Source organism: Pinirhizobacter sp. (assembly GCF_036499745.1).
GTDB lineage: Bacteria > Pseudomonadota > Gammaproteobacteria > Xanthomonadales > Rhodanobacteraceae > Pinirhizobacter.
The window spans coordinates 112,491-167,748 of the sequence record NZ_DASYDG010000015.1 but is presented as its reverse complement, the minus strand read 5'-3'; the positions used below and the strand labels follow the sequence as shown (position 1 = coordinate 167,748).

Below are 55,258 nucleotides of genomic sequence, written 5' to 3'. Positions count from 1 at the left end.
CACAATCATTGTTTGGAGCTTTCCCCGCAAGGGTTAACAAAATGACGAAAGATATCAATGTCAATGTTGCCCGTGACTTTAGTCGCTTTCCCGCTGGGCGGTATAGAGCTGATGGACGTTTCAGTGGCGAAGCTTTCCGTGAGGAATTCCTGGTGCCTCGGCTACAGGATTGTGATCATGTAACCGTCGAGCTCGACGGCGCACTGGGGTATGGCTCCTCATTTTTGGAGGAAGCTTTTGGTGGTCTTCGTCGTGCTGGATTCCCCGTAGACGATCTTCACCGCAAGCTCCGTTTAGTTTCTAGTGATCATTCATTGCTGTCAGAGATTCAGTCATACCTCAGGGGCGGCTAGCATTGGATGACGACAAGGGTTCAATCTCGCAATGGCCTTTCTTCACTTGTTAGGCACGATAACGACGTGGCTTCTTGTTGTTATCGGATGGATGATTGTTGCTGATCAGCAGGACTATCGAGAGATCCGAAAGGATCGATCTACGCGTCTGAACGATTTGAGGAAGGAACTCGCCTCTTGGGAGAGGGAAGTACTTGAATTTCATCAGAGTTCGCAATTTGACACTTCAAAGGCTCGATTGGTTGTTAGGGCCTTCTCTGCGATCTCTCGGGAAATTTCGATTCTTATCGCATGTGATTTTGTGACTTCTAGTTGCGAAGACAAAGTCATTGCTCTCCGTAAGGCTGCTACGAGTACTAACTTCGACCTAACTAGTTTCCAGCAATTGACCGCTGACTCACCGTTGATTGGCGAGATCATGGTGACTCGCGACGAACTGGATGCAAAGCTCGTCGAGGCACTGACGCAGACAATCACACAAAGTCGATCCTTGAAGGCGTCGTTTACCAACGCTAAGAACAAGATCTGGGGTGTATCCCACCAGCGCGAAGATTGACGGGTCATTACACGTGCGCGCTGCCTCAAATGGGCACTTCACTCCATTCGTTACTAAAGTAGGCACAGTGGGTGGCGTGGAGACGTTAAGGGTTACTGCTAGCACTGACCTTATGCTTGATGACGCAAGCAACGAACCAATGAACATTACCTTCCTCGCGCCGATTGTCTCTCCAAGGCCAGCGCTTTCACTCGTGCCTACCCTGGGGGGAGTAAAAAAGTTTTCCAAGTAAGTTGCTTGTATACGCGAGTGAAGTTTTTTCCTGTGTCCGCACATTAGATGTAACAAAGTTGATCCAACGTGGTCGCAATACCGAGCGAACCTGACACGTGTACCGGATGAATGTCGGCACGCGTGTCGATTAACTGTATTTGTCTTTCGGTGCCTCTTGGTCGGTAGTCTCTTCTTGGACTAACTCCCGTTACATGCCGAACGATTGATAGGCCTCGGCATCGTAATATCCCAGTCCGCCACCTTTGGGAAGGTTGTCGTGAGTGAAATGCTTGGTGGCGTCGAGTAGTGCATTCTTGTTGAATGGGATATGAATCACGCTCGCCGCTCCATTATTGATGCGCGCCGCAAGAGCCTGTGGCCAGTAACTGACGAATGCGGTGGGGGCGAAGATGGGGACAGCCACTTGCGTGTATGTGGCAATGATAGGTAAGCCGTAGTCATCGACAGCTTTGGCAATCTCAAAGGGGACCCAGTCTGTGTCAAGACGAGTCGTTTTCCCCAAGATAAGCACCAGATTCTTAGATTTGCTGAGCCGCTCCATCAACGACCGGCGGAGAGTCTCGCGTGAACTGGAGTCCCGCACAGCAGAGACTTTGTCGTGGCTATTGATCAAGGTGAAGTCGATGTCTTTATGTTCCGACCACGCCTTCATCAGATTGTAGTAATCGATATCGGAGTTTCCACCTGGGATGTTGGTGCCGTCAGCATGAAAGGCGATGTAGGTCCCGTTTCGATAGGCCATTATTTTTCGCTCCAATATTTCTTGACATCTCGTAGGTCCACATCGTCGAACCTGTCCCGATGAAGAACGATACGTATTCTTCCCGCTATCTCTTTCTCCTTTGTCTTGGTGATCGCTGACAGGATGAGCAGGTTGAGCAGATCGCGCGTGGGCAGACCGATTCCGGAAAGACCGCTGCCGACCAATGGCAAATTGACTGGGCGTCCTCCCGCCTCGATGCGCGCACGGCCCCACGCCTCGCCAAGGGCGGACCACAAAAGCGTTACGTCTGACGACGCTTTAGAGGTCTGGGGGTCCGAATGTGTAAGCACAAAAAGTAGGTATGCGTCCTGATTTACACCAACTACTGCTGTTGTTCCTATCGCGTAAGCCTTGGTCTTGCCCTCCGTCTTTGCGGTTGTATTGAACGCGATCCCTTTTAGTTCTTTATCGACTTGTAAGTCGAAAGACTCCGGGTGCCCTCCGAAACAGCGCTTCAAGAAAAGTCCATGCAGGCTTTTGTCCGAAACTGGCTTGCCAATCTCGCTGTCGAAATGGTCATTAACCGAAATCAGACGGATGCCGTCCTGTTCAAAGAGGTCCCCGAATAGGATTTCTAAGCATGTGTTTGAATTTGGAATGGGCAATGCAACTCGCGACGGCTTGAAGATTTTTTCCAAGCCGCCCACCACTCCCAGCAGGGCGATAATCGTCATGGGCACAGAGCCCTCGATCTTTACCGTTGGAAGTAGGAAAGTGATCGTCTTCGTCGCAGTGAAAATCAAGCTATAAGTTGTGAATACACTTATAGCCGCTTTGCGCGGCGATCTTTTAATTGCCCGCCATAGGTCTTTTAGCCAAGTCACTTACCCGTGCCTATGCCGCTACCCATCGTGGCGCGTGCCCAAAGCCAGCCGCTCATAGTTTCCCCGATATCTCCCCTGTGTGGCCGCGACTATACTCGCTCGCCTGAATATTGTCGGGCTACGGCGCCAGACCGCCGTCTCGCTGCTAGGCTTATCTCGTCTAGCAGACAAGGGGCAGAAATGCTGGCTACTACATGGCTTGCAGAATGGGCGGGTACCATGAGTTTCATCAAGGATTTGATCGTTGCCGTGGCGGCCATAGTGACGTCCACTGTGGCCGTCGTGACGGCAACCGTAGCTTGGAAGGGTTTAAGTCGCTGGAAGCATGAACAGGCTGGCAAGGTTCATTTCGAGGTCGCGCGGCAACTTGCGCGTGCGACATACCGGTTGAGGGACGCAATGAACGACGCACGGAACTCGTTCACTTCCGCCGCCGAATTTCCGCCAGATTACGACGCAATGAACGATATGGGTGAGGAGAAAGCGAAGGCTTGGGCTCACGTGTTCACAAATCGCTTCGCCCCGCTACGCGAGGCAGTTTCGGAACTTCAGACCATGGGCCTTGAGGCCGAAGTGCTTTGGGGCGACGAAGTGAAGCAAAAGGTCACCGCGCTAGTTCAATGCGTTGGTTTGCTACGTTTCGCCATGCAAGAGAATGTCTTCTACATCGCCATGAGCGAAGAAAAACGCGCTAGGTACGAAAAGATATACGGCAAGTACGAGGAGATGGTACATGGATCGACAGACGTTGAAGAGGACAAAGGCGAATTCACCGAGCGAGTTAGGAAAGCGCTAGGTGATATGCAAGCTTTGCTGAAAGCGCACTTAGTCAAATTCCGGCTTGAAGGGTAAGCTTTGCTATCAAGGCTTGGATGGCGTGTGCAATCGGTAGCTCTGGCTTGTGCTGGCAGCACCAAGGGTGCGCTGAGCCCTTTGTGGCCACAGGCGGGCGGCCGCACTCGCGTTCGACATCCTGGCGGGAGGAAGTCTCGGTCCCTGAGACTTTAGCCGGATACCTTACGGGCGCCGCCAAAGGATCAAGGATGCGCGATGCAAAAGGTCGAGATCTACAGATTCCGCAAGTACGACATCAACAGCGACACATGGGTCGAGTCGCGCCGATACGGCACTCACTTGGCGATCGTCGAGCTTGGGGGCAAGCCAATGGGAAACACCCTTATTGCAGTGGATGCTTCCATGGTAGGGCAGACGGTCTCACTGCGCCCGGCTTCAACCCGAACCCGCAGGTTGGTTTCCCGCGCAGCGTTAAGGGCGATTTGAGTTGCGGTTGAGGCCTTGCGCTGCGTGCAATGTGCCGGCCTACTACGGCGGCCGGTGCAGCCGTGTGGCTACAAGGGTAAGGGCAGGCAGGGCAGGCGGCAGCCAACGCCTGGGCGCTACCTTGGGCTGCCGGGCATCTTGGAGGGCTTCGCAGGGTTGTCGGTAACTTTGGCGGTAACACCGTCAGTGGCGGGTGGAAGCCATTGATAGCGTTGGCTTGTAGATGCCCCTCTTGGCACCAATAAAAAAACCCGCCGACAGGCGGGTTTTTTTATGCCTAAAGCTCGGCATTCGACAAGTCACCCACCACCAAAAATCGCAAGCGCCTGCTCATTGAATCCATTCACGAAGCCATGCTCTTCCACACCAACATTCCCACGGAACGGTTTGGCGGCATCGACCACGATCTCATCGGAATCCGTGCCAAGAATCGCTATGGCTTCGGCGATGAATTGATCCAGCGGCATCGCCTGCTCAGCTTCCTGGCTATTCATGAGTTCGGTACGTACCCACGGCGGAGCGATTTCAAGCACGCGAACCGACGTATTCCGAAGCATGAAGCGTTGCGACAGTGCATAGGAATGAATCGCTGCCTTGGTCGCTGAATAAACGCCGGTGACGGCCAGCGGCACGAAGGCGAGCACGGAACTTAAATACGCTACAACGGCCTTGTCCCTGGTCTTCAGATGATCGATCAACGCCGACGTCATACGGATCGGTCCGTATACGTTTGTTGACATGGTCGAGGTCAGCAGCGTTTCGTCGATCTTTCCTGCAACGGTGTCAGCTTGCATGATGCCGGCATTGTTGATGAGGACATTCAAGCCAGGGTGGTCAGCGATCAACTTCGCCGCGACGCGGTCGATGCTGGCGGGATCGGTGATATCCAGTTCTATCGCTTCCATGCCGGGATTGGCGGCGATCACGGCATCGAGATGGCTACGCCGGCGTCCGGCGATGATGACCTTGTTGCCCAGCTTATGCAGCGCTTCGGCGAGTCCGCGGCCGATGCCCGAACCGCCGCCGGTAATGAAGACGGTGTTGCCGTTGAGTTTCATGAAAATTTTCCTTGATAAGTTCAGGCGGGAAAGCGATTACCGAACATGGGCAATCCGCTTTTGGATTCGGCTGGTGTTGCTTCGTCTTGCAATACATCCCAGTGCTCGGCGAGCTTGCCGTCTTCGATACGCACGACATCTGCCGCGATCCACGCCGCCGGACGGCCCATGCCGGAGAAGCGTCCATGCACGATCACGTAATCCCCTTCGGCCATGATCAGGTCATGCTCATAACGCAGGGTGTTGGGGACGGTGCGAACGAGGTTGAGCAGGCCGTCGCGGCCCGGCTCGATATGCGCGCTGTGCTGGATGTATGTATCGGACCAAAAGCGCTTGGCGGCTTCGTAGTCACGCTTGTTGAACAACGTGTCGAACGCCTCGAGCACGAGGGCCTTGTTCTGTTCGGGCGATGTCTTTGACATGGTCGTTCCTCTTCGATCGCTGCTGGTTCAAGTAACGAGGCGCTCGAGTGCTGATTCGTCGGTGCCGTCCTTGAGCCGGGCGTTTGGTTGCCTGGCGTCAGGATGGCCTTACAATGGTGATCACCATTGACGTAAGCTAGGATGATCCCGCTACTGACCATTGTCAATGGTGATCACCATTGTATTTTTGAGGCGAGTCGCAGACAGACCGCCGGAAGGAGTCGATATATGGGTGTTTCCAAGCAGCAAGCTATTGAAAACAAAAGGGCTATCGTCGCAGCTGCGGAAAAGCTGTTCCGCGAGCGGGGGGTGGCTGCAGTGGGGCTTTCAGAGCTGACCAAGGCCGCCGGCTTCACCCAGGGCGGCTTCTACAACCACTTCAAGTCGAAGGACGCCCTGGTTGCCGCGGTCATGGAGAAGGCGATGGAAGACGGTGCGGCCGCGCTCGTCGCCGGCATCCAGGCGTCGAAGGCGGAGAAGACTGACGCCATGAAACAGTTTGTCCAGTGGTACCTGTCTCCCATGCACCTGGACAATATCGAGGGCGGATGTCCACTGACAGCGTTCGCGGGTGACGTACGGCGTCTGGGCAAGGAATCGCGGCAATCCTATGCACGCGGGCTGGCATGGAATTTCGATCAGCTGGCGGGCATGCTCAAAGGCGAAAGCGCGGGAGAGAAGAGAAAAAAGGCCATCACGCTTTTCAGCCAGATGGTCGGTTCGCTGGTGCTTTCACGTGCCGTCGCCGAAGCTGATCCTGCCCTTGCTGACGAGATACTCAAGGACGGGCGTGAGGAGTTACTGCAATCCATCAAGGCTTGAACAGGGTAGGCCGAGTTTTTGGTGATGCGCCTTGGGGCACATCAGCTTTGATAGTGATGCGAGAAAAAATATACGTTGGAGCGTCCGGTACCCGAGAATTTACGACGACCCCATCTGGACAACACCCCGACGCTTCAACGCTTGCAGGGTCGCCAGGCGATCGGCCGGCAAGGTAATCGACCGTTCATCGTCTTTGAAGAAGACGGTCAACGTGTTGGACGCCCATTTGAAACGCGGCCGTTCAATCGGCTCAAGCATCGGCGTGTCGCCCGATGCCCAATAGGCTGCGCCATCCTCCTCGATCACGAGATAGGTAATCGTCGGTTGGGCGGAGAATGACCAGGTTTCAAAAGCTCCAGCAGAGCTTTTGCGGTGGTCGCGTTGTTGTCGGCAAGCTCTGAGCAACTCGGCGCATGTCTGGTCCCATGTTGAGCGGACGGCGGCGATGTCGGGAAAGAGCCTTCGCTGGTGGTGGTCCAGCCATAATTTGAACGCGCGGGCCTTGGCGTTCGGCAGCGGCACATCCAGGTGGTCGGTCGTCACACTGGTTTGCCCTTCCTCGCTGCTGGCCCAATGCTGGGCGCAATAAGCGGGCAGGCGCACGGCCTGAAGGTGAACCAAGGTTCGTCCGGTTTCTACGGCGGTCCATACCGTCTCTGCCCAGTCACGAGATGCCACGTAGTGCCCCGTCGCCAACAGCCTGCGCCGCTTCGACGTCAAGGCAATCCTGCAGCGGTTCCTGGGACGCTTCTCGTGGGCCAACGTCACGGTTTCTATCTTGTGTTCGACAACGAGGTGGCCCAAAGGCGCGCAGAAAAAACGAGCATGGCCTTCCACGTGGATGCATACCTCACGGCGTGCACGGTCGATGCGTGCTTCGAGCCCCTTCACCTCGAAGCGGTCGGCGGTAGCCATGGCCGCTTTGATTGCCTTCTCCCAGCGCCTCATGACGCAGGCAAAGGCAATGAGCCCAGCGATCACGGCACCGAGGACGATGAGGGTATCGGTTGGCATGCGTTGATTCCTTTCAACAGTGATGAAGCTAGGGCATTCCTCGGTTTTTATCCTTGGGTCGGCGTAGCCTTTGGAAGACGAGAAGCGGACGGCGGTGATCTACATGATTCCTTCGAATCAATCCGATGTAACTATAAAGGATATTGGAGTATCGAGGTGAAGACGGAGTAAATGATTTAGGGATAAAGACTTGGCTGGCTTGCTGGAGCCGTCTGATGAAAGTCACATCCATCCACCGCCCTGAACACGCCGTTCTCGTCGGCTTCTTGAGGGACTTGCGTGTCGAGGCCGGCCTTACCCAGTCGGAGGTGGCTGCAAGCCTTGGTGTTGCTCAAACCGCTATTTCAGACATCGAAATCAACGAGCGGCGTGCTGACTACCTGCTCGTACAAGATTTGTGCAAGATCTACGGTATTGCCATGTCCGATTTTGTTGCCGAATTTGCGCGACGACTTAGGGTGGGAGCGAAGGGCAAGCGCAGGACCGTGGTAAGAAAAGACAGCCGGTCGAAATAGCCGGTCCGTGCATCGGATAGCTTCAACAGGGGAAAAACGGATGAATCGATACCAGAGAGCAGGCCAACTGGCCTTGATGATGGCGGCTGTGGCGTACGCGTCGGTGGCGGTGGCATCGCCGAAGCCCGATACCGACACACGTGTTCCCAGCGAACAACGGCTGAAAAGTGCCGGCCCCGCGGTCACCGGGCATCCAGACGGCTGGCCCGAGGCGGTGCCGCTACCGGAGGGCGTGGGGATCGATGGCTATCAGTGCTCAAACCGCTTCTGCACGCTCTGGTTCAGCCTGATGGATTTCGACCACGTGATGGAGCTCAAGCGCAACTACATGAAGCTCCTCAAGGACAGCGGCAAATGGGAGCAACTCGGCTCGCCGCGCGGACCTTATGAGGCCGAGGCGTTCCGCTACACGGGCCCGATGTCGTCCGGATGCGGCTACACCCTGGAGATTCGCCAGGGTTCCATCGCCAACGACTACTACCACCGTTATCGCGTGTCCACGTCGCTGACCTGGTAGCCCGGCAAGCTTCGTTGCTGATAGGGATAAAAGCGGCTTTCCCGCAGCTCATGCTCGATCTGTTCCAGGCTCTTGCCCATGGTTTCCGGCACAAGGAAATACACGAAGGCCAGGGCCACCACGGATATCGCCGCGTACAGCCAGAACGTGTGCGTGGCTCCCAGCCAGGTCACCAGCGACAGCGTGGTGAGCGACACCAGTAGGTCGAAGATCCAATGACTGAAGGCGCCCACACCGGCGCCTTTGCCACGCACGAACAGTGGGTAAACTTCTGCGTTGATCAGCCAGATGCAGACGCCGAAGCTGCCGCAATTGAGCATCATGTAGGCGGCCAGGCAGGCAACGGTGAGGCCCCGGCTGAAGTCGGTGGTTGGGCCGGCTCCCTGGAACAACCATCCCATCAGTACCAGGGCCACGATGGAGCCCGGGATCATCCATAGCAGGTAGGTGCGGCGGCCGATCTTGTCCACCAGGATGCTGCCGATGACGGTCATAACGACCAGCAGCACGGTGCTTGCGCCAGTGCCCAGAACGGCGGCGCGGTCAGAGAATCCCGCCTTGGTCAGGATGGTTGGGGCGTAGTAGATCAGTGCGTTGTTACCGGTGATCTGCGAAAACATCGAGATGCCGGCGCCTACGACGAGCGCCGGACGTATCCACGGCTTGGCGAGGTCCTTCCAGTGGGCGCTGGGTTCTTTCTGCGCCACGGTCTGGATCTCGGCGATCTCCGCATGGGCCGCGGCGGCGGAGCCGCGGATGCGCTGGAGTATTTTCATGGCCTCGTCGTTGCGGTGCTCGGCCACCAGCCATCGCGGACTCTCGGGAAGGAAGATCATCCCCGCCAGCAGCACGATGGCCGGTACCACGCCAAGGCCGAACATCGTCCGCCAGTGCTCGCCCAGCACGAAGCCGGTGAAATACGCCACGGTGATACCGAACACCACCATGAACTGGAACAGCACCACCATCTTGCCGCGGTGCTTCGACGGCGCGACCTCGGCGATGTAAACGGGAATGATCTGCGTGGCGCTGCCGGCCGACAGGCCCAGCAGCAGGCGGGCGGTGATCAACCAACCGACACTGGGCGCCAGCGCCGACGCCACGGAGCCCACGGCGAAAAGCACGCCGATAAAGATAATCATCCGCCGCCGTCCCAGCCGGTCGGAGGCCGGGCCGCTGCCAAGGCAACCAAACAGTGCGCCGAAGATGATGGCGCCGGTGACCAGTTGCTTGGTGGTGTCATCCAGGGCGAACTGCCGCCCCAGGCCGAGCAGGGCCACGCCAATGATGCCGGTGTCGTAACCGAACAGCAGGCCGCCGAGTGCGGCGATCACCGCGATGCCAATGACCAGGCCAGTGGGCGCGGCGGTGGCAGTGTCCGCGGATGCAGGTGTTGCTGCGTGCATGCATGTTCCTTGGTGAGTCCCCAGCCCGGACACCATACGATGAATTCCCGGTTCCTTGAAATCGGCCCCGTTGCGGGCGTAGTCTTTGCCCAGGGCCGATGCTGCCCGCCGCCTGCAGCCTGTCGAAGGCACGGTGAAAGCATTGCGGTGAACCTTTCTTTCGATCCTTACGATCGGCGGGTGGGTCGGCAACGCGGGCACCGACATTTCATCTGCCGGACATCGGAGGATTTTCCATGACCAGCATCGACCAGGCCAAATCCATGGCCAAGCGCCTGCGTACCGGGTTGGCGGCGCGCGAGATCGATATTGCCCATGCAACGGCGCTGGAGCTCGTAGCCGCGCAGTTGGGGCATGACAACTGGAACGTCGCGGCGGCCAGGCTTGATGGGGCGTCTACGCAAGCCATTGCCTTCAATCGCACCATTCCGATCCTGCGCACGTTCGACGAGGCCAAGGCGCGCGAGTTTTACCTTGATTTCCTGGGCTTCAGCGTCGACTTCGAGCATCGCTTCGAGCCGGGGATGCCGCTGTACATGGGTATTTCGCGTGCCGGAATGTTCCTGCATTTGTCCGAACACCACGGCGATGCCAGTCCCGGCTCAAACGTGTACGTGCCCATGCGTGGCCTGCGCGATTTCCATCGCGAGCTTAGCGAGAAAAAATACAACTACGGACGTCCGGGCATCGACTCGCATCCCTGGGCCGATGTGATGCAGGTGTATGACCCATTCGGCAACCGCATCCGCTTCAGCCAGGAGCGCGACCCTGCTTAGGCATCGGGTTCATTGGGTTGCTGGGGCGACTGGGGAAAGCGAGGGATTGTCTGATCAAGGCAAACCCACTCTTGCGCACTGGCAGTATATATATCCAGCATGGGTTTGAAGTCCGAGGTATCGTCAAGCGAGGGAAATCGGATAGACGTGGCTTGTGAGTAACCTTCGCTTTGCGTGAAAAGCGGAGTGCCGCAGTCAGGGCAAAAACTGCGAGTTGCGAGCGCTCCGCTGCTTGCACGAACTGCGTATGTCTTCGGTGTACCGATGATCTCAAGGTCGGCGGTCTTGACGATGATGCCCGACGCAAAAGGAGCTCCACTTGAGAGCTGGCAGTCCCTGCAATGGCAGTTGACCATGGCTATCGGCTCCCGCAAAACGGTATAGCGGACCGACCCGCACGCACACCCGCCTGAGAAAGGAATGTTCATAGTGCACTTTTTCTAGTGATACCTATCCTGATTATAGGTCTAGTGCGTGCCGTTCACCCGTGTGCCCACCGCGACGGGATTGCCATGCTCGATCACGGACATGGTTTTTCCGCCGTTGGTGAATTCGAAGCGGAGGTCGCGTTCGGCCGCGAAGAAACTTGTCGCCGTCTTCGGATACAGCGTGAGGTCGATGCCCTTGGACTTTATGCGCAGGTGGTCGCCCTCCACCGTGATGTCCGCGGGGCCGGCTTGCGGCGTGTCGTAGTGGCCGGCGAAAGCGGCCAGTTTTGCCGGTGACAGCACCAGGCCGGGTTTGGGCGGTGTGTATGCGGCAGGGCCGTGGCCGTAGCTCAAGATGCGGTACATCTGCCAGGCATCACCGGCGTGCTTCCATACCACGGTGAAATCCGCCTGGCCATCGAGGTATTCCGCGCTGCCGGGTTTGGTCACGTAGAAGCGGTGCTGGCCTGTGATCATGGCGTATCCCCCAGCCAGGGGATGGAACTGCACGCTCCCGGGCACGGCCTCGCGTCGAAGGTGCATGTTGGGTGTGCCGCACACGCCCTTGCGCAGGGAATCGACGATGCCTTCGCGGGTGGTGGTGAGGCCTGTCTTGTCGTGGAAGAACTCGGCATCGGGCGCGAGCAACGGCCCCATGGCGGTCAGGTCGCAACTGTTGAAGGCTCGCCAGTAGGCATCGTCCGCCGCCGATACGGCGGCCTGGTCGGTCTGCTGTGCAGCGACGCCGAGCGGAAACATAAGGGCCGCCGCGACCGCCGGCAGCATCCAGCGTACGTGTCCCATGCCTTGGGTCCCCCGGGGTAAGCGATGTTCCCATTTCATCGCTAGCTTGAGGCTAATTGAAGTCCCGGAAGTCATCGGTCGAACGTCACGTTCACCTGCCATAGGCCATATGGCCGGGCAGGGGCCCCTGCCATTCCGTGCGCACGCGATGTACTGTTTCGCGCGGGACGCCGCTCGCGGCGCCCGTCAATCATGGACAGGGGAAAACTTATGAAGATGCTATGGAATGCCGCCTTGTGCGGCATGGTGTCGTTTGGGCTGTGCGGCTGCCTGAGTATGAAGTCGGTTGCCGATCCTCAATACCGGCACGCAACGTACCAGTCTATCCAGCACACCGACGCCCCCGTGCCGGTGAGCGTGGATGCTTCCTTTGCCGTGAACGGAACGCCGAAGCCATCGGTCGATGCCATGGTGAAGACATCGGTGGAACGCGTGCTTCGCGGGACGGGAGCCTTCGTTCCGGGCATCTCGGGTAATGCCACCCTGACGGTGGCGGTAAACAACGTGGCCGACGTCGGCGCTGCGCGGGCGAAGGGCTTCGGCACCGGCCTGACCCTCGGCGCGGCGGGCTCGGTGATCAACGACCTCTATGAATTCAATATGACCTACAAGGTGGGCGGTGTCACCCAGTACCAGGCCACCCTGCACGATGGCATCGTGTCATCGATCGGCAATGCGACGCCGCCTGTCCCAGGCCCCTACATGACGCCGGACATGGCTTTCCTGCAGGCCGTGGAAGACGCGGTGCTTAACTTCGTGCAAGGCCTGCAAGCGCAGGGAAAAGCGCAACGAACGGCGAGCAACTAACTCCCATCCGGACGAAGGCCCGGGAATTCCCGGGCCTCGTCATCCGCCGGTTTGCCGGCGGCACCCGTACCTTAGCCCTGTGCTTCGCAGTGGCTGGCGGTGCATTCGATGTGCAGCACCTTATGCCCGGCCGGACACTGGCTGAAGAACGAACCGTGGTCGCCGTCGACCTGCTCGACACGGATCATCCGGTCGCACTGCGCGATGGAGGCCACGTCCTGGGCGGCATGGAACATCGGCACGCTCACGCGCGGATCCAGGCTTGCCGGGCCACCCGGTTGCGGCATGTAGCCGGCCGGCGCCGCTTGCGGCACGGCATCGGTTGCGCGGTCGTCGGAGCTGCCTGGGGTGGCCGCTGCCACCATGGCCGGTGCGTTGCCCACTACTGACATCGAGGCCATCGTCGACTGCATCTGGTTGAGAGTGAGCTCCTTCGGATAGCGGTGCGCGGCGCTGTCGCCGAGATCCACCGCCATGCCGATCAGGCCCCCGAAGAGGATGTTGCCGAAGAACATTCCGCGCAGGTGCGAGGGATACACGCCCGACGCCACTTCCTGGCCATTTCGCGTGCAATGCACATTCAACGGCTCCGACGACCGGTGGACCAGGGCGTGGCCCGGCGCCGTTACGTTCACGCTGCTCTTGTCGTTATGGACATTGCACGTTGAGCCGACAATGGCATTGCCGCTGCCTGCCGGTGCCTGGATAGCCACCTGCTGGAAACGGCCGCCGACGATGGTGGCGCATGCCGAAAGCCCGACAACCGAAGCCAGTACGATTCCCTTCACTACGATGCGATGCATATTTCCCCCTGATTGGACTACGCGCGCGCAGGCACATGGCCCTGGGGCCACGATCTGAATGCGAATCCGGAAGCTTTGCTTAGGCGTGCGGCATGTCCATGCGGCACGGGCGCGACGAGCCCCCCGACCATCGCGCTGTCGCATTCTTGCAAAATAAACTTCCGGTGCGCCAGCGTTTTTCCCGAGGGTCGGCCTTCTAGCCTAGTCGTAATTTCTTGCGTACGGCTACGTTTTGGTCGTCACCGTGGCGATGGCGTAGGTAATGAAGATGGCCACGAACACCATGCCGCAGATGGCCAGGGTGAAGGCCACGTCCGCGATGCGCTCGACGCGGATCATTCGTTGCCGGGTGCTTGCCCGCAGGGCGAAGTAGGACGAAAAGAAAGCGACCAGGAATAGCAGCGCATCGAAGGCCACGAAGTCGTCGGCCAGGGTATCCACGTTGCGCAAGGTGATCACGATGCGCAACAGGCTGATCACTGTCAGGCATACGCCGACCATGCCGGCCGAGGCGCTGAAGATGTGCCGGCAAAGCTCGGGATCGAGCTCGGTCTTTTTCCATCGCATCGTCTGCCCCTGGTATCGAATCAACAGGGCCGGTGCCTAACACCGGCCCTGCGTGCATCAGCAGCGGAAGAATGCCAGCAAATCAGCGTTGATCACGTCTGGGTGGGTGGTGCACATGCCATGGGGGTAGCCCTTGTACACCTTCAGCGTGCCGTGCTTGAGAAGCTTGATCGACAATAGCGCCGCGTCGGCGATGGGAACGATCTGGTCGTCGTCGCCATGCAGTACCAGCACGGGCACGTCGATGTTCTTCAGGTCGTCGGTAAAATCCGTTTCGGAAAAGGCCTTGATGCAGTCGTAGTGGGCTTTGGCACCGCCGATCATGCCCTGGCGCCACCAATTGCCCATGATGCCTTCCGATGCCTTCGCGCCATCGCGGTTGTAGCCGTAAAACGGGAAGGGCACTTCCTTGTAGAACTGCGCGCGGTTGGCGGCGAGCTGGGCACGGAAGTCGTCGAACACGGCTAGCGGAAGGCCGCCGGGATTGCTTTCGCTCTGGACCATGATCGGCGGCACGGCGCTGATCAGCACGGCCTTGGCCACCCGGCCGGCACCATGCTGTGCCACGTAGCGGGCCACTTCGCCGCCACCGGTGGAGTGACCGACGTGGATGGCGTCGCGCAGATCCAGATGACGGGCCAGGGCCGCGACATCGGCGGCGTAGGTATCCATGTCATTGCCGGTGTCCGTCTGGGTGGAACGCCCATGGCCGCGCCGGTCGTGGGCGATCACCCGGTATCCCTGCTGCAGGAAATACAACATCTGGGCGTCCCAGTCGTCTGCGCTGAGCGGCCAGCCATGGTGGAAGACGATCGGTTGGCCCTTGCCCCAGTCTTTGTAGAAGATCTCGGTGCCGTCGGTGGTGGTGATGCTGCGCATGAGCGTGTCCTTCGTTGGCGCCGCGGCCCGCCCGCGACGGTAGATGACCCCCAAGCAGGGTAGGACACCACGCTTTCAGGACCGCGACAATTCGACCATCCGCCAGATAGTCCGGTATCGCCATGCGGCCGTTGCGCTGCTACCCCTGGCCGGCGGTGGCGACCAGTGCGTCGACCACGGCCTGCACTTGCGTGGTCCCCTTGCGTACGTGCGTGCCCGTGCCTTCGAAGGCGATCCATTCTTCGTTGAAGCCATCGATCATGCGTGCCCGCGGTACGGGATATTGCATGCCCTGCATGGCGAATGTGGTTTCCCACGCACCGCGCGGCACTGCCGCCGGGCTGACCTCGCGGCCCACGGCATGGCCGAGTGCCCTGGCCAGGTCGTCAGGTGAAACGCGCCGTGGCCCTTCCAGCTCGACGATGCGCACACCCTGCCACGTATCGTGCAGTAGCTCGGCGGCTAGCGCGGCGATATCGCGTGTGGCGACCATGGGCACGGGCTTGTCCAGGGGCTGCAGGAAACTGTGCAGCACGCCTTCATCGCGCGCACCGGCCACGTCCCACGCCGCGTTTTCCATGAACCACGCCGCACGCAGGAACGCCACGGGGACGGGCAGGTGGCCGAAGGCGTGCTCCACCAGGCCCAACTGGCTCAAAAGGTTCGGCTCCTGCGCCTGCGCGCCGATGGTGGAGAGCAGGACCACCTTCGATGGCCGCGCGATGCCGATCGCACGGACAAGGCTGCCGATCACGGGGTAAAGATCCGGAAATCCCGGGGATGGATCGAAGTTGGGTGGGATCAGGACGAATACGCCTTCAGCACCGCTGAAGGCTTTCGCCAGGGCTTCGCTGTCGGCGAGGTCGGCCACGGCCAGATCGCACCCTCGTATAGCCCACGGCTGCGCCTTGGCGGGATTGCGTACGACGGCTCGTACGGTGGCGCCCTGGTCGAGGAGATGGTTGGCCAGCGCGCTGCCGACCTGGCCTGTGATGCCGGTGATGGCGTACATGGGAATGCCTTGCATGGAGGAGTGGGCAAAAGGGTACGATGGGCCAAAGGCGAACAGAAGATCATCGAGATCACGATATCCATGACCAAAAGTCATCAATATGCAAACCGATAACCGATTGCTCAATGGTGCCGGCGTGTTCCTGGCGGTCGTGGAAAGCGGCAGTTTCGCCCGCGCGGCGGCCGTACTGGACATGACCTCCTCAGGGGTCAGCCGGGCGGTGGCCCGCCTGGAGCAGCGGGTCGGTGTGCGCCTGCTGCACCGGACCACGCGCGCGGTGCGGGCAACCGCCGAGGGCGAGCGCTTCTATGAAGAAGTGGCACCCCTGATGGCCGGCATCCAGGCGGCGGCGGAGCACGCAGGCGGTGCGTCCGGGCAGGTGCGCGGCCATTTGCGGGTGCGCGCCGATGGGCTGTTCTCACGCGTTGTCCTGGCGCCCCGGATTGGCCAGCTCCTGGCCCTGTACCCGGAACTCGACATCGAACTGCAGACACACGAAGACGTTGGTGACCTGGTGGCCGATGGCATCGATGTGGCCGTCCGCTTCGGTGAGCCGGCGTCCTCGAGCCTGGTAACGCGACGACTTCTGTCCACGCGCGTGCTCACCGTGGCCTCGCCGGCTTACCTTGAACACCATGGACGGCCCAAACGTCCGCAGGACTTGCTGCAGCATCGCTGCATCCAGTATCGCGATGCGTCATCAGGGCGGCCCTTTCCGTGGGAATTCCACCAGAAGGGAAAAATCTTGCCCGTGGCCGTGCCATTTTCGTTGTTGGTTACCGATGTCGGTGCCAAGCTCGAGGCATGTCTTGCCGGTGCCGGGATTACCCAGGTACTGGCGCTGGGCATGCAACCGCTGATTGCCGGCGGCCGCCTTGTCGAACTGTTCCCGGACTGGCCTGGCGAGGTATTTCCGCTCCATGCGTTCTATCCTTCGCGCAGGCATCCGCCGGCGAAGGTAAGGGCCTTCATCGAATTCTGCCTTGGGCTGGTGGGTGAGGGCGACATCATCGACGTACATGCGATGAAGGGAGATTGACGATAATGGCTTTTGACTTGTTACGTGGCTGGTGTGTTGCCCTTGGCTTTGCCGTACTGGGCATGGCGGTATCCCCGGCAAGCCCGGCGCAGGACGCAGGGGATTTCAAGCCCGCGCCCACCAACGTGTACGGGGCGGAATACCCCCGTGTGTCGGCAGACTCCCGCGTGCAGTTCCAACTGGTAGCGCCTGAGGCCCATGCCGTGCAGGTAGAGATGTGGGGCCATCCGAAGATGGATCTCGTCAAGGGGGCCGATGGCACCTGGACCTTGACCACGCAGCCGGTGGTTCCGGGTTTTCACTATTACAACTTCTGGGTCGACGGCATGAAGGCCAACGACCTGGGCAGCCATGCGTTCTTCGGTGCGCTTTATGACGCCAGCGGCATCGAAGTGCCAGAGAAAGGCGTGGATTATTACCTGCCGCGGGACGTGCCGCATGGCCAGGTGCGCGAACACTGGTATCACTCTTCGGTCACCGGTGCGTGGCGTCGCGCCATGGTCTACACGCCGCCCGGTTACGACGCGCAATCCACGCGTTACCCGGTGCTTTACCTCCAACACGGCGCGGGTGAGGACGAAACCGGCTGGAGCCGGCAGGGCAAAGCCAATTTCATCATGGACAACCTGATCGCCGAGGGTCGTGCCGTGCCGATGATCCTGGTGATGGACAACGACTACGCCACGCGTGCCGGCAGCACGGAGGTCAATACGAACAAGCTGCCGAAAGACCCGCAAGCCCGTAATCGTTCGATCCATGAACTGGCCGATACTTTCGGCGATGTCGTCACGCGGGACCTCATCCCTTCGATCGACCGTTCATTCCGCACGCTCACCGACCGCGACCATCGTGCGCTGGCCGGGCTGTCGATGGGCGGCATGCTGGCCGTGCCCCTGGCGTTTGGCCATCCGGATCAGTTCTCGTACCTGGGGATATTCAGCAGCGCGCCGATCGAGTTTTTCGGCGGCAAGGTCACCATTGATCCGAAGAAGGATTTCGGCGGTGCACTTGCCGATCCGGCTGCCTTCGCCCAGCGCTTCCACGTGTTGTGGCTGGGCATCGGTACGCAGGAAGAGCCGTTTATCCACGATCCGGCCATGCATTTTCACGAAGCGTTGGAAAAGGCTCATATTTCCCACCGGTTCTACCAATCGCCCGGCACCGCGCACGAGTGGCTTACCTGGCGGCGCGACCTGCACGAGTTCGCGCCGCTATTGTTCCGCGATAGAAAGTAAAAGCTTCTATCGCGCAGGCTTTGCCTTGGCTTCTGAGTCGAACACCGATTGCAGCACGGCGTGCCGCTCGGCGTGGTGGTCAACCTCCGTGCGCGTATGGGCGTCGATGGTTTGCCGCAGCAGGCCGCCGTCACGTTCGCCCAGGGCCGGCCACGTCGGTAGACCTTTGCCGTTGGGGTCGCCATGGATGATGAAATTGGCGAAGTAGGCCTGCATCACGCGCGAGGTGGTCTGGTCGGCGTCTGACCAGGCGTAGACCAGGTTGCTGTCAAGATTGCCCAGTGCATATTCGATCTCGGCGCTGTGTACCGCACCGGCATCAGGTTGGTCGCCGGCCTGATGCTCGCGCTTGGCCGGCCGTGGCTGGGCGTAATAGTAGAACCACACCGGCGCCTTGCCCGTGCGGTGCTGCAGTTCCATCCAGCGCCAGGTGGAATGCGCAATGAACAGGTCCGATGCCAGGTCCGTGCACGACTGAAGCGCCTGGGCGTCGTCGCCGGCGGGATACTGCTCAAGAACTTTCCCCGCGTTTGCACCGAAGCGTGTTGCCAGATAGCGGCGGTAGTTTTCGGCGCCGGGCGATGCGTCTTTCAGCAGTGCCGCGCAGGCACCCTCCTGGGAATTGGAACCAAGAAGCAGCGGCACATCGGCCTGCTGGTGTTGCTGAAACGTCTTCTCGGGCTGTTGGGTGAGGAATAGCCCGTCGATAATGGGCCCCCAGTGCAGGTTCTTGCGGTTGCGCGTGGCTTCGAGCAGTTCCCTGGCGGGCATGGCGCGAAGTTCGGCAATGGATCGCTTGCCGATTTCGGCCGCGAACCGTTGGGCCTGGGCTTCCGCGGCGGCCCGGTCGCGGGGATGGAGCGTTGCAAACATCGCACCACTCTCGCCGATCGCCCGGGCGAACAAGCCGCGCGAGAGTTTCGATGCCATGTGTCCGCTGACCGACATGGAACCTGCTGACTCGCCGGCGATGGTGACCTGTGCCGGGTCGCCGCCGAACGCGGCGATGTTGGCCTTCACCCATTGCAGCGCGGCGGTTTGGTCCAGGAGGCCATAGTTGCCCGAGGCATGCTCGGGTGATTCGGCATCAAGCGCGGGGTGGGCCATGAATCCGAACACGCCAAGGCGGTAATTCACCGTGACGGTAACCATGCCCTTTGTGGCCATGCTGGCGCCGTCATAGCGCTTTTCCGAGCCGTCGCCGCCATTGAAGCCACCGCCATAGAAATACACCAGCACGGGGAGTTTGCCATCGGCATGCGCGGCCGGTGTCCACACGTTGAGGTACAGGCAATCCTCGGCCATGCCGTTGGAGCGGAACACCATGTCGTCGAACAAACCCAGCTGCATGCATTGCGCGCCGAAGGCCTCGACGGCGCGTACGCCCTGCCAGGAGGGCGAGGGTTGCGGTGGCTTCCAGCGCAGCGTACCCACCGGTGGCGCGGCAAAGGGAATGCCCAGGAACTCATCCAGCGCCACGCCCTGGACGGTCACGGATTTGCCCGCGAGCCGGCCGCCGGCCGTGGATGTTTCAGGTGTCGCGGCCGGGCTGCCGGTTGCCGTGACAGCCAGGGCCAGGAAGAACGCCATCGGAAGCCATGCCTTTGCCATCGTCGTGCCTTGCGCTGGGGAGACCACCAAAGGTTAACGCCTGGCCGGCCTCCCTGCAGGGCATCGCATCACACCGAAGGATGCACCGGCCTAGTGCTCCACGACGTCCGCGGGTGCCACGTCGCCGGCGGCGACGGCATAAGGCCGTGCATCGTGCACCAGGTGGTCAAGGAAGCGGCCCGGCTGCTCCTGCATCACCATGTGCGCTGAATCTTCGAACCACACCAGCTCTTTCGCCGGCGCCTTGATCGTCTTGAACCAGTCCGCCGCCACCACGTCGGGCACGGTCTCGTCGTGGCGTCCTTCGAACAGGAATATCGGGCACTCGAACGTCATGCCGTCGGCGAAGCGATAGGTGGTGAGCGCGGGAAGCAGGTGCTCGAGGGAGAACGTGCTGCCCTTGCCAATGGCGTTGATGTCTTCGTCGTCGTACTCGGGCGCGAGCTGCCACGCTTCGGCGTCGAAATCGAAACCGTCGCGTCCAAAGGCCAGGCCGCCGTACTTGCTCGACCATTGGCGAACCACGCCGATCTCCTGCAGGGTGATCGGCTTCTTCGGATTGGGATAGGTGCCAAGCGCCGTAAGCGCGTCAATGGCTTTCTGGTCGTGGCGCGCCCGGGCGCCCTCCATGTCGAATCGATAGACCTCGGCCTCGGCCCGGGGCATGTCGATCGCCTGGCCCACGCCGATATATGCGTAGAGAAGCTCCGGATGCTGGTGCGCGAGGTTCAGGCCGAGAATGCTGCCCCAGGAATGGCCGATCACGAAGATCTTGCGCTTGCCATAGGTTTTGCGCAGATATTGCACCACGGCCGTGGCGTCGTTGGTCATCTGCTCAACCGTCATGCCGGCCTCGACGTTTTTCGGGTCATTGGCGCGGTAGGTCTTGCCCGCGCCTCGTTGGTCCCATTGCACAACGGTGAAGAAATCTTCCCATGGTTGCTGGAAGGTATAGGACAAGGGCATGTCGGGCGATGCCGGTCCGCCATGGATGAACAGCAGCACGGGGTTGCGGGTGTCGTTGCCGCGTACCGAGATCCACTGCTTCGTGCCATTGACGTCGATCGTCTTCAGCTCCTGCACGCCATGGGGGCTTACCACCTTGTGCGATGCGGCGATGATGTCGCGGGCTGTTTGCTCGGTGAAGGGCGGATCGGCCAGCGCGAGTGCGGGCAGGGCAGTCATCATCGCAATAAGGACGGCTGGCAGGATGTGAAGCGGACGAGGCATGATGCAATTCCTTATGGATGGATCGATACACCTGTGCAATCGGCATGCCACGGCATATTTCGCCGCGCGCAGGCAAGGTAAGGCCGACCGCGGACATTTGGCGCCGTCCGCGGACGGCATGCCATGGGACTTCCGGCACGGTATCGCCGTGCTACCACCGGGCTATCGTTGTCCGCCTGAACGTTGGTCTCTTCGGTCGCTGCCCACACTATGCTTGCCTTGCTGCAACAACTTGAGCTTGATGCCACGCTGCTCGAACGCCACCGGTTTGCCGATCGCGTGGACGCTATCGATCGACTCGAAGAACTGTTGATGCCCGGCTTGCCGGGTTCGTCAGATGGCTTTGAACGCCTGCATGGCCGCACGCGCGACATGTTGAAAACGCTCGAAGATGCCAACGCCCGCGTGAGTGCAGATATCAGGAACGCGGTTATTCGCGGTGAAGGCGCAGCTTGCCTGCGCTCGTGGCTGGACAGGCTTGGCGCCCGTGGCGCACAAGGCGACGGCTATGACTATGCCGATGCGCTGGTGGCCGGAATGTTCGACTTCGGCAACGTCAACGACACCGGCGCGGCGCCGGGCGAAGACATGGTTTTCTACCAACCCACGCCGGTGCGGCATGTGGTGGCGATGATCGACAGGCTGGCGCTTGAGCTGGCAGACACGGTGGTGGATCTCGGCGCGGGCCTGGGGCACGTGCCGATGCTGGTGAATATCCTTACCGGCGCTTCGACGGTCGGCATCGAGTTGCAGGCGCCGCTGGTGGAGCGGGCGCGCGAAACGGCGCAGGCGCTGGGTCTGCAAGGCGCGTCATTCATCCATGACGACGTCCGCGCAGCCGATCTCTCCACGGGCACCGTGTTCTACCTCTACACGCCCTTCAAGGGTGCGGTCATGGACCAAGTGCTGGCCCGCCTGGCAGAAGAAGCGAAGGGCCGGCCGCTACGCATTGCCACCTTCGGTCCATGCACTTTGCGCGTTGCCGCCGAGCCGTGGCTGGTGCCCACGGACGTGCCAGGCGAGAGCCGCATTTGCCTGTTCCACCCGGCCTAGCGCTGGCGGATGGCCTCGACCGGCGCGGTGGCCGCGGCGCGGCGTGCGGGCCCCAATACCGCTACCTGGCCAAGCAGCCACAGCAACACGGCGGCCAGCGGCACGACATACCACGGCATCAGCGCAAGCTCGAACGCCTTGAGCAGGCCCAGGTTGGCGGCATACGCCAGCAGCGCGCCAAGCACGATGCCGCCGGTGACAATCAGGAAATTCTCGGCCAGGAAATAGCCAAGGATGTCCTGACGCCGAGCGCCCAGCGCGCGGCGCACACCAATCTGCCGCCGGCGCTGTGATACCCAGAAACTGGACAAGCCGACGATGCCGGCAGCGGTGGCCAGGAGCAGCAGCACGCTCACCGATCCCATCATCAGCGCCACGCTGCGGTCGGTGGCATAGCCGCGTTCACGCGCCTGCTTGAGCGTGACCACGCCCTTGTCCGGATCAATCAGCCGTTGCCGGCTTTGCGCCCAGAGCGCAGCGACCGCCGCGGGGATGGTCTTGTCCATGCCGCCGGGGGTGGCGCGGACGATGTAATTCGTCCCGAAGGCAAGATCGGCCGCGCGCGCGGGGTACAGCACCGTGTCTTCATCGATGCTGCGCGTGGTACTGCCGGCATAGGGGCCTTGCAGGCTGTCCAGCACGCCAATGATGCGGACGGGTCCATCGGGCAGCCATACCGTGCGGTCCAGGGCATTTGCACCCGGGAAGAGCTTACCGGCAAGACTCCGCGTGACGATGATCACCGAAGCCACGGCGGTGTCCACCGAACTTGAGCGCAGTATTTCATCGGCCCTGAAATTCCGCCCCGCAACGAGGTGGATACCCAGCGTGTCGATGGCGTGGTCGTCGGCGAAATACATGATGCCCAGGCGGGGCTTGGTGGTCTGCTCGCTGGTGGTTTTGATCTGGGTCAGTACGCCCCAACCGCCTTCAAGGGGATAGGCTTCGCTGGCAAAGGCGTCGTGGACACCAACAACACCACGCAGGGCCGCCAGGTCCGCGCGCATGAGCGCATCCACCCGGTGGACGTCCAGGCCCGACCCCCACTGGTTGGCGATGACGAAGATGTTGGCCTCGTCGGTACCACTGGGTCGCGAAAGATGCACCACGCGGGTAGCCACGATGAAAAGCGCGTTGCTGACCACGGCCAGGGTCAGCGCCACCTGCAGCACCACGAGCAAGGTTGCCATCCTGTGTCGCCGCAGTGCAGCCAGGATCGGACCGGTTTGCAGCCAGGTGCGCTTAGTCATCGGTCTTGATCTGCCATGCCGGTTGCACCTGCGCTGCGCGCCAGGTGGGATAGAGCGCCGCCAGGAACGTGGCGCCCACGGCAAGCACCACGGTGCCGAGCATCAAGGGAAGATCCATGTGGGCCCACGCCGCGATCGTGGGCTCGAAGACAAGGTGCACACCGCGAATGCCCAGCCACGTCAGGCCCATACCCAACAGCGCGCCGGCCATGCCGATGGCGACGGCCTCGGTACCGAACTGGCGATAGATGGCTGCGCGGGAAGCGCCCAGTGCACGGCGCACGCCGATCTCGGTCGAGCGTCGCATGAACCGGGCCAGCATCAGTCCCACCACATTTACCATGGCGATCAACAGGAAGCTCAACGCCACCATCATCGAAAGGTTGGTGGCTTTGGGGATCACCCGCTGGCTCGCAAGCCAGGCGTTCAGGCCGGTGAGCCGTATGTTCGGCTCCCAGGCGAAGCGGCCCATCTGCTGCTGGGTGGTGGCGTAGGCGACCAGGAACTGCCGGTAGCGGGCCACGTCCGCGGCATCACGCAGTTGCACCCACGCGCCGATCCACACGCATTCGCTGTGCACCCACGCGTTGAAATCGGGAATGTTCGGGTCGGCGGCGACCGCGCTGCAGTAGCCGGTAAGACTTCTCTTGGCCAGCGCAATGGCCTTGCGCAGCGGCAGGTAGATGTCGCCCGGTGCGATGAAGGCGGTTCCTGTACTGGCCACGTCGTAGAAACGCGGCCAGGGCTGCCATGGGCCGAGCACGCCGACGACGCGGAAGGCATGGCCATCGAGGTTCATGCTGCGGCCGATGCTGTTGTCACCACCGAAAAGCCGCCGGTTCAACCGGTCGCTGATCACCACCAACGCCGCGCCGTCCTCGTCGTCGGCTTGCGACCAGACATGGCCCTGGGCGAAGGGCGCGCCGAACATGGCGAAGAAATCGCGAGTGACGGCGTCGCCATCCAGGCCCGAAGGTTGCCCCGTACCGTCATCCGGGTCATGCACGAAACTCACCGGATACAGCAGCGTTGTCGGCGTATGTCCCCGCGCGTGCCAAAGCGCCATGGCGTCGGCATGCGACAGGAGGTTCGGCGGTTCGCCCTGGTTCGTCCGCGTGGGGCCGAAGTTATCCACCTGCGGTACGAACAATGTAGCTGAGCGGCCCGGTAATGGGTCGGCAGCGGTGACCCTGAATACCGACCAGGCAACCATGCAGGTGGCCACGCCAACACCCATCAGCACGATGATCAACGCCGTCAGCACACGGCTGCCGCGGAAGCTGCGCAGGGCCAGGCCCAGGTAATAGCCGAACATGGTCGATCCGTCAGATTCCCCCCAGGGAGAATAGCCGGTCCATCAACCCCCATGCGCATTCCGGTCGCGACGCTGCACCTTGATAACCACGACGGGATGCCGGGCTTGGGTACGCACCCGCTTTTGTTGCACCATGGCGGAATGCTGCCTTTCCTTCCTTCCTTGATCCTTGAGCGACTCGGCATGCGCCTGCCGATCATCCAGGCGCCGATGGCCGGTATCTCCACGCCCGCCATGGCTGCAACGGTGTCCGGGGCGGGTGGGCTCGGTTCGCTCGGCGTCGGCGCGATGACGGCCCGGGCGGCCCGCGCCGCCATGGATGAGTTCGGCCAGCTGTCCGACCGCGCCCTCAACGTCAACCTGTTCGTCCACCGGCCGGCGCGCGAGCGGGCCGATGTCGAGGCCGCGTGGCTGGCGCGCCTTGAACCTGAGTTCGCACGTTTCAGCGGCAGCCCTCCCGCGCGATTGGCCGAGATCTACCGCAGTTTCCAGGTCGATGACGACATGCTGGCGATGCTGCGTGAGGCAAAGCCCGCCGTGGTGAGTTTCCATTTCGGTATTCCCGACGAAGGCAAGCTGAGGGCGCTGCACGAAGCGGGCATCGTGCTGATGGCTTCGGCCACCAGCCTCGCCGAGGCGCGCAGCATTGCCCAGACGCCCATCGATGTGATCGTGGCGCAGGGCTACGAGGCCGGCGGGCATCGCGGCATGTTCGACCCCGATGCCGTGGACGACGAAATCGGCATGATGGCGCTGGTACGCACGCTGGTGCGGCGCCTGGACAAGCCCGTGGTCGCCGCTGGCGGCATCATGGACGGTGCGGGGATCAAGGCTGCACTGGAGCTCGGGGCGGTGGCCGCACAACTGGGCACCGCCTTCGTTGCCTGCGACGAATCCCTGGCCAATGAAGCCTACCGGCAGGCCCTGCTGGGCGATGCCGCGCACCACACGGTGATGACACGCGCCATTTCCGGCCGCCCCGCGCGCTGCCTTGCCAATCGGTTCACGGCGCTGGGCGCTGGAGCCGCGGACGCGGATATTCCCGACTATCCCAGGGCATACGACGCAGGCAAGGCACTGCATGCGGTGGCGCGCGCCGCCGGGGAAGGGGGATATGGCGCTCAATGGGCCGGGCAGGGTGCACCCCTGGCGCGGGCCATGTCCACTGCCGCGTTGATGAGCGCCCTGGAAGTCGAGCTGGCTTCGGCTTGACGGAAAACCTCAAGGGGTGCGATTTAGCTGAGGATATCCTGGGACGGCCCGATGGGCTCCAGCTGGGGATCGAACGTGCGCCACCGCCCGTCGCCACCCTGGATGCTGATACAGGCAGTCACGCCGAAGTTCACTTCACGAGCCTTCGCTGACTCGCGGGCGAAGGCGAGGGCGGCCTGGCGGGAATCAAAGTTCCTGCGGCCATCGGTGGATATATCCACGTGCCAATCGGCGGAGCCCGCCGGTTCAAAGGGAATTTCGTAAATGACCATCGGTGTAATTATTTGCGATGTTGATACACCGTAATGCCTTGATGTGCTTGTCGGCGCCGCTTCTGCGTGAGCATCGGCATCATGTGCATGAACATCGGTCATCACGTCCCTCCCCGAACGGCATCATGGCGGGGGATTCACCCCGGTGCAATGTGCACCGCGTCATGGGTTTGTTCAGCCCGGGCATGTCCGGTCCTAAACTTCATCGGCATGGAACCCGAACCCCACCACCCTCGCTTCGCTTCAGGTGGACGCGCCTATGTCTACGTGCTGCCTTGCCGTGACGAAGACGTGCTGAAAGTAGGGTTCTCCCGTGATCCATTCACGCGCTTCCACGACTTGCATCGGCGTTTCTTCGACTTCTTCGACCTTGACCGAGGCATGCTGGTGGAGGTCGACCATGTGAAGGAGGCGCGCCGGATCGAGCGCGCCTTGATCGAGCGGTTCGCCGGGGACCGATGCGTGGCACCACTGGTGGTTCGCGAAGCGGCCGCTGGGAAAACCGAGTGGTATCGCGGAGTGTCTCCGGCAGTCCACGCGCTGGCGGCGCAACTGGCCGGTGAAGGCGGCCATTCGGTAGCCGCGCCGCTGCGGCCCTGGCTGCTTGATCGCATTCGGGAACGGGCGGACGTACTCTACGACTGGTCAGGCCGCCTGCATGACATCGCCCGCGATGCCCGCGTCCATGGCGCGGACGCCACGGCCGTCGAGCGGGTGCTGGTGGACACCTTGGACATGTGTGATCGCATCGGGCTGGCCGTGGATGACTACGTCAGCGCCGAGGTCGCTCGCTGGTACCGGTTCGGCGGTGGTTGATCAGCCGCTCCGGCTGCCGGGCTTGAGTTCGTCGCGGATGCGACCGCGCAGATGAGGCAGGCGGGCAGGGTCTGCCACTTGCACCAGGGCGGAGCGCAATACATGAAGATCCTGGCGGAATCCCAGTTCGTCGGCCAGCCGGGTCAGTTCGTGCAACGTTTTTCCCTTGTGCGGCAGGTGCGCCGCGGCGTGCGGCCCGACTTTCTTGTGCAGCTTGCGCAGGGTTTCCAGCTGCAGGCGCTGGCGGCGCACGCGGCGACGCCAGCGGTGCAGGTTGGTAGCAGTGGGCCTTGCGGCATATTCGTCGGCCAATGTGTCGACCTTGCTGGTCGTGTTCTCCCACGCCTTGCGCAAGGTCTTCGCGCGCAGTTGCGACCATGGCAGCGCCGCGATGGCCTGGCGAGCCGCGCGCAACTGGTGGCAACGGCGCTTGAACGCCGGGTCCCGCGCCAGGGCGTCGTCCAGCAGGGTGTCGCGCCTGCGCCGCAGTGCATCGGCGACGGCAAGCCATTCATCGTGCCCGTCGCCCGCCAGTTTATCCGCCGTGCCGATCACCGCCTGGGCATCGCGAAGCGAGGAAAGGCTCGACGCAAGGCGTTGCAGGTCGCGATCGACGGGCACGAGGGTATCGCCGAAGGCCTTGCGGCAAAGGATCAACGTTGCGCGGAGGCGACGGATCGCCTTGCGGGCCTGGTGGACGCCACCGTGCCGGTCTTCCACGTTGCCCAACGCGCGCAGTGCGGCCCGGCATTGCGCATCGGCAATGGCCGCCAGTGCCTGGGCTACCGGTGTCACGTCGTGATCGGACATCGGCGCAGTGTAACCCGCACGATGGTCGACGGCAGTCCCCGACCCGGGGCACCCGCCGGACTGCCGTCCTGGGCGTGGCTGCGTGGCTGGCGCCGTCTCCGCCGGTGTGGCGAGGGGGGCGATGAGCCGGGCTAAGCCGTTGTTCGGCGACGCACGAAACGGTAATGGGCCACCATCCACGCCTGGCCGCCGTCGAATCCGAATAGCTCTGCGCAGGCCATCCAGAACATGCGCCAGCGCTGGAACCAGAGCGGGGCGGCCGGACCGTAGGCCTCCTCCAGCACCTGCATCACCTCGTCTTTGTTGGCGTCCTGGCGTCCCAGCCACGCATCGGCGGTGCGCTGGTAATGCGTGCCATCGACCAGCCAGCGGTCGGCCACGCACAGGTCGCGGTCGAACCATAACAAGGTATCGACCGAGGGCATCAGGCCACCGGTAAAGAAATGACGGCCCATCCAGTCATCCTGGCCGGTGGTCTGGAATGGATACATCAGGAAGCGGTGGGCGAAGATATGCACGAACAGACTGCCGTCCGCGCGCAGCCAGCCGGCGATCCGTGACATCAATGCATCGTAGTTGCGCATGTGCTCGAACATCTCTACCGAGACGCAGCGGTCGAAAGAGCCCGAAGGCAGGGCCAGTGCCTGCACATCGTGCGTGATCACACGCACGTTGTTCAGTCCCCGCTCCCGGCACCGCGCCTGGATGTACTCTCGCTGGCTGTTCGAATTGGATACCGCGGTAATCCGCGATTCGGGGAAATGCCTCGCCATCCACATCGTCAGCGAGCCCCAGCCACAACCCAGTTCCAGGATGTCCTGGTTGTTGGACAGTCCCGCGCGTTCGGCGGTAAGCGCGAGCATGGCCTCCTCCGCTTCGCCAAGCGTCTGGTTGTCCGTGCGATAGATGCAGCTGGAGTACTTGAGGTTCGGCCCCAGGCACAGTTCGAAGAACCTGGGTGGAAGCTCATAGTGCTGGCGGTTGGCGGCATCGGTATGGATGGCCACCGCACTTTGCTTGAGTTCATCAATCAGCCTGCCGAAGCGTTCGGCCTGGCGCCCCGGACCGCCAGCGGACTCCTCGGCAAGGCGTTTGGCGCAAAGGTGGCGTATGGCGCGGCGAAGCATGGCATCAGGCACCAGGCCGCGTTCGGCCAGGCCCAGCAAGCCGGTTGCCGGGCGATTGGGCGTGGCTGGACCAAGGTCAAGGGTGGCTGTATTCATCGATCGTTCCTTTGCGCGGGCCGGGTGTGAAACCATGGGAAGAACATGGGTGTGCGACGCTGGTAGTCGCGGTATTCCTCGCCACGGGAGCGAAGCGCCTGTGCTTCGGTGAAGGGCACGCCGCTGAGGTAACGCAAGAACAGGTACATCACTACCGGGCCAGCGAAAGCCAGCCACCACAGTGGCGAGCCCACGGCCAACGCTGCGTACGTGAACCAGTGCAGCCACTCGAAGAAGTAGTTGGGGTGCCGGCTATAGCGCCACAGGCCCTGGTCGCAGGTGCGACCCTCGTTCGATGGCTCCGCGCGGAACCGCGCCAGCTGGTTGTCGGCTACGATCTCGCCGCCGACACTGCCCAGCCAGATCACGGCGGCCACAATGCAAGCCCCGACCGAACTCGCCGGGTTGGCCGCGACGCCCAGGAAGGGCAACGCGAACAATCCCACCAACAGCGCCTGGAATTCGAAGAAGCCGAAGATCCTTCCCTGGCTGCCCTGCCAGTGCGCGCGAAGATGGCGATAGCGGCCGTCTTCATCTTCGCCACGGACGCGCCGCCACAAGTGCAGGCCCAGGCGTACGCCCCACAGGCCGCCGAACAATGCCACCCCAACACGGGGCAGTGCGGCGCCGGGGCCAGTAACGGCGGCCCATACCGCGCTGCCACCCACGCTGAACGACCACAGCACATCGACGATGCCGATGTTGCCGTGGCGGCGCTGCCAGGCCCAGCCGGCCACCATCAGGCTACCCGCTACCAGCCAGATCACCACCAGGCTCCACCAGGTATTCATGCTTGTTCGAACAGCAGGTGCGAGACGCCGATGGATCGTTCGCGGAAGCCACCCTCGCAATAGGAAAGATAGAACTCCCACATGCGGACGAACCGTTCGTCGTAGCCCATGGCCCGAACCTGGGGCAGGAAGGCCATGAAGCGCTCGCGCCAGGCTTGGAGCGTACGGGCGTAGCTCAGGCCGAAGTCTTCCTGCCGCACCAATGCAAGCTCGCTCGAGCGCGCCTTGGACGCCATCATCGCGCTGATCGAGGGAATGAAACTGCCCGGGAAGACATGGCGCTTGATGAAGTCCACGGACTTCAGTGCCTGCGCGTAGCGGTGGTCTTCGATCGTGATCGCCTGCAGCAGCGCGCGGCCCCGGGGACGAAGCAGCGCGCCGATCTTGCTGAAATAGCCATCCATGTTGGCAGCGCCAATGGCTTCGATCATCTCGATCGACACCAGCTTGTCGTAGCGTCCGGTGAGGTCGCGGAAGTCTTCCAGCAGCAGACTTACCTGGCCGCCCAGGCCAGCGCGTGCCACGCGTTCGGAAGCCAGTGCATGCTGTTCTTTCGAAATTGTCGTGGTGGTGACGTGGCAGCCGTAGTGTCTGGCTGCGTGGATCGCGAACCCGCCCCAGCCGGTGCCGATCTCCATGACGTTGTCGCCGGGTTTGAGATCCAGCCACTGGCACACACGGTCGAGTTTGCGTTTGGAGGCGAGCTCGAGCGTGTCGTCGTCGTCCTCCCATAGGGCCGAGGAATACATCAGGTCCGAAGAGAGAAACAGATCGAAGAATTCGTTTCCCAGGTCGTAATGCGCGGCGATGTTGCGGCGCGCGCCTGAACGCGTGTTCGGGCGCATGGCGTGCCAACAACGCATGGCCGTCCCACCAAGCCTGGCAAGGCCCGTCTCCATCGCATCCAGGTGATTTCGGTTGCGCACCAGCAGGCGGATCAGTGCTACCAGGTCGTCGCACTGCCAGTAGTTCTCCATCCATGCCTCGCCGGCACCGATGCTGCCGTTGGTGGCCACGGCGGCGTAGAACCGCGGGTCGCGCACGTGGAGGTGGACCACGATGGCGGGTCGTTCCTGCAGGGGCTGGCCGATCTCGACGCGCCCAAGGGCGTCGGTGATCACTAGCCGCCCCTCCCTCATGCCAGCCATGCTGTCCAGTACGCGTCGACGCAGGAAGCGCTGGCCGACGGACATCGCCGCCGTCTCGCCTTGGATCACGATCGCGCTCATTTCGAAACTCCTTGCGGGGAGGGGTGGTCGTGGACGGGATTGCCTTTGAGCCATAGACGCAGGGCGTGCCAGTGGATGGCGCCGACTACCTGGACGCTCATCAGCGGATAACGCCATAGCACGCGTGCCAACGTCGGGCCGGTCAGTGCGCGGCGCTCAAGACGCAAGTGCGCATCGAACTCACGCTCGCCGTCGCGCAGGATTTCCATGCGTACGCGAAGGTGATCGCCTGGTGTGGAGAAGCGCCAGTCGTAGGTGCGGTCCATCGGCACGAACGGCGATACGTGGAAACGCTTGTCGAATTCCCAGCGCAGCCAGTCGCCCCCGCGCGCGGCGTCGCGCACCGGCAACACGTAGCTGTGGCGCTCCTTCCAGGGTGTATTGGTGATTTCCGCCACGATGCATTCCAGCGCGCCACCGGCATCGTGGCAGTAGTAGAAGGTCACCGGGTTGAAGACCATACCTGCATAGCGCAGGTGAGCGAGCATGCACACCGAGCCTGCCGGCAGGTACCCAAGCACGGTGGATGCCCGCTCGCGTACGGCCTGGGCCAACGGTGTGGCCGAGTCCCCGAGATAATCGCCACGGCGGAACTCGGCAACGTTGCGGCCGTGCGACGACCACAGCCAGCGTCGGTTGAATATCTTGTCGACCTCGTCGAGATCCAGGTAGAGCTGCGCCATCTTGTAGTGGAACAGGTGCGGATGCGGCGCCAGGCGCCGATGCGTCACCATGCCTTCGTAGATGGCGCTGGAAAAACTCACGCCAGCGCCTCGCAGCCGGCGGTGGCGCCCAGCGCCTGCACGACGTCGTGCGCGCTGCGCATGCCATCCTCGTGGAAGCCCCAACCCCAATAGGCGCCGGCGAACCATGTATTTCGCTTGCCCTGGATCTCGTGCTTGCGCGCCTTCGCCGCCACCGCCGCATGCGTCTGCACCGGGTGGGAGTAATGCATGCGACGCAGGATCCGCGCCGGGTCGATGGCATCGGTGCGGTTGAGGGTGACGATCAGTGGCTCGGCGCTGGCGATGCCCTGAAGAAGGTTCATGCAATAACTCACCGTGCACGGGTCGTTTGCTTCCGGCCCCACATGCGCGTTCCAGGCGGCCCACGCCCGGCGCCGGCGTGGCAGTACGGAGGCATCGGTGTGAAGCACCGTATCGTTCACCTGATAGGGCAACGCGCCGAGAATCTCGCGCTCGCGGAAGTCGGGGTCGGCAAGCATGTGTAGCGCCTGGTCGCTGTGGCAGGCCAGCACCACGTGGTCGAAGCGCTCGGTGCCGTCGCGAAGTTCCAGCTCTACGCCTTCATCAAGGCGGCGCACGGCAAGAACCGCGCAGTTCAGACGCTCGCGCACATGCCAGCGCTGGCGCATGGCCTTGATGTATGAGGAAGAGCCACCTTCCACCACGCGCCATTGCGGACGATTGCCCAGGTCCAGCATCTGGTGGTTAACCATGAACTGCACCAGGTACCTTGCTGGAAAGCCAAGGATCTGCCGAGACGGCGACGACCACAATGCCGAGGCCATCGGCACCAGGTGGTCGTCGCGGAAAGCCGCGCCGTAGCCCTCGCTGTCGAGGAATTCTCCCAGGGTGGGGCCGGGGCCGGTCGTGTCGAGCAAGGCGGGCGCTTCGCGATAGAAGCGCGCAAGGTCGCGCAACATGCCCCAGAAAGCCGGTGACAGCAGGTTGCGGCTTTGGCAGAACAGGCCACGAAGGTGAGCGGCGTTGTATTCCAGCCCCGAGCCTTCGTTGCGCACCGAAAAACTCATGGTGGTCGGACGCGTGGCCACACCCAGTTCGTCGAACAGTGCCGATAGCAGTGGATAGTGGGCGCGGTTGTGGACGATGAAACCGGTATCCACCACGTGATGGACACCGGCCACTCGCACCTCATGGGTGTGGGTGTGGCCACCCAGGTACGAGGCCTGCTCGAACAAGGTGACTTCGTGGCTGCGCGACAGCTCCCATGCCGAGGCCAGGCCCGCGATGCCCGATCCGACGACGGCGATGCGCATCAACGCACCCTCCGTTGCTTGTCGCCCACCCACGACGGCACAGGCTTCAAATCCCTTACCAGGCCCAGTGCCTGCATCAGGCGCAGGCCGTAGTAGGTTAGGTCGATCTCCCACCAACGGTGTCCCTGGCGCGCGGAGCCGGGGAAGAAGTGGTGGTTGTTGTGCCAGCCTTCGCCGAACGTAATCAGGGCCAGCCATGGGTTATTGCGGCTGTCGTCGCGGGTGCTGTAACGGCGCGAGCCAAAGCGGTGCGCCAGGGAATTGATCGTGACCGTGGCATGGAACAGCACGATCGTCGATACCACGAAACCCCACACCAGCATCTGGCTGCCGGTGGTGTGAAGGCCCGGGGCCAGACGGTTAAGCACGACGCCCACGACGAAAAGCACGCTGGCCAGCAGCACCGGCACGGCGATATCGTATCGGTCGAGCCAGCGCAATTCCCGATAACGGGCCAGATCCGGTACGCGGGAATGGTCCGAGATGAATGCGCGCGGGGTAAGGAACCAACCCATATGGCTCCACAGGAAGCCGTGCACCGTGGGCGAATGCGGATCGAGCGCGGTATCGGCATGGCGGTGGTGGTTGCGGTGGTGGGCGGCCCACCACAGTGGTCCGCGCTGCACGCAGCAAGCGCCGATCACGGCGAAGATGAACTGCACCGGGCGTGAGGTCTTGAACGTTCGGTGGGAGAAATACCGGTGGTAAAACCCGGTGAGTGCGAACATGCGGATCACATACAAGCCCACGGCCGTCCACACGGCCACGGGCGACCAACCCACCCAGAACACGCACGCGCAGGCCACGTGCAGTGCCACGAAGGGGGCAGCGCGCAGCCAGTCGATGCGGTCGGCGCTCGCGCCATCGGCCTGAATGTCCGCGGCGGTGTCGAACCAGCGCCTGAGTGTGCGGGCGGCGGCATTTCGTTCAGTCGCGGGGAATGGAGCCGTGTTCGTCATGATGATTCCCGGTGTCCTGGTCCTTTGTACGGACCGTCCGCCCACCCGGATGCATCTGCCATCACCTGACTTCGTGCTATAGAACGCCTTGGGACACCACGGAAACCATGGCGATGAGCGTGACCAGCCCCGCCGAGCGCGATGAGCTGAACCATTTGCTGGTCCGCACCGGCCAGCAGGACGAAAAAGCTTTCTCCACCCTGTACAGGAAGACTTCCGGGCAGCTCTTCGGGGTGTGCCTGCGCATGATCTCCGACCGGGGACAGGCCGAGGAAATCCTCCAGGAAGCTTATGTCACGGTATGGCGAAGGGCCGCCAGTTTCGACGCTGCCAGGGCCAGCGCGCTGACCTGGCTGGTTACCGTGGTGCGCAACAAGGCCATCGACCGCCTGCGCCAGCACCGCGAAATGACGGGAGGCGATGCGCTGGATTTCGATGCCATTGTCGACGAATCGCCCACGCCGGCGGCCGGCGCCGAGGCCAGCCAGGAATACCAGCGTCTGCAAGAGTGCATGGGGGAACTGGAGCCGCGGCAACGCACGTCCGTACGTGAAGCCTTTTTCACCGGAGCTACGTATAACGAACTGGCTGCACGCGCCAAGGTGCCGCTCGGAACCATGAAAAGCTGGATCCGCCGTAGCCTCCTGCAGCTCCGGGCCTGCCTGAACGCATGAACAGCACCTTCGAGTCCGACAACGAAAACCTCCGCTACGGCGAATATGTGCTGGGCCTTCTCGATGCCGACGCGCGGGCGGGTGTAGCGCGGGAAATCGAGGCCAACGGCGAAGCTGCAGCCGCCGTGGCCCTGTGGCAGCGCCACCTGATGCCCCTGGCGTCGGATATTCGCGCCGTCACCCCGCCCGCGCACGTATGGGCACGCATCCAGCGCACTTTGCTTCTGGGACGCCCGGAACCCAAGCGCGAGCCAAAGGGTTGGTGGGACAACGCCGTGGTCTGGCGCTGGCTGGGCATGGGCGCTACGGCGGTTGCCTTTGCCCTGGCCGTGATCGTGGTGCGTCCACTGACGCATCGTGCAGTGGTTTCACAGCCGTCGGGCCTGATGGTCTCGACCATCGCCGTCGGCAACGGCGCTGCCGGCTGGACGGCCACCATGGATCTGGACCGCAAACAGATCCTGGTGGTACCGGCATCGCCCGAACCGCTGGCCAGCGGCCGCGACACTGAGCTTTGGCTTATTCCGGCGGGCGGCAAGCCCATCGCCGTGGGTGTGTTCAAGCACGATCAGCCCACGGCGTTGAAGCTCAGCGACGCGCTGCTATCAAGGCTAGGGCCCACGGCGACACTTGCCGTGTCGGTAGAGCCAACTGGCGGCTCGCCCACCGGTCAGCCGACCGGCCCGGTCATCGGCCAGGGTGCGATTCGCGGCGTGTAACGCACTAGTAACGCCACAGAATTGCAACTGTACCTAAAATGCCACACGATGCAGGCTCACCTGAGGGAGTCCGCCATGCGCCGCCTGTTGTTGCTCGCCCTCGCCCTGGGCCTTGTCGCCACGTCGCTGCAAGCAGCCCAGTACAGCGCGCTGCCTGACGAAACACCCGCGCATTTCGTCGCCCCTACGCAGGGCATGGATTTCGAAAAGCGCGACGTGATGATCCCCATGCGCGACGGCGCGAAGCTGCACACGGTGATCCTTGTGCCCAAGGGCGCCAGGCACGCGGCGATGCTGCTAACCCGCACGCCATACAGTGCGTCGGCCATGGCCAGCCGCGCGGCGAGTGGCAGCCTGGAGATGGTGCTGGCCGGCTACGACAACGCTGCCGACATCATCGTGCAGGACGGCTACATCCGTGTTCTGCAGGACATCCGCGGCAAATATGCCTCGGAGGGGGATTTCGTCATGAACCGGCCGCTGCGCGGGCCGCAGAATCCCACGCCGGTGGATGAATCCACCGACACATGGGACACCATCGACTGGTTGGTGAAGAACGTCCCTGAGTCCAATGGCAAGGTCGGCACGCTGGGCATTTCCTACGATGGCTTCGAGCCGCTGATGGCGCTGGTGAATCCGCATCCGGCGCTGAAGGTATCGGTGCCGATGAACCCGATGGTGGACGGCTGGCGCGGCGACGACTGGTTCCACAATGGTGCCTTCCGCCAGACGATGCTGGCTTACATCCTGGACCACCAGTCGGTGCGCGGCGAAGGCGACGGCTGGTTCACCAACGACTTCGACGATTACGCCTCGTACCTGTCCGGCGGTTCGGCCGGCGATATCGCCCGCGCCCATGGCATGGATCAGCTTGGCTTCTGGCGGAAGATCGTGGCCCATCCTGCCTACGACGCCTTCTGGCAGGACCAAGCCCTGGACAAGATACTGGCTGGCCAGCCGTTGAAGGTGCCCACGATGCTGGTGCATTCGCTGTGGGACCAGGAAGACATCTACGGCGCGATGGCCGTGTACAAAGCCATCAAACCGAAGGACACCGGCAACGACAAGGTGTTCCTGGTGATCGGGCCCTGGCACCACGGCCAGGAAATCGGCGATGCCAGCAGCCTGGGCGCCATCAAGTTCGGCAGCGATACCGGTTTGTCTTTCCGCCAGGACGTGCTGCGGCCGTTCCTGGCGCGCTATCTCAAGGACGACGCGCCGAAGGTGGACATCGCGCCGGTCACCGCCTACCAGACGGGAACCAACCGTTGGCAGAAGCTTAAATCCTGGCCCGGTTGCGAGGGCGCTTGCGAACGTCCGTTGTACCTTGGCGCCGGATCGTCGCTTTCTTTCGTAGAGCCCAAGGACAAGGGCAGCGATCAATACGTCTCCGATCCTGCCAAGCCCGTGCCGTTCGTACCTCGCCCGGTGCACGCCTCGGGCGATCCCTGGCGACATTGGCTCACCACCGACCAGCGGATGTTTTCCGACCGCACGGATGTTCTCACCTTCACCACGGACGTACTCGATGCGCCGGTGGCGATCGCAGGTTCGCCCGTGGCCCACCTGGTGGCATCGACTTCCGGCACCGATAGCGACTGGGTAGTGAAGCTGATCGATGTCTATCCCGGCCAGGTAGCGGCGCAGCCGGAGATGGGTGGCTTCCAGTTGATGGTGGCCGGTGACATCTTCCGCGGACGCTATCGGCAGGGCCTGGACAAACCGGCGCCGATCCCGGCGAACACACCGCAGGAATATACCTTTGCGCTGCCCACTGCCAACCACGTGTTCCTGCCCGGCCATCGCATCATGGTGCAGGTGCAGTCCAGCTGGTTCCCGCTTTACGACCGCAATCCGCAAACGTACGTCGACAACATCTTCAATGCGAAGCCGGCGGATTACCGCCGTGCCACACAGACGGTATGGCATGGACCGGGTGGCGAAAGCCGCATCGACTTGCCCGTGGTTCCGTTAGGGGCGAAAGCCAAGCGGTAACAGTTGCCTCAGGCCATGCCCATGCGCGGATCGCTTATGCCTGGGCGACCGCTTTCAACGCGACCAGCTGCGCGCCAAAGCACACTACCGGCAACACTCACCGTCACATCGTGCCAGCCGTGCGACGGCGTGAGGTCCCAGGTGAGCGTCTGCGTTGCGGCACCAGCTAACGCGAGCTTTTTCTCAACCTCAAGATATGCCTCGCGGATGTTGAGTGTACCGGCCGTGTCGGCTGCACCTGGTGTGATGGAAACCACCAGGTTCATGCCGTCGATCGTTGAGCTTATGTCCGGCCCGGTGCCATCACCGCGGAATTCCCTCAGGAAGCCCGGCGGTCCGTGCACGATGAGTGCATGCAGCGCACCGTCCCAGTGATCGGTAAAGTGGTCACCGGCCGCCAGTGCATAGCGGCGTGGTGCATCATCCGGGTGAGTGTGGTCGTAGACGTAGAATGCAACGCCTGTATCGCCGGTATTGCTGAAGTCGATGAGTGCGCGATCGCCACCGCGGCGTGACTGCACATCGTAGGCGTAGGGCAGGGCACGCGAGGGCCTTGTGCCCGCAGGCTGCTTTGGCAGGCCGCCATCGCGCACCACCACCGGTTCGGTTGAAGTTACCAAAGGCTTCGGTTTGGCCAGTCGCGGCGGTGGCGCTGGTGTGGCGGTGAAATCGAACGCGGCGGTCAGGTCGCCGCAGATCGACCTGCGCCACGGGCTGATGTTGGGTTCGTGCACATCGAAGCGTTTTTCAAGGAAGCGCAGCACCGAAGTGTGATCGAACACCTGCGAGCAGACCCAGCCACCGGCGGTCCATGGCGAGGCGATGATCATCGGTACCCGCGTGCCCAGCCCCACCGGTTGTTCGCCGCCGGGATCGGCTCCCGGGACCAGTGGATTCTTTGCCTTGGGAAAACGGTCAAGGTCCAGGAACTCATCGTCGATGCCTTCCTGCAGCGATGCAGACAGAAGACCGTGCGCGCCTTGCTGGCTCGATCGCGGTGGCATAGGAGGCACGATGTGGTCGAACAGCCCGTCGTTCTCATCGTAATTGACGATGAAGACGGTACCGGCCCATACATCCGGATTCGCCGTGAGTGCCTCGAGCACGCGATCGATGTAGAGGGCTCCATCGCTCGGGCTGGCATCGGGATGTTCGCTGTACTTGAACGGTGCGACCACATACGAAACCGCAGGCAGGCGATTGGCCAGCACATCGGCGCGGAACTGACGCAGGCTGCGGTTGGTCACACCCTTGCGCACCAGTGCACCGTGCGGATCGGCGCCCTCGGCCACCTGGAAGGCGGCGAAGAATTCCAGCGAATTGTCGGTGAAATTGTCGACAGGATCGCCAGGATCACCCGTGCCGCCCTGGTAGAGCCGCCAGCTCACACCGGCCCGTTCCAGACGCTCGGGGTAGGTGGTCCAGCCGTATCCGTTCTTCTTCGGCCGCTCCTCGATGCCCGGGCCATTGCCGCGCGACCCTAAGCGATTGCGCGGGTCGGCGGTGCCGGAGAACAGGTACATGCGGTTGATCGCGGTGTCCGACATTGCCGAGGCGAAGTTGGCGTCGCAAAGGGTGAAGGCGTTGGCAAGCGCGTGGTGGTAGGCCACTTCGTCCGGACGCAGGTAGCCCATGGTCAGCGGATCCTGCTTTTGCGTCACCCAGCTGTCGTAGCGTCCCTGGTTCCAGGCCAGGTGCCCGCTGCTCCACCCGTGGTCGGTCCCGGGCAGATGCTCGCCATGGCGACGCGGATCCATCGGGAACGGCCACACGTGGGTCGCATCGGCCGGCACGCCTCGCGGCTTGTAAAGTTTGCTGCGAATGCTCGCCGCGGGCTGGCGCCATACCGGGCTGCCGTCGGGGAACAGCAGCGGGCGTGGATCGCCAAAACCGCGCACGCCGCGCATCAACCCGAAGTAGTGATCGAAGGAGCGGTTCTCCTGCATCAGGATCACCACATGACGTACATCAAGAATGCTGCCGGTGGTGCGCCGGGCGGGGATGGCCAGGGCACGTGCGATGGCCGTCGGCAGCATGGCGGCTGCCGCGGCTGCGGCCGACGCCGATAGGAACCGGCGGCGGCCCGGATCGGTCACGCTAGTTTTTCCAGGATCTGGCGATGCAACTCCGGCGTGGCGGCGGCCACCACGCGGCCGCTGCCTTCGATGCCGAGCGGCTCACCGCGCCAGCCGGTGATCACGCCGCCAGCGCCTTCGATCACCGGAGCCAGCGAAAGGTAATCGTAGGGCTGCAACTGCGCTTCCACCACGGCATCCAGGTGGCCGGAGGCCAGCATCGCGTAGCTGTAACAATCGCCGCCAAAACGGCGGGTCTGCGCTGCCGCGGTGACACGCTCGAAGGCGGCGCGCTCGTCGCCGGTGAAAATATCCGGTGATGTGCAATAGACAGTGGCGTCAGCCAGTTCGCGGCAATCTCGTGTGTGGACGGCCCGGCCGTTGTAGAGCGTGGCCTGGCCGGGCGCACCGGTCCAGCGTTCATCCATGAAGGGAATATCCACCAGGCCCAGCACCGGCTTGCCGCGGTGGAGCAGGGCGATCAAGGTTCCCCACAGCGGCCAGCCGGAAATGAAGCTGCGGGTGCCGTCGATCGGGTCCACCACCCAGACGTGCTCGGCGTCCAGGTGGGCGCGGCCGTGTTCCTCGCCCAGGATGCCGTGGCCGGGAAAAGCCTGGGCGATCTCCTGCCGGATCATTGCCTCGATGCTGCGGTCGACGGCCGTCACCGGGCTGTCGTCGGCCTTATGCTGCACATGGAGGTCGCGCCGGAAGGCGGCAAGCGAAATCTCGCGGGCAAGGTCGGCCAGGCGGCCGGCGAAGGCGGCCATGCCTGGTGCCGTCAGGGCATCGGGGGCGGCGCCTCGGCGAAGGTTTGACATCGATGGGTGCTCCGGGGCTTCTTTCCTTAGCCAGCGGGCATGATGACATCCGGGCGTGGCGTTTGCCAGATGTTTGCCTAAATTTAGCAATAGTCCACAAATTGCCACATTGGCGTGTTACAAATCGGCTACGGCCAAGGCGGCCGTCCAGGGCAGGTTTTCAGATGGGCATCCGTGGCGCGATCACTGGCGTACTTATCCTTTGCCTGCTGGCACCGGCCACGCTACGCGCCCAGACGCTCACCGTCTACTCAGCGCTCGAGGAAGATGAGATAGCCGCCTATCTGGACGGCGCGCACAAGGCGCTGCCCGACATCACCATCAACGTGATGCGCCTGTCCACCGGCGACCTCGCCGCGCGCCTGCTGGCCGAGTCCGCCGCGCCGCGCAACGACGTGGTCTGGGGCCAGGCCGTGTCGAGCCTGCTCGATCCTCGCCTGGCTGGGCTGCTGGCCCCGCTTTCCTCGCCCCGCATCGATGCCATGCCCTCGCGCTACCGCGATGCCACCTGGTATGCGCCGACGGGTTACGTCACCGCATTCTGCGTCAATACCGAGGCGTTGGCGTCACGCCATCTGCCGATGCCCAAGACGTGGGCAGACCTGGCCAGGCCCGTTTACCGCGGCGAGGTGGTGATGCCCGATGCGGCATCCTCGGGCGTGGGTTTCATGCAGGTCTCGGCGATCACCCAGCTGATGGGTGAACGTGGCTGGGCGCTGTTGGGAAAGATCGGCCGCAACGTGGCGCAGTACACGCCGTCGGGATCGAGCCCCTGCAAGCTTGCCCGCACCGGTGAATATGCCATCGGCGTGTCGCTGGCGTTCGTGGCGCTGCAGTCGATCGACGCCGGCTACCCGGTGACGATGGTGGTGCCGTCGGACAACGTCGGCTACGAGCTGGAAGGCTCGGCGATCATGAAGGCATCGACGAACAAGGCCGCGGCCACGCGGTTCCTTGACTACCTTGCTTCCCCCGATGCTGCGCGCATCTATGCCCGCTTCAAGACGATCGTGACGGTGCCGGGTGCAAAACCCGACGCACGACAGGTACAGATGGGCCTTCCCGCTGATCTTGACACTCGCCTGGCGCCGGTGGATTTCCGCGTTGCCGCGCGCGAGCGTTCGGCCATCATCGCGCGCTTCAAGACGCTGGAGGATCACTGAGCATGGATGCCGTCCACGCCGATGCCACACGGCTTTCCGTCGACTCACTGGGCAAGTCGTTCGATGGTGTGCCGGTGCTTCACGATATTTCCCTGCATGCGCAGGCGGGAGAATTCATTTGTCTGCTGGGCCCCAGCGGTTGCGGCAAGACCACCTTGCTGCGGATCATCGCCGGTCTTGAGGATGCCTCCAGCGGCACGGTCCGGTTGGGCGGCCGCGACCTTGCCGGCGTGCCGGCGCGCGAACGTGGCTTCGGCATCGTGTTCCAGTCGTATTCGCTGTTCCCGACCATGACGGTGGCGCAGAACGTCGGCTACGGCATGCGCATCCGCGGTGCCAGTGGCCAGGCAGTGTCCAGTCGCGTGGATGAACTGCTTGGCATGACCGGTATGGCGGGCCATGCCGGCCGTTTGCCCTGGCAGTTATCCGGTGGCCAGCAGCAGCGCGTGGCCATGGCCCGCGCGCTGGCGGTGAATCCGTCGGTATTGCTGCTGGACGAACCGTTCTCGGCGCTCGATGCCCGCGTGCGCGTGCAGTTGCGCGGCGAAGTACATGCGTTGCAGCGGCGTCTGCGCGTCCCCACCTTGATGGTGACCCATGACCAGGAAGAGGCGCTGGTGCTGGCCGACCGCGTGGCATGCATGAATGAGGGGCGCATCGAGCAAGTCGGTACCCCGCGGGAGATCTACGCCCGGCCGCGCACGCGATTCGTCGCCAGCTTCATCGGCGCGTCCACCCTGCTCGATACCGCTTTCGTGCGCGGATACGCGCCTGCGTTGCTCGAGGGCCGGCCAAGCGGCGCCGAGAACGCCTTCGAGGCCTGCGTGCGGCCCGAGGACGTTCGGCTGGACGTGGATCCCTCGGGCGACGCACGCGTGGTGGATATACAGTTTTTAGGTTCCGTGGCGCGGGTCACGGCGCAGTGGCACGGCAAGCTGCTGCTGGTGGACATGCATCCTTCACGCACACCGGCGCCGGGCGACATGGCGAGCGTCTGGGTGGATCCTTCGCACTGCACATGGGTGACCACATGAGCGCGGCTGCCTGGTCGCTGGCACCGGTACGGCGCGAGCGCGCCTGGCGGCCGGTATTCATCGCATTGGCCACGCTACCGGTGTTGGGGCTCGCGGTATTCGTTGCGTGGCCGCTGGCGTTGATCGTGCTGCGCAGTTTCACCGGTGACGATCATGCGTGGACGTTCGCCCGCTACGCTACCTTGCTGGCGTCGCCGCGAGTGCTGCAAGCAGGCTGGCACAGCCTCGCCATGGGCGTCACGGTGACGGCCATCAGTGTGTCGGCGGGGTTCGTCGTGGCCTTCGCGCTGCACCGTTCGCGCCTGCGGGGCAAGGCCGCCATGCGCTTTGTCCTGCTGCTGCCGATCCTCTCGCCGTCGCTGGTGCAGGCACTGGGTATCATTTTCCTGCTGGGCCGCGCGGGGTTGGTACACCAGCTTACCGGCTGGAATATCGATCTTTACGGTTTCTGGGGGCTGGTCTTTGCCAACGCCTGCTATGGCCTGCCCCAGGTGGTGCTGATCGTGTCCTCGAGCCTGGAGCGCACCGACCGCCGCTACTACGACGGCGCCGAGGTACTGGGCGCTTCACGCTGGCGCCAGTTCCTGGACATCACCCTGCCGCAGTGCCGTTATGCGCTGGTGGCCGCGGCCTTCGTGGTTTTCACGGTTACCGTGACCGACTTCGGCAATGCCATCGTCATCGGTGGGCGCTACCGGGTACTGGCCACGGAAATCTATGCCGAGGTGGCCGGACAGCTGGACTTCGGCATGGGCGCGGCGATCGGCACGGTATTGCTGTTGCCGGCGGTGCTGTCGATTGCCGTTGAACGCGTGGTCGCGCGGCGTAGAGTGCGCACTGCCGATGGAGCGATGGTGGTGCAGCCACCCCGGAATCTTGCCCGCGACACCGCGTTGGGCCTGATGGCGTTCGCCGCTCTGCTGCCCATCCTTGCCACGACCGCCATCGTGGTCTACGCAAGCTTCGCCCGTCTTTGGCCGTACAAACTCGGGATGACCCTGGCCAACTACCATGTGAACCTCGCCGACGGCTTCGCGCCGATCGTGACCTCGCTTGAAGTTTCCCTGCTGGCGGCATTCGTGGGCACGGCGTTGTTGTTCAGCCTGGCCCTGGCCCAGCGGCGCATGCGCGGATCGCTTGCGGCGGCATGCAGCTTCCTGGCCCTGCTGCCGGCGGCGGTGCCGGGGCTGGTACTGGGCATCGGCTATCTGGTGGCCTTCAACGACGGGCCGTTGTCCGGCTGGCTGTACGGATCGATAGCCATTCTTGTGGCGTGCAATTTTTATCACTACCACGCGCAAGGGTATCTTGCGATGGTGTCGGGGCTGCGTAACGTACCAGCAGCTCTGGAGGAAGCCGTGGATTGCCTTGGCGCCGGTACCGTCCGACGTATTGGCGAGGTGGTGTTGCCATACGCGGCCCCCACTTTGGCATCGGTGTTCTTTTTTCTTTTCATGCGCTCGATGGTGACTTTGTCGGGCGTGGTATTCCTGGTGACGCCTGCGCTGAATCTGGCGGCGGTGGCAGTAATGCAGCTGGACATGAATGGTTCGGTGTCACAGGCGGCGGCGTACGCCACCTGTGTGATGGTAGTGACGGGCCTGGCGGTGGCGGCGATGCGCCTGGCCGCGGCACGCGCCTCGATGATGGTCAAAAGGAGTCGACATGTGGCATGAAGATCGCTACCGCCTGATCCGCGGCATGCTGAAGGTAAACGGGCATGTTTCGGTGGAACGCATCGTGGCGGAACTGGACGTATCGCGCGAAACCGTACGCCGTGACCTGGTGGAACTGGAAGCGTTGGGTGACATCCGCCGCGTGCACGGTGGCGCGGTACTGGTGGAAGACGGCGAGCCGCCGATCGATGTGCGCGCGGAAACCCGCGTGCGCGAGAAGCGCGCCATCGCGCGCAGGGTGGCCACCCTGGTCGAACATGGCCAGACCCTCTTCATGGACGCCGGCAGTACTACCTCGTTGATCGCCGAGGCCTTGTCCGCACACATGGGACTGACCGTGATCACCAACTCCGTGGATGCGGCGCGGCGCCTGGCAGGTTCCGGCGATGCCCCGGGCCGCAATCGCGTGCACCTGCTCGGCGGTGAATTCGGCGCCGCGGTAGGCCATACCTATGGGGCGGCGTGTGTCGCCGAGATATCACGCTTCCAGCCAGACCTGGCCATCCTGTCGCCCGTGGGCGTGGATGCCACCACCGGGGCTACCAGTTTCCTCGGTGAGGAAGCGGAAGTCGCCCGCGCCATGGCCACCCACGCAAAGCAGGTATTGATAGCAGCCGATTACGCCAAGATCGGCGTGCGCAGCCGCATCGGCTACTGCATGCCCAAGGATATCGACGTGCTGGTAACCAACCGCCGGGCCGGCAAGGCCGCGGGGATGGCCGCCGTGGCAAAAGCGGTAGGGAGCGTGGAACTGGCATGAGCCTGCGCGCCGCCATCGCCGGTCGCGTGCATGCCTTCGATGGCCTGCGCTCGGTGCTGGCAAAGGCAAGTCCCCTGCGTTCGGGCGATGTGTTGGCCGGTGTGGCGGCAACCGATGAACTCGAGCGCATGGCCGCACGCATCGTCCTGGCCGATGTGCCACTGGCACGCTTCCTGGAGGACGCCCTCGTTCCCTACGAGGACGACGAAGTCACACGGTTGATCATCGACGGGCACGACAGCGTTGCATTCGCACCGGTGTCGCACCTGACCGTCGGCGAATTTCGTGAGTGGCTGCTCCAGGCCGATGGCGACGCACTCACTGCCGTGTCGTCAGGGCTTACCCCGGAGATGGTTGCCGCGGCGAGCAAACTGATGCGTAACCAGGAACTGATCCAGGTAGCCAGCCGCCGCCGCGTGGTCACGGCGTTTCGCAACACCCTGGGCCTGCCCGGCCACATGTCCACGCGCCTGCAGCCGAACCATCCCACCGACAGCATCGCCGGCATCGCCGCCTCCATGATCGATGGCCTGATGTACGGCAGCGGCGACGCGGTGATCGGTATCAATCCGGCGGGGGATTCGCTTTCTACCGTTGTCGGCACGCTGGCCATGCTCGATGAGTTCCGCCAGCGATACAACGTACCCACGCAGTCGTGCGTGCTCACCCATGCCACCAACACCTTGCGCGCGATCGAGCGCGGGGCGCCAGTGGACCTTGTCTTCCAGTCGATCGCAGGCACGGAGGCCGCCAATGATAGCTTCGGCATATCGCTGGCGCTGCTCGACGAAGCCCATGATGCGGGCAGGTCGCTCCAACGCGGTAGCGTGGGGCAAAACCTCATGTACTTCGAGACGGGGCAGGGCAGTGCGCTGTCGGCCAACGCACACCACGGCATGGACCAGCAGACCTGCGAGGCCCGCGCCTATGCCGTGGCGCGCAGGTACCAGCCGTTGCTGGTCAATACCGTGGTGGGTTTCATCGGCCCCGAATACCTTTATGACGGCAAGCAGATCATCCGCGCCGGCCTCGAGGACCACTTCTGCGCCAAGTTGCTGGGACTGCCGATGGGCTGTGACATCTGCTACACCAACCACGCCGAGGCCGATCAGGACGACATGGATACCCTGCTCACCCTGCTTGGTGTGGCGGGGGTGAATTTCATCATGGGCGTGCCCGGCGCCGACGACGTGATGCTCAATTACCAGAGCACCTCGTTCCACGATGCTCTTTACGTGCGCGACGTGCTGGGCCTGAAAGCCGCGCCGGAATTCCAGGCATGGCTGGACACCATGGGCATCGGCACCGACCGGCGCCTGCCCGACGATGGCGGCCGCCATCGACTCCTCGACGATGCGCAACGCTGGATAGCCCATGACTGATCGCACCATCCCCCGGCCGTGGCAACTGCTGCGCGAACTCACGCCAGCCCGTATCGGCACGGGGCGTGTCGGCACGTCGGTGTCCACCGCCGATTCATTGGCCTTCGGTGTGGACTGCGCCCGCGCACGCGACGCAGTGCATTTGCCGTTCGACGCCCAGGGCATGGCCGACGCGCTTGCCGAACGTGGCCAGCATGCGTTGGTCGTGCGAAGCGCGGCGGCCGATCGCCGCGAATACCTGTTGCGCCCCGATCTGGGTCGATGCCTGGATGATGCCGGGCGCCAATGGCTGGAGTCGAAGGCCCGGTCGTGCGACGTGGCTTTCATGATCGCCGATGGTCTTTCCGCGCTTGCCACTGAACATGCTCTGCCGTTGCTCGATGTCTTGCGGCCTCGTCTGGCCGGCCTTACCGTCGGGCCCACCGTGATAGCCACGCAGGCACGCGTTGCATTAGGCGACGAAGTGGGCCAGCTGTTGCAGGCACGGCTGGTGGTGGTGCTGATCGGCGAACGTCCGGGGCTGTCGTCGCCCGATAGCCTGGCGGCCTATCTCACCTATGCGCCGCGCGTGGGCCGTACCGATGCCGAGCGCAATTGCGTGTCCAACATCAGGCCGGCAGGGCTTGGTTATGCCAGTGCAGCGGCAACACTGGGTTATCTCATTACCCAGTCACTCGCGCGTGGCATCAGCGGCATCGCGCTAAAGGACGATAGCGACACGCCGCCGGGGTTGCCCGGTGCGTAGACTGGCATCTTTTGCCCGACCGGGTTACGGTCACGGTGGTATGTGCACTCTCTTATACGGGAATAACGCATGACGACACGACGCGAGGTGCTCAAATGGAGCGCCATGGGTAGCCTTGCCGCGGCCATGGCGCCGCCACTGGCCCTTGCGGCCGCCTCGCCGCCAGCTTCGGGCTTCGTCAGCCGGCGCCCGGCCAAGGCCGATCGCTGCTTTACGTCAGTAGCCGTAGAGACGGCCATCGCCGCCACGAAAAAGCGCATCGGCGATCCGGAGCTGGCGTGGCTGTTCGAGAACTGCCTGCCCAATAGCCTGGACACCACGGTGAAGCTGGGAACGGTGGACGGCAAACCCGATACCTTCGTGATCACCGGCGACATCGACGCCATGTGGCTTCGCGATTCGTCGGCGCAGGTCTGGCCTTACCTGGCCTTCCTTAAGCAGGACAAGCCGCTGGCGCTCCTGGTGCAGGGCGTGATCCATCGCCAGGCACGCTGCATCCTGCTTGATCCTTACGCCAATGCCTTCCTGCACGATCCATCCTCCAAGCCATTGACGTGGAGCGGCTCGGACATCACCACGATGAAGCCTGGCGTTGGCGAGCGGAAGTACGAGCTCGATTCGCTGTGTTACCCCATACGCCTGGCGCACGGCTACTGGAAGGCCACGGGCGATGCCACGCCATTTGACGCTACGTGGCTCAAAGCCATGAAGCTTGCCGTGGCCACCATGCGCGAGCAGCAGCGCAAGCATGGTCCTGGTCCATATACATTCCAGCGCCCCTCGCCGATAAGCACCGAATCGGTACCGCTGAGCGGTTATGGCAATCCATCGCGCCCGGTGGGCCTGATCCACTCGATGTTCCGCCCATCCGACGACGCATGCATCCTGCCGTACCTCATTCCGTCGAACCTGTTTGCCGTGGCGAGCCTGCGGCAGCTGGCCGAGATGGCCAATGCCGTGGCGCACGACGCGGCCTTCGCCAATGAATGCAAGTCGCTGGCCGATGAGGTAGACCGCGCGCTTGCGGCGTATGGCACCATGCAGACATCCACCGGCAAGGTCTGGGCCTATGAAGTGGACGGTTACGGCAACCAGTTGTTCATGGATGACGCCAACGCGCCGGGCTTGCTGAGCCTGGCCTATCTTGGTTGTTGCAGGCAGGACGATCCGCTTTACCAGGCCACGCGCAAGCGTGCGTGGAGCGAAGACAACCCGTATTTCTTCAAGGGCACCGCCGCCAGCGGCATTGGCGGCCCACACCAGGGCATGCGTCTGATCTGGCCGATGTCGATCATCGTGAAGGCGTTGTCCAGCAGCGACGACGGCGAGATCCGCCAGTGCCTGCAATGGCTCAAGACCACCCATGCCGGCATGGGTTTCATGCATGAATCCTTCGACCAGGACAATCCCGCCAAATACACGCGCGCGTGGTTTGCCTGGGCAAATACCCTGTTCGGGGAATTGATCCTCAAAGTGGCCCGCGAGCGCCCCGCGCTGCTGGCCTGAACCTTTCCACGGAGTACAAAATAGCCATGAGTTCCCGTCGCTCGTTCCTGAAGACCTCCCTGCTGGCCGGTGCCGTTGGCCTTGCCGGCATGCCGCGCTGGCGTGCCGATGCCCTGGCCGCGCTTGGTGCCGGTGGCAAGGCGCCACGGCAGTTCACGCGCCACGTTGACGTCTTCATCGGCACCGGTGGCCATGGTCATACGTATCCCGGCGCCACGGTGCCGTTCGGCATGGTGCAATTGAGTCCGGATACCTATAACGCGCTATGGGACCAGTGCTCGGGTTACCACCAGGACGACGGCTCGATCATGGGCTTCTCGCATACCCACCTCACCGGCACCGGTTGCGGCGACCTGCTCGACTTCCTGGTGATGCCCAATGTCGGTGAAGTGAAGACGGAGCCGGGTAACCCCGACCATCGCATCACGCGTTATACCTCGCGTTTCGACACACCGCGGCCTGCCGGGGCAGAACCCGACGCGGTATCGCCGACCGGTGGCCCCAAGGGCTACCGCGCCGCGTTCACCCATGCCGATGAAAGTGCGGAGCCGGGCTACTACCGGGTACTGCTGCGTGACCGCGCGGTGACCGCCGAGCTCACCGCCACCGCACGCGTGGGTGTGCATCGCTACACCTTCGCCAATGCCGGGGACAGCCACATCCTGGTCGATCTTTTCCATGCCATGCAGGACAACCCGTCCACACCGCCACCGGTAACCTCGGCGGACCTTGCCGTGGTGGGCAGCGACACCTTGACGGGTGGGCGCATCGTGCAGAGCTGGGCCAAGGGCCGGCACGTTTACTTCGCGCTGAAATTCTCCCGTCCGTTCGATCGTTGCGAGGTGTTCGTCGACGATGCCGCCGGCAGTGCGGTGAAGACGGCGCACGGCAAGAAGATCAAATGCGCCGCGCACTTCAAGGCCAGGGCAGGGGAGCAGATCCTGGTGAAGGTGGGCCTGTCGGCGGTAAGCGCGGAGGGCGCCCTTGCCAATCTCAATGCCGAAATGCCCGGGTGGGATTTCGACGGCACGCGGGAAGCGGCGAGCATGGCCTGGGAGCGTGAGCTGTCGCGCCTGAAGATCGACGCTATCAGCGAACGCCACCAGCGCATCTTCTACACCGCGCTGTACCACAGCCTGATCGCGCCTACCCTGTTCGGCGACGTCAACGGTAAGTACCGCGGCATGGACCTGCAGATCCACCAGTTGCCTGCCGGCGCGCAGACGTACACCGAATACTCACTGTGGGACACCTACCGCGCGCTGCATCCCTTGTTCACCCTGGTACAGCCGCACCGCGTGCCCGACCTGTGCAACGACCTGATCCGGATGGCGGCGCAGAGTCCGGCCGGTCCTCCCGTGTGGCCGCTCTATGCCCGCGAGACGGGCACGATGACCGGTTATCACTCCGCTCCCGTGCTGGCCGAAGCCCACGCCAAGGGCTTCAAGGGCATCGATTTCGCCGCGGCCTGGCCCTCGTTCCGCAAGCGCGCGATGGATGATGACTACCGTGGCCTGAAGTTCTACCGCGACCTGGGTTTCATCCCTGCGGACAAGATCGATGAGTCGGTCAGCAAGACGCTCGAATATGCCTACGACGACTGGGCCATGGCGGAACTTGCCCATGCCGTGGGCAAGGAAGACGAGCGAACGGCATTGATGAAGCGCTCGCGCAACTATCGGCACGTGTTCGACAAGTCGAAAACCTTCGTGCGGCCTAAGCTCGCCGATGGCAGCTGGGCCGAACCCTTTGATCCGCGTGGCATGGGCCATTCGAAGAAGTGGCGCGACTTCACCGAGTCCAATGCGTGGCAGGCGACCTTCCTGAACCAGCACGACCTGCACGCCTATATCGAGGATTTCGGTGGCGATGAGGCCTTCGCGGCCAAGCTCGACGCCTTGTTCAATAGCAGTCCGGACCTCCCCGCCGACGCGCCGCCCGATATCGCCGGCATGGTGGGTCAGTACGCGCATGGCAACGAGCCCAGCCACCATGTGGCCTGGCTTTACGCCTATGCCGGCCAGCCCTGGAAAACACAACACCGCGTGCGCTGGCTGCTGGACAACATGTACGACGACAAGCCCGATGGCGAGGCCGGCAACGACGACTGCGGCCAGGTGTCGGCCTGGTACTTGCTGTCGTCGCTCGGCCTGTACGCGGTAGATCCGGTAAGTGCCAACTATGTGCTGGGCAGTCCCCTGGTTCACCGCGCCGAAGTGGAGCTGGCCCAGGGCAAGAAGCTGGTGGTGGAAGCGAAGGGAAATTCGGCGCAGAACGTATACGTGCAGTCGGTGACCTGGAACGGTAAACCGCATGATCGCAACTGGATCAGCCACGCCGAGATTGCTGCCGGTGGCAGCCTGGTCTTCACACTCGGCCCGAAGCCCAACAAGGCTTTCGGCTCGGCGCCGGCATCCCGTCCGCCGTCCATGAAGCTGGAAGGTTAGACGTCTTTGCTGCATTGCCGAGGGATTTGCTAAGGTAGCCTGCCGCGCCGCGGGTGATGCCCAGGAGGCGCTGCTTGGCAAGGCTCTGCGCGCTGTTGGCGTTCTTGCTGCTATTGGGCTCGTGCTCCGCGCACGGGCCCTCTTCGCAGCTGCTCAACGTTTCCTACGACCCCACGCGTGAGCTGTTCCGCGACATCGATGCCGCCTTCGCCCGCGACTGGCGGGAGAAGGCGGGCAAGGGGATCACCGTGGGTATGTCCCACGGTGGCTCCGGCAAGCAGGCGCGGTCGGTGGCCGAAGGCCTGCCTGCCGATGTGGTTACCCTGGCGCTGGCCTACGACGTGGACATGCTGGCCGACAGCGGGCTGGTGGCGAAAGATTGGCAAAAGCGCTTTCCGGACAATGCCGCGCCATACACGTCCACCATCGTTTTCGTGGTGCGCAAGGGAAACCCCAGGCAGATCCACGACTGGCCCGATCTCATTCGCCCCGGCGTCAGCGTGATCACGCCCAACCCGCGCACCTCCGGTGGCGCGCGCTGGAACTTCCTGGCTGCCTGGGGGTATGCGCGGCGCCTTCCGGGCGGCAGCGAAGACAGCGCCCGCGATTACATGGCCGAGCTCTTCCGCCACGTGCCGGTGCTTGATACCGGTGCGCGCGGCGCCACCAACACTTTTGCCAAGCGCGGCATCGGCGACGTACTGATTGCCTGGGAAAGCGAAGCGTTGCTGGCGCGCCAGAGCATCGGTGCCGACAAGATCCAGATCGTCATTCCGTCGGTGTCGATCCTGGCCGAGCCGCCGGTGGCGGTGGTGGACGCGAACGTGGACATCCACGGCACGCGCAAGGCCGCCGAGGCTTACCTGGCATTCCTGTATTCCCCTGAAGGGCAGGAGATTGGTGCAAGGCACTTCTACCGGCCGCGCCTGCCTGAGGTCATGGCGCGTTACAAAGATGAATTTCCCCCTGTGAACACGTTCACCATCGTCGATATCGCAGGCAACTGGCAGGTCGCTCAAAAGAAATTTTTCGCCGATGGCGGCTTGTTCGACCAGGTCGGCCCCGGTCGCGGGAATAAGCCATGAAGCGGCGCGTGCTTCCCGGCTTTGGCCTGTCGCTGGGTTACGTGATGGCATGGCTTGGGCTGATCGTAATGCTGCCGCTGGCGGCACTGGTGTTCAAATCCAGCACGTTGGCGCCTTCGGGATGGTGGGCGCTGCTTTCCGCGCCACGCACCCTCGCAGCGCTCCGCCTGAGCTTCGGCGGCGCCGTACTTGCCGCAGCGGTGAACGTGTTGGCCGGATTGCTGGTGGCATGGGTGCTGGTGCGGCACAGGTTTCCCGGACGGCGCGTGTTCGATGCGTTGGTGGACCTGCCCTTTGCCTTGCCCACGGCGGTGGCCGGCATCGCCCTGACGGCGATCTATGCCCCTGAAGGCTGGCTGGGGCGTTACCTGGAGCCCATGGGCATCAAGGTGGCCTATACGCCCACCGGCGTGGTGATGGCGATGATATTCGTCGGCTTCCCGTTTGTCGTGCGCACCTTGCAACCGGTGCTCGAATCGATGGAACGCGAGGTCGAGGAAGCCGCCGCAAGCCTGGGTGCCACGCGCTGGCAGGTGTTCTTCCGCGTGGTGTTGCCGCTGCTGCTGCCGACACTATTGACCGGCTTCGGCCTGGCCCTGGCCCGGGCAGTGGGCGAGTACGGCTCGGTGATCTTCATTGCCGGGAATATTCCCAGGGTATCGGAAATCACGCCGCTCCTGATCGTGGAGAAGCTCGAGGAATTCAACTATGCGGGCGCTGCGGCGTTGGGGGTAACGATGCTTCTGTTGTCGCTGCTGCTGCTGTTGCTGGTATCGCTGCTGCAGCGGGCGAGCCGCCGCTGGGAGCTGCCACGATGATCACCCGGGCATCGATAGTGCGCGTGTTGATGATCCTGGTGACCCTGGCCGTGCTCACGGTGTTCCTGCTGCTGCCGCTGGCAGTCGTGTTTTCCGAGGCGCTGGACCAGGGCCTGCGTGCCTTCATCCAGGTATTCCACCAGGCTGAGGCCCGATCGGCGATCTGGCTTACCTTGCTGGTGGCGGCGATCGCGGTGCCGGTGAACATGGTGTTCGGCGTGGCGGCAGCATGGCTGATGGCGCGCTTCGAATTCCGCGGCAAGGCCTTGCTGGGCGCCTTCATCGACCTGCCGTTTTCGGTGTCGCCAGTGATATCGGGCATGGCGTTCGTATTGCTGTTCGGTGCGCAGGGCTGGTTCGGTCCATGGCTGATCGAGCGGAACCTTGCGGTTATCTTCGCCGTGCCGGGACTGGTGCTGGTGACGGTGTTCATCACCTTGCCCTTCATCGCGCGCGAACTCATCCCGCTGATGCAGGCGCAGGGTAGCGAGGAAGAAGAGGCGGCACGGGTGCTGGGCGCCGGTAGCTGGCAGATGTTCTTCCGTGTCACCTTGCCCAACATCCGCTGGGCCTTGCTGTATGGCGTATTGCTTTGCAACGCCCGCGCCATGGGTGAATTCGGCGCAGTGTCGGTGGTGTCGGGCCACATCCGCAACCTCACCACCACCGTGCCGCTGGAAGTGGAGATGCGTTATAACGAATACGACTACGTGGGCGCATTCGCCATAGCCTCGTTGCTGGCCTTGCTCGCGGTGTTGACGCTTGCGTTCAAGGCGCTGATGGAATGGCGCTATCGCCACGAACTGGCATCGGGAGGGATCCACCGATGACGCTGTCCATCCAATCCATCGGGCGGCGCTTCGGCGACGCGGTGGCGCTGGCCCAGGTGAGCCTTGACGTAAGGCCGGGCGAGTTCGTCGCCTTGCTGGGGCCCTCAGGTTCGGGCAAAACCACCCTGTTGCGTATTCTTGCCGGCCTGGACTATCCGGACGTCGGCAAGGTATCGCTCGATGGCGTTGATTTTCTTGCAGCCGATGCCCGCAAGCGTCGTGTGGGCCTGGTGTTCCAGCACTACGCCCTGTTCCGGCACATGACGGTGGCCGAGAACATCGCCTTCGGATTGCGTGTACGGCCGTGGCGGCAGCGGCCTCGTCGGGCGGACATCACCTCGCGCGTATCGGAGCTCCTTTCACGCGTGCGACTGGACGGGTTCGGTAGTCGCTATCCCACACAGCTATCGGGCGGCCAGCGCCAACGCGTGGCGCTGGCCCGCGCCCTGGCGGTGCAGCCACAGCTGTTGTTGCTCGATGAGCCCTTCGGCGCCCTCGATGCCCAGGTCCGCACGGGCCTGCGCCGCTGGCTGCGCGAGCTGCAGGAAGAGCTCAACCTCACCACCTTGCTGGTAACGCATGACCAGGAAGAAGCCCTCGAACTGGCCGATCGCATCGCGGTAATGAACAACGGCGTGATCGAGCAGGTCGGTACGCCGGAGGAAGTTTATTTCGAGCCTGCCACGCCATTCGTGTGTGAATTCATCGGGCGGGTGAACCGGATTGCGATGCGACGCGACACCGGCGGGCTCGGTGCAGGGGGCTGGGTACCCCGCGGCGAGCCGTGGCACGGCCATTATCCCCACGCCACCGCGTACATCAGGCCCGAGCACCTGGAAATCGGCGCGACGGATGCACCCTGGCGGGGCCAGATAAGGCATGTGTACCTTGCCGGCAGCATCGCGCACCTCGACCTGGACATAACAGGCGTCGGTGCTCTGGAAGCGGACGTTGCCAGCGAGGATCTGGCGCGGCGGAACCTTGCCGTGGGCGCGCAGGTAAGCGTGACGCCTGCACGCGCGGTGCTCTTCGCCGGTGAGAGCGCCCGGTGGTCGTGGCAGGCGGGCGCCGGCACATAAGGCGGCCGGCGCCGATTTTGTTACTTCGGCTTGCGGAACTTGAAGACGAACTGGTCGGTGTGGCCCCTGATGGTCTCGTCGAACACTTTCTTGTCGTGTGTGTCGGCGGGGTTGGCCAGCACCTGGGATTTTCCTTCAAGGGTGAATCCGGCGGCCTTGGCCTGTTCGAGCACCAGCGCAGGGTCGATGCGGTGCAAGGTGGTGGTGGCGCTGTCGCCGCTGCCCGCCTGCGCGGCATGGTCGATCACGATGAACACGCCGCCGGGCTTGAGGGCCTTGAAGACTGCCTTGTCCATGGCCAGGGCCTGGTCCTTGCCGAAGTAACCGGTGATGTCGTGATAGTTGTCACTGGTCCAGGCCACGTCGAGCGGTTTGTCGGTGGCGATACCGGCCGCCGGCACGGTAACCACGCTTACATTGGAAAAATTCTTTTCGGCGGCAAGAGCGGTGACCTTGTCCGTGGCCTTGGGGTTCTTCTGGACGAATTCGGAGGGGACCACGGCATAGACATGGCCGCTGGCCCCCACCACGCCGCTGAAAATG

The 55,258-nt window shown here is 62.9% G+C and carries 57 protein-coding genes (2 of these 57 only partly in view); 30 read left to right on the top strand and 27 right to left on the bottom strand.

Features of this window, described 5'->3' with window-relative positions:
• The 3 genes in view from VGM61_RS05890 to VGM61_RS05880 are tightly spaced (at most 31 nt apart) and all read left to right on the top strand, a layout consistent with a single transcriptional unit that may run on beyond the window.
• Positions 1–37, top strand: partial view of a hypothetical protein gene (locus tag VGM61_RS05890; RefSeq protein ID WP_331521806.1) — the 3' end only. It extends 719 nt beyond the left edge of the window; the window shows 37 of its 756 coding nt (coding positions 720–756); its start codon lies off the left edge, out of view; its stop codon occupies positions 35–37.
• Between the two features lie 4 nt (positions 38–41).
• On the top strand, positions 42–353 hold the full coding sequence (locus tag VGM61_RS05885; RefSeq protein WP_331521805.1) for an STAS-like domain-containing protein: 312 nt from the start codon (positions 42–44) through the stop codon (positions 351–353).
• Positions 354–384: 31 nt separating this feature from the next.
• Positions 385–909 (top strand): hypothetical protein, encoded by a 525-nt coding sequence (locus VGM61_RS05880; protein WP_331521804.1) that lies wholly within the window; start codon positions 385–387, stop codon positions 907–909.
• A gap of 421 nt (positions 910–1,330) precedes the next feature.
• On the opposite strand, the gene VGM61_RS05875 is transcribed toward VGM61_RS05880, so the two are convergent.
• Both VGM61_RS05875 and VGM61_RS05870 read right to left on the bottom strand, forming a co-directional pair.
• The gene (locus tag VGM61_RS05875; RefSeq protein WP_331521803.1) at positions 1,331–1,885 is read right to left on the bottom strand and encodes a TIR domain-containing protein; all 555 of its coding nucleotides are present in this window, start codon (positions 1,883–1,885) and stop codon (positions 1,331–1,333) included.
• Complete coding sequence (locus VGM61_RS05870; protein WP_331521802.1) at positions 1,885–2,580, bottom strand: macro domain-containing protein; 696 nt, start codon at positions 2,578–2,580, stop codon at positions 1,885–1,887. The genes VGM61_RS05875 and VGM61_RS05870 overlap by 1 nt, the downstream gene beginning before the upstream one ends.
• Positions 2,581–2,949: 369 nt before the next feature.
• Here VGM61_RS05870 and VGM61_RS05865 point away from each other — a divergent pair, with 369 nt between their 5' ends.
• Positions 2,950–3,582 carry a hypothetical protein gene (locus tag VGM61_RS05865; protein ID WP_331521801.1) on the top strand — a complete coding sequence of 211 codons (633 nt, stop codon included), beginning with the start codon at positions 2,950–2,952 and terminating at the stop codon, positions 3,580–3,582.
• Between the two features lie 198 nt (positions 3,583–3,780).
• A complete protein-coding gene (locus tag VGM61_RS05860; protein WP_331521800.1) occupies positions 3,781–4,011 on the top strand; it encodes a hypothetical protein in 231 nt (76 codons plus the stop codon).
• A gap of 299 nt (positions 4,012–4,310) precedes the next feature.
• Here VGM61_RS05860 and VGM61_RS05855 read toward each other — a convergent pair whose 3' ends face one another.
• Both VGM61_RS05855 and VGM61_RS05850 read right to left on the bottom strand, forming a co-directional pair.
• Entirely contained in the window at positions 4,311–5,069 is a 759-nt protein-coding gene (locus tag VGM61_RS05855; protein ID WP_331521799.1) for an SDR family oxidoreductase, read from the bottom strand.
• 20 nt (positions 5,070–5,089) lie between these two features.
• Positions 5,090–5,491 (bottom strand): nuclear transport factor 2 family protein, encoded by a 402-nt coding sequence (locus VGM61_RS05850; protein WP_331521798.1) that lies wholly within the window; start codon positions 5,489–5,491, stop codon positions 5,090–5,092.
• A gap of 228 nt (positions 5,492–5,719) precedes the next feature.
• Between VGM61_RS05850 and VGM61_RS05845 the strand changes: the two genes are divergently transcribed.
• Entirely contained in the window at positions 5,720–6,313 is a 594-nt protein-coding gene (locus tag VGM61_RS05845; protein ID WP_331521797.1) for a TetR/AcrR family transcriptional regulator, read from the top strand.
• Positions 6,314–6,412: 99 nt separating this feature from the next.
• On the opposite strand, the gene VGM61_RS05840 is transcribed toward VGM61_RS05845, so the two are convergent.
• The gene (locus VGM61_RS05840) at positions 6,413–7,327 is read right to left on the bottom strand and encodes a hypothetical protein (RefSeq protein ID WP_331521796.1); all 915 of its coding nucleotides are present in this window, start codon (positions 7,325–7,327) and stop codon (positions 6,413–6,415) included.
• Between the two features lie 215 nt (positions 7,328–7,542).
• On the opposite strand from VGM61_RS05840, the gene VGM61_RS05835 reads away from it, so the two are divergent.
• A complete protein-coding gene (locus VGM61_RS05835; RefSeq protein ID WP_331521795.1) occupies positions 7,543–7,842 on the top strand; it encodes a helix-turn-helix transcriptional regulator in 300 nt (99 codons plus the stop codon).
• A 40-nt stretch (positions 7,843–7,882) separates the two neighbouring features.
• Positions 7,883–8,359 carry a hypothetical protein gene (locus VGM61_RS05830; protein ID WP_331521794.1) on the top strand — a complete coding sequence of 159 codons (477 nt, stop codon included), beginning with the start codon at positions 7,883–7,885 and terminating at the stop codon, positions 8,357–8,359.
• On the opposite strand, the gene VGM61_RS05825 is transcribed toward VGM61_RS05830, so the two are convergent.
• Positions 8,329–9,765: a sugar porter family MFS transporter gene (locus VGM61_RS05825; RefSeq protein ID WP_331521793.1), complete on the bottom strand. Its 1,437-nt coding sequence runs from the start codon at positions 9,763–9,765 to the stop codon at positions 8,329–8,331. The two genes, VGM61_RS05830 and VGM61_RS05825, sit on opposite strands and share 31 nt — an antisense overlap.
• 236 nt (positions 9,766–10,001) lie before the next feature.
• On the opposite strand from VGM61_RS05825, the gene VGM61_RS05820 reads away from it, so the two are divergent.
• On the top strand, positions 10,002–10,541 hold the full coding sequence (locus VGM61_RS05820) for a glyoxalase superfamily protein (RefSeq protein ID WP_331521792.1): 540 nt from the start codon (positions 10,002–10,004) through the stop codon (positions 10,539–10,541).
• Here VGM61_RS05820 and VGM61_RS05815 read toward each other — a convergent pair.
• Complete coding sequence (locus tag VGM61_RS05815) at positions 10,538–10,897, bottom strand: GFA family protein (RefSeq protein WP_331521791.1); 360 nt, start codon at positions 10,895–10,897, stop codon at positions 10,538–10,540. The two genes, VGM61_RS05820 and VGM61_RS05815, sit on opposite strands and share 4 nt — an antisense overlap.
• A gap of 111 nt (positions 10,898–11,008) precedes the next feature.
• Complete coding sequence (locus tag VGM61_RS05810; RefSeq protein ID WP_331521790.1) at positions 11,009–11,773, bottom strand: nuclear transport factor 2 family protein; 765 nt, start codon at positions 11,771–11,773, stop codon at positions 11,009–11,011.
• Between the two features lie 210 nt (positions 11,774–11,983).
• On the opposite strand from VGM61_RS05810, the gene VGM61_RS05805 reads away from it, so the two are divergent.
• Positions 11,984–12,580 (top strand): hypothetical protein, encoded by a 597-nt coding sequence (locus VGM61_RS05805; protein ID WP_331521789.1) that lies wholly within the window; start codon positions 11,984–11,986, stop codon positions 12,578–12,580.
• A gap of 71 nt (positions 12,581–12,651) precedes the next feature.
• Here the strand turns inward: VGM61_RS05805 and VGM61_RS05800 are convergent, their stop codons facing one another.
• The 4 genes from VGM61_RS05800 to VGM61_RS05785 form a co-directional block, all read right to left on the bottom strand.
• Positions 12,652–13,383: a hypothetical protein gene (locus VGM61_RS05800; RefSeq protein ID WP_331521788.1), complete on the bottom strand. Its 732-nt coding sequence runs from the start codon at positions 13,381–13,383 to the stop codon at positions 12,652–12,654.
• 225 nt (positions 13,384–13,608) lie between these two features.
• Positions 13,609–13,950: a hypothetical protein gene (locus VGM61_RS05795; protein WP_331521787.1), complete on the bottom strand. Its 342-nt coding sequence runs from the start codon at positions 13,948–13,950 to the stop codon at positions 13,609–13,611.
• Positions 13,951–14,007: 57 nt separating this feature from the next.
• Positions 14,008–14,829, bottom strand: a complete 822-nt coding sequence (locus VGM61_RS05790; RefSeq protein ID WP_331521786.1) for an alpha/beta hydrolase — start codon at positions 14,827–14,829, stop codon at positions 14,008–14,010.
• 139 nt (positions 14,830–14,968) lie between these two features.
• Positions 14,969–15,841 carry an NmrA family NAD(P)-binding protein gene (locus VGM61_RS05785; protein WP_331521785.1) on the bottom strand — a complete coding sequence of 291 codons (873 nt, stop codon included), beginning with the start codon at positions 15,839–15,841 and terminating at the stop codon, positions 14,969–14,971.
• Between the two features lie 100 nt (positions 15,842–15,941).
• Between VGM61_RS05785 and VGM61_RS05780 the strand changes: the two genes are divergently transcribed.
• On the top strand, positions 15,942–16,880 hold the full coding sequence (locus VGM61_RS05780) for a LysR family transcriptional regulator (RefSeq protein WP_331521784.1): 939 nt from the start codon (positions 15,942–15,944) through the stop codon (positions 16,878–16,880).
• Positions 16,881–16,885: 5 nt separating this feature from the next.
• Positions 16,886–18,115: an alpha/beta hydrolase-fold protein gene (locus VGM61_RS05775; protein WP_331521783.1), complete on the top strand. Its 1,230-nt coding sequence runs from the start codon at positions 16,886–16,888 to the stop codon at positions 18,113–18,115.
• 6 nt (positions 18,116–18,121) lie between these two features.
• Here VGM61_RS05775 and VGM61_RS05770 read toward each other — a convergent pair whose 3' ends face one another.
• Entirely contained in the window at positions 18,122–19,726 is a 1,605-nt protein-coding gene (locus VGM61_RS05770; protein ID WP_331521782.1) for a carboxylesterase/lipase family protein, read from the bottom strand.
• A 90-nt stretch (positions 19,727–19,816) separates the two neighbouring features.
• Entirely contained in the window at positions 19,817–20,956 is a 1,140-nt protein-coding gene (locus tag VGM61_RS05765; protein WP_331521781.1) for an alpha/beta hydrolase, read from the bottom strand.
• A gap of 219 nt (positions 20,957–21,175) precedes the next feature.
• Between VGM61_RS05765 and VGM61_RS05760 the strand changes: the two genes are divergently transcribed.
• Complete coding sequence (locus VGM61_RS05760) at positions 21,176–22,009, top strand: methyltransferase (RefSeq protein WP_331521780.1); 834 nt, start codon at positions 21,176–21,178, stop codon at positions 22,007–22,009.
• Here VGM61_RS05760 and VGM61_RS05755 read toward each other — a convergent pair.
• The gene (locus VGM61_RS05755) at positions 22,006–23,259 is read right to left on the bottom strand and encodes an ABC transporter permease (RefSeq protein ID WP_331521779.1); all 1,254 of its coding nucleotides are present in this window, start codon (positions 23,257–23,259) and stop codon (positions 22,006–22,008) included. The genes VGM61_RS05760 and VGM61_RS05755 overlap by 4 nt on opposite strands.
• Positions 23,252–24,574: an ABC transporter permease gene (locus tag VGM61_RS05750; protein ID WP_331521778.1), complete on the bottom strand. Its 1,323-nt coding sequence runs from the start codon at positions 24,572–24,574 to the stop codon at positions 23,252–23,254. The genes VGM61_RS05755 and VGM61_RS05750 overlap by 8 nt, the downstream gene beginning before the upstream one ends.
• Positions 24,575–24,757: 183 nt before the next feature.
• On the opposite strand from VGM61_RS05750, the gene VGM61_RS05745 reads away from it, so the two are divergent.
• Positions 24,758–25,786: a nitronate monooxygenase gene (locus tag VGM61_RS05745; RefSeq protein WP_331521776.1), complete on the top strand. Its 1,029-nt coding sequence runs from the start codon at positions 24,758–24,760 to the stop codon at positions 25,784–25,786.
• A 23-nt stretch (positions 25,787–25,809) separates the two neighbouring features.
• Here the strand turns inward: VGM61_RS05745 and VGM61_RS05740 are convergent, their stop codons facing one another.
• Positions 25,810–26,058: a hypothetical protein gene (locus tag VGM61_RS05740; RefSeq protein WP_331521775.1), complete on the bottom strand. Its 249-nt coding sequence runs from the start codon at positions 26,056–26,058 to the stop codon at positions 25,810–25,812.
• A 210-nt stretch (positions 26,059–26,268) separates the two neighbouring features.
• Here VGM61_RS05740 and VGM61_RS05735 point away from each other — a divergent pair, with 210 nt between their 5' ends.
• Positions 26,269–26,874, top strand: a complete 606-nt coding sequence (locus VGM61_RS05735) for a GIY-YIG nuclease family protein (RefSeq protein ID WP_331521774.1) — start codon at positions 26,269–26,271, stop codon at positions 26,872–26,874.
• Here VGM61_RS05735 and VGM61_RS05730 read toward each other — a convergent pair whose 3' ends face one another.
• The 7 genes from VGM61_RS05730 to VGM61_RS05700 all read right to left on the bottom strand — a co-directional run bounded on the left by VGM61_RS05730 (position 26,875) and on the right by VGM61_RS05700 (position 33,906).
• Positions 26,875–27,684: a CHAD domain-containing protein gene (locus VGM61_RS05730; RefSeq protein WP_331521773.1), complete on the bottom strand. Its 810-nt coding sequence runs from the start codon at positions 27,682–27,684 to the stop codon at positions 26,875–26,877.
• A 131-nt stretch (positions 27,685–27,815) separates the two neighbouring features.
• Positions 27,816–28,907 (bottom strand): cyclopropane-fatty-acyl-phospholipid synthase family protein, encoded by a 1,092-nt coding sequence (locus VGM61_RS05725; protein WP_331521772.1) that lies wholly within the window; start codon positions 28,905–28,907, stop codon positions 27,816–27,818.
• Positions 28,904–29,698: a DUF1295 domain-containing protein gene (locus VGM61_RS05720; protein ID WP_331521771.1), complete on the bottom strand. Its 795-nt coding sequence runs from the start codon at positions 29,696–29,698 to the stop codon at positions 28,904–28,906. The genes VGM61_RS05725 and VGM61_RS05720 overlap by 4 nt, the downstream gene beginning before the upstream one ends.
• A complete protein-coding gene (locus VGM61_RS05715) occupies positions 29,695–30,927 on the bottom strand; it encodes a cyclopropane-fatty-acyl-phospholipid synthase family protein (RefSeq protein ID WP_331521769.1) in 1,233 nt (410 codons plus the stop codon). Before VGM61_RS05715 ends, VGM61_RS05720 begins: the two co-directional genes overlap by 4 nt.
• Entirely contained in the window at positions 30,924–31,661 is a 738-nt protein-coding gene (locus tag VGM61_RS05710) for a DUF1365 domain-containing protein (RefSeq protein ID WP_331521810.1), read from the bottom strand. Before VGM61_RS05710 ends, VGM61_RS05715 begins: the two co-directional genes overlap by 4 nt.
• 26 nt (positions 31,662–31,687) lie before the next feature.
• Positions 31,688–32,947, bottom strand: a complete 1,260-nt coding sequence (locus tag VGM61_RS05705; protein ID WP_331521768.1) for an NAD(P)/FAD-dependent oxidoreductase — start codon at positions 32,945–32,947, stop codon at positions 31,688–31,690.
• A complete protein-coding gene (locus tag VGM61_RS05700; RefSeq protein WP_331521767.1) occupies positions 32,947–33,906 on the bottom strand; it encodes an acyl-CoA desaturase in 960 nt (319 codons plus the stop codon). Before VGM61_RS05700 ends, VGM61_RS05705 begins: the two co-directional genes overlap by 1 nt.
• Before the next feature lie 113 nt (positions 33,907–34,019).
• Here VGM61_RS05700 and VGM61_RS05695 point away from each other — a divergent pair, with 113 nt between their 5' ends.
• From VGM61_RS05695 to VGM61_RS05685, 3 genes are all read left to right on the top strand, one after another.
• Positions 34,020–34,580 carry a sigma-70 family RNA polymerase sigma factor gene (locus VGM61_RS05695; protein ID WP_331521766.1) on the top strand — a complete coding sequence of 187 codons (561 nt, stop codon included), beginning with the start codon at positions 34,020–34,022 and terminating at the stop codon, positions 34,578–34,580.
• On the top strand, positions 34,577–35,299 hold the full coding sequence (locus VGM61_RS05690) for an anti-sigma factor (RefSeq protein ID WP_331521765.1): 723 nt from the start codon (positions 34,577–34,579) through the stop codon (positions 35,297–35,299). Before VGM61_RS05695 ends, VGM61_RS05690 begins: the two co-directional genes overlap by 4 nt.
• A gap of 75 nt (positions 35,300–35,374) precedes the next feature.
• Positions 35,375–37,294 carry a CocE/NonD family hydrolase gene (locus VGM61_RS05685; RefSeq protein WP_331521764.1) on the top strand — a complete coding sequence of 640 codons (1,920 nt, stop codon included), beginning with the start codon at positions 35,375–35,377 and terminating at the stop codon, positions 37,292–37,294.
• 8 nt (positions 37,295–37,302) lie between these two features.
• On the opposite strand, the gene VGM61_RS05680 is transcribed toward VGM61_RS05685, so the two are convergent.
• On the bottom strand, positions 37,303–39,390 hold the full coding sequence (locus VGM61_RS05680; protein WP_331521763.1) for a phosphocholine-specific phospholipase C: 2,088 nt from the start codon (positions 39,388–39,390) through the stop codon (positions 37,303–37,305).
• The gene (gene hisN / locus VGM61_RS05675; RefSeq protein WP_331521762.1) at positions 39,387–40,190 is read right to left on the bottom strand and encodes a histidinol-phosphatase; all 804 of its coding nucleotides are present in this window, start codon (positions 40,188–40,190) and stop codon (positions 39,387–39,389) included. Before hisN ends, VGM61_RS05680 begins: the two co-directional genes overlap by 4 nt.
• A 164-nt stretch (positions 40,191–40,354) precedes the next feature.
• On the opposite strand from hisN, the gene VGM61_RS05670 reads away from it, so the two are divergent.
• From VGM61_RS05670 to VGM61_RS05615, 12 genes are all read left to right on the top strand, one after another.
• Positions 40,355–41,353 (top strand): ABC transporter substrate-binding protein, encoded by a 999-nt coding sequence (locus VGM61_RS05670; RefSeq protein ID WP_331521761.1) that lies wholly within the window; start codon positions 40,355–40,357, stop codon positions 41,351–41,353.
• 2 nt (positions 41,354–41,355) lie between these two features.
• Positions 41,356–42,387, top strand: coding sequence for an ABC transporter ATP-binding protein (locus VGM61_RS05665; RefSeq protein ID WP_331521760.1), 1,032 nt, complete (start codon positions 41,356–41,358; stop codon positions 42,385–42,387).
• Positions 42,384–44,063, top strand: a complete 1,680-nt coding sequence (locus VGM61_RS05660) for an ABC transporter permease subunit (protein WP_331521759.1) — start codon at positions 42,384–42,386, stop codon at positions 44,061–44,063. Before VGM61_RS05665 ends, VGM61_RS05660 begins: the two co-directional genes overlap by 4 nt.
• Positions 44,053–44,823 carry a DeoR/GlpR family DNA-binding transcription regulator gene (locus tag VGM61_RS05655; RefSeq protein WP_331521758.1) on the top strand — a complete coding sequence of 257 codons (771 nt, stop codon included), beginning with the start codon at positions 44,053–44,055 and terminating at the stop codon, positions 44,821–44,823. Before VGM61_RS05660 ends, VGM61_RS05655 begins: the two co-directional genes overlap by 11 nt.
• Positions 44,820–46,205 (top strand): ethanolamine ammonia-lyase subunit EutB, encoded by a 1,386-nt coding sequence (locus VGM61_RS05650; RefSeq protein WP_331521757.1) that lies wholly within the window; start codon positions 44,820–44,822, stop codon positions 46,203–46,205. The genes VGM61_RS05655 and VGM61_RS05650 overlap by 4 nt, the downstream gene beginning before the upstream one ends.
• Complete coding sequence (eutC, locus tag VGM61_RS05645; RefSeq protein WP_331521756.1) at positions 46,198–46,950, top strand: ethanolamine ammonia-lyase subunit EutC; 753 nt, start codon at positions 46,198–46,200, stop codon at positions 46,948–46,950. The genes VGM61_RS05650 and eutC overlap by 8 nt, the downstream gene beginning before the upstream one ends.
• 69 nt (positions 46,951–47,019) lie before the next feature.
• A complete protein-coding gene (locus VGM61_RS05640) occupies positions 47,020–48,456 on the top strand; it encodes a glycoside hydrolase family 125 protein (protein WP_331521755.1) in 1,437 nt (478 codons plus the stop codon).
• Positions 48,457–48,482: 26 nt separating this feature from the next.
• Positions 48,483–50,903, top strand: coding sequence for a GH92 family glycosyl hydrolase (locus VGM61_RS05635; RefSeq protein WP_331521754.1), 2,421 nt, complete (start codon positions 48,483–48,485; stop codon positions 50,901–50,903).
• A 56-nt stretch (positions 50,904–50,959) separates the two neighbouring features.
• Entirely contained in the window at positions 50,960–51,988 is a 1,029-nt protein-coding gene (locus VGM61_RS05630; protein ID WP_331521753.1) for a sulfate ABC transporter substrate-binding protein, read from the top strand.
• On the top strand, positions 51,985–52,806 hold the full coding sequence (cysT, locus tag VGM61_RS05625; protein ID WP_331521752.1) for a sulfate ABC transporter permease subunit CysT: 822 nt from the start codon (positions 51,985–51,987) through the stop codon (positions 52,804–52,806). Before VGM61_RS05630 ends, cysT begins: the two co-directional genes overlap by 4 nt.
• Complete coding sequence (gene cysW / locus VGM61_RS05620) at positions 52,803–53,636, top strand: sulfate ABC transporter permease subunit CysW (RefSeq protein WP_414694805.1); 834 nt, start codon at positions 52,803–52,805, stop codon at positions 53,634–53,636. The genes cysT and cysW overlap by 4 nt, the downstream gene beginning before the upstream one ends.
• Positions 53,633–54,715 carry a sulfate/molybdate ABC transporter ATP-binding protein gene (locus VGM61_RS05615; RefSeq protein WP_331521751.1) on the top strand — a complete coding sequence of 361 codons (1,083 nt, stop codon included), beginning with the start codon at positions 53,633–53,635 and terminating at the stop codon, positions 54,713–54,715. The genes cysW and VGM61_RS05615 overlap by 4 nt, the downstream gene beginning before the upstream one ends.
• Positions 54,716–54,735: 20 nt before the next feature.
• On the opposite strand, the gene VGM61_RS05610 is transcribed toward VGM61_RS05615, so the two are convergent.
• On the bottom strand, positions 54,736–55,258 hold the 3' portion of the coding sequence (locus VGM61_RS05610; protein ID WP_331521750.1) for a methyltransferase. 224 nt of this gene lie beyond the right edge of the window; the window shows 523 of its 747 coding nt (coding positions 225–747); its start codon lies beyond the right edge, outside the window; its stop codon occupies positions 54,736–54,738.

Bases quoted from the DNA above. Each gene is read 5' to 3' on its own strand.
- VGM61_RS05885 (WP_331521805.1), top strand. From the start codon at position 42: ATGACGAAAGATATCAATGTCAATGTTGCCCGTGACTTTAGTCGCTTT.
- VGM61_RS05880 (WP_331521804.1), top strand. From the start codon at position 385: ATGGCCTTTCTTCACTTGTTAGGCACGATAACGACGTGGCTTCTTGTT.
- VGM61_RS05875 (WP_331521803.1), bottom strand. From the start codon at position 1,885: ATGGCCTATCGAAACGGGACCTACATCGCCTTTCATGCTGACGGCACC.
- VGM61_RS05870 (WP_331521802.1), bottom strand. From the start codon at position 2,580: ATGACGATTATCGCCCTGCTGGGAGTGGTGGGCGGCTTGGAAAAAATC.
- VGM61_RS05865 (WP_331521801.1), top strand. From the start codon at position 2,950: ATGAGTTTCATCAAGGATTTGATCGTTGCCGTGGCGGCCATAGTGACG.
- VGM61_RS05860 (WP_331521800.1), top strand. From the start codon at position 3,781: ATGCAAAAGGTCGAGATCTACAGATTCCGCAAGTACGACATCAACAGC.
- VGM61_RS05855 (WP_331521799.1), bottom strand. From the start codon at position 5,069: ATGAAACTCAACGGCAACACCGTCTTCATTACCGGCGGCGGTTCGGGC.
- VGM61_RS05850 (WP_331521798.1), bottom strand. From the start codon at position 5,491: ATGTCAAAGACATCGCCCGAACAGAACAAGGCCCTCGTGCTCGAGGCG.
- VGM61_RS05845 (WP_331521797.1), top strand. From the start codon at position 5,720: ATGGGTGTTTCCAAGCAGCAAGCTATTGAAAACAAAAGGGCTATCGTC.
- VGM61_RS05840 (WP_331521796.1), bottom strand. From the start codon at position 7,327: ATGCCAACCGATACCCTCATCGTCCTCGGTGCCGTGATCGCTGGGCTC.
- VGM61_RS05835 (WP_331521795.1), top strand. From the start codon at position 7,543: ATGAAAGTCACATCCATCCACCGCCCTGAACACGCCGTTCTCGTCGGC.
- VGM61_RS05830 (WP_331521794.1), top strand. From the start codon at position 7,883: ATGAATCGATACCAGAGAGCAGGCCAACTGGCCTTGATGATGGCGGCT.
- VGM61_RS05825 (WP_331521793.1), bottom strand. From the start codon at position 9,765: ATGCACGCAGCAACACCTGCATCCGCGGACACTGCCACCGCCGCGCCC.
- VGM61_RS05820 (WP_331521792.1), top strand. From the start codon at position 10,002: ATGACCAGCATCGACCAGGCCAAATCCATGGCCAAGCGCCTGCGTACC.
- VGM61_RS05815 (WP_331521791.1), bottom strand. From the start codon at position 10,897: ATGGTCAACTGCCATTGCAGGGACTGCCAGCTCTCAAGTGGAGCTCCT.
- VGM61_RS05810 (WP_331521790.1), bottom strand. From the start codon at position 11,773: ATGGGACACGTACGCTGGATGCTGCCGGCGGTCGCGGCGGCCCTTATG.
- VGM61_RS05805 (WP_331521789.1), top strand. From the start codon at position 11,984: ATGAAGATGCTATGGAATGCCGCCTTGTGCGGCATGGTGTCGTTTGGG.
- VGM61_RS05800 (WP_331521788.1), bottom strand. From the start codon at position 13,383: ATGCATCGCATCGTAGTGAAGGGAATCGTACTGGCTTCGGTTGTCGGG.
- VGM61_RS05795 (WP_331521787.1), bottom strand. From the start codon at position 13,950: ATGCGATGGAAAAAGACCGAGCTCGATCCCGAGCTTTGCCGGCACATC.
- VGM61_RS05790 (WP_331521786.1), bottom strand. From the start codon at position 14,829: ATGCGCAGCATCACCACCACCGACGGCACCGAGATCTTCTACAAAGAC.
- VGM61_RS05785 (WP_331521785.1), bottom strand. From the start codon at position 15,841: ATGTACGCCATCACCGGCATCACAGGCCAGGTCGGCAGCGCGCTGGCC.
- VGM61_RS05780 (WP_331521784.1), top strand. From the start codon at position 15,942: ATGCAAACCGATAACCGATTGCTCAATGGTGCCGGCGTGTTCCTGGCG.
- VGM61_RS05775 (WP_331521783.1), top strand. From the start codon at position 16,886: ATGGCTTTTGACTTGTTACGTGGCTGGTGTGTTGCCCTTGGCTTTGCC.
- VGM61_RS05770 (WP_331521782.1), bottom strand. From the start codon at position 19,726: ATGGCAAAGGCATGGCTTCCGATGGCGTTCTTCCTGGCCCTGGCTGTC.
- VGM61_RS05765 (WP_331521781.1), bottom strand. From the start codon at position 20,956: ATGCCTCGTCCGCTTCACATCCTGCCAGCCGTCCTTATTGCGATGATG.
- VGM61_RS05755 (WP_331521779.1), bottom strand. From the start codon at position 23,259: ATGACTAAGCGCACCTGGCTGCAAACCGGTCCGATCCTGGCTGCACTG.
- VGM61_RS05750 (WP_331521778.1), bottom strand. From the start codon at position 24,574: ATGTTCGGCTATTACCTGGGCCTGGCCCTGCGCAGCTTCCGCGGCAGC.
- VGM61_RS05745 (WP_331521776.1), top strand. From the start codon at position 24,758: ATGCGCCTGCCGATCATCCAGGCGCCGATGGCCGGTATCTCCACGCCC.
- VGM61_RS05740 (WP_331521775.1), bottom strand. From the start codon at position 26,058: ATGGTCATTTACGAAATTCCCTTTGAACCGGCGGGCTCCGCCGATTGG.
- VGM61_RS05735 (WP_331521774.1), top strand. From the start codon at position 26,269: ATGGAACCCGAACCCCACCACCCTCGCTTCGCTTCAGGTGGACGCGCC.
- VGM61_RS05730 (WP_331521773.1), bottom strand. From the start codon at position 27,684: ATGTCCGATCACGACGTGACACCGGTAGCCCAGGCACTGGCGGCCATT.
- VGM61_RS05725 (WP_331521772.1), bottom strand. From the start codon at position 28,907: ATGAATACAGCCACCCTTGACCTTGGTCCAGCCACGCCCAATCGCCCG.
- VGM61_RS05720 (WP_331521771.1), bottom strand. From the start codon at position 29,698: ATGAATACCTGGTGGAGCCTGGTGGTGATCTGGCTGGTAGCGGGTAGC.
- VGM61_RS05715 (WP_331521769.1), bottom strand. From the start codon at position 30,927: ATGAGCGCGATCGTGATCCAAGGCGAGACGGCGGCGATGTCCGTCGGC.
- VGM61_RS05710 (WP_331521810.1), bottom strand. From the start codon at position 31,661: ATGGTGACGCATCGGCGCCTGGCGCCGCATCCGCACCTGTTCCACTAC.
- VGM61_RS05705 (WP_331521768.1), bottom strand. From the start codon at position 32,947: ATGCGCATCGCCGTCGTCGGATCGGGCATCGCGGGCCTGGCCTCGGCA.
- VGM61_RS05700 (WP_331521767.1), bottom strand. From the start codon at position 33,906: ATGACGAACACGGCTCCATTCCCCGCGACTGAACGAAATGCCGCCGCC.
- VGM61_RS05695 (WP_331521766.1), top strand. From the start codon at position 34,020: ATGAGCGTGACCAGCCCCGCCGAGCGCGATGAGCTGAACCATTTGCTG.
- VGM61_RS05690 (WP_331521765.1), top strand. From the start codon at position 34,577: ATGAACAGCACCTTCGAGTCCGACAACGAAAACCTCCGCTACGGCGAA.
- VGM61_RS05685 (WP_331521764.1), top strand. From the start codon at position 35,375: ATGCGCCGCCTGTTGTTGCTCGCCCTCGCCCTGGGCCTTGTCGCCACG.
- hisN (WP_331521762.1), bottom strand. From the start codon at position 40,190: ATGTCAAACCTTCGCCGAGGCGCCGCCCCCGATGCCCTGACGGCACCA.
- VGM61_RS05670 (WP_331521761.1), top strand. From the start codon at position 40,355: ATGGGCATCCGTGGCGCGATCACTGGCGTACTTATCCTTTGCCTGCTG.
- VGM61_RS05665 (WP_331521760.1), top strand. From the start codon at position 41,356: ATGGATGCCGTCCACGCCGATGCCACACGGCTTTCCGTCGACTCACTG.
- VGM61_RS05660 (WP_331521759.1), top strand. From the start codon at position 42,384: ATGAGCGCGGCTGCCTGGTCGCTGGCACCGGTACGGCGCGAGCGCGCC.
- VGM61_RS05655 (WP_331521758.1), top strand. From the start codon at position 44,053: ATGTGGCATGAAGATCGCTACCGCCTGATCCGCGGCATGCTGAAGGTA.
- VGM61_RS05650 (WP_331521757.1), top strand. From the start codon at position 44,820: ATGAGCCTGCGCGCCGCCATCGCCGGTCGCGTGCATGCCTTCGATGGC.
- eutC (WP_331521756.1), top strand. From the start codon at position 46,198: ATGACTGATCGCACCATCCCCCGGCCGTGGCAACTGCTGCGCGAACTC.
- VGM61_RS05640 (WP_331521755.1), top strand. From the start codon at position 47,020: ATGACGACACGACGCGAGGTGCTCAAATGGAGCGCCATGGGTAGCCTT.
- VGM61_RS05635 (WP_331521754.1), top strand. From the start codon at position 48,483: ATGAGTTCCCGTCGCTCGTTCCTGAAGACCTCCCTGCTGGCCGGTGCC.
- VGM61_RS05630 (WP_331521753.1), top strand. From the start codon at position 50,960: ATGCCCAGGAGGCGCTGCTTGGCAAGGCTCTGCGCGCTGTTGGCGTTC.
- cysT (WP_331521752.1), top strand. From the start codon at position 51,985: ATGAAGCGGCGCGTGCTTCCCGGCTTTGGCCTGTCGCTGGGTTACGTG.
- cysW (WP_414694805.1), top strand. From the start codon at position 52,803: ATGATCACCCGGGCATCGATAGTGCGCGTGTTGATGATCCTGGTGACC.
- VGM61_RS05615 (WP_331521751.1), top strand. From the start codon at position 53,633: ATGACGCTGTCCATCCAATCCATCGGGCGGCGCTTCGGCGACGCGGTG.